At 57.8% G+C, this 57,671-nt stretch carries 52 protein-coding genes and 1 tRNA gene (2 of these 53 running past the window's edge); 12 read left to right on the top strand and 41 right to left on the bottom strand.

Going from position 1 to position 57,671, the window contains the following annotated elements; all coding sequences use genetic code 11:
* The 3 genes from clpB to rluD form a co-directional block, all read right to left on the bottom strand.
* Positions 1-2,016, bottom strand: partial view of an ATP-dependent chaperone ClpB gene (gene clpB / locus GPM19_RS12675; protein ID WP_160419388.1) — the 5' portion only. Its footprint begins 567 nt before the window's first position; the window shows 2,016 of its 2,583 coding nt (coding positions 1-2,016); it begins with the start codon at positions 2,014-2,016; its stop codon lies off the left edge, out of view.
* 186 nt (positions 2,017-2,202) lie between these two features.
* Entirely contained in the window at positions 2,203-2,958 is a 756-nt protein-coding gene (gene pgeF / locus GPM19_RS12670; protein WP_160419387.1) for a peptidoglycan editing factor PgeF, read from the bottom strand.
* Entirely contained in the window at positions 2,955-3,914 is a 960-nt protein-coding gene (rluD, locus tag GPM19_RS12665; RefSeq protein WP_160419386.1) for a 23S rRNA pseudouridine(1911/1915/1917) synthase RluD, read from the bottom strand. The genes pgeF and rluD overlap by 4 nt, the downstream gene beginning before the upstream one ends.
* A gap of 153 nt (positions 3,915-4,067) precedes the next feature.
* Here rluD and GPM19_RS12660 point away from each other — a divergent pair, with 153 nt between their 5' ends.
* Positions 4,068-4,892 carry an outer membrane protein assembly factor BamD gene (locus GPM19_RS12660; RefSeq protein ID WP_160419385.1) on the top strand — a complete coding sequence of 275 codons (825 nt, stop codon included), beginning with the start codon at positions 4,068-4,070 and terminating at the stop codon, positions 4,890-4,892.
* Positions 4,893-4,999: 107 nt separating this feature from the next.
* On the opposite strand, the gene GPM19_RS12655 is transcribed toward GPM19_RS12660, so the two are convergent.
* Complete coding sequence (locus GPM19_RS12655) at positions 5,000-6,631, bottom strand: NAD+ synthase (RefSeq protein WP_160419384.1); 1,632 nt, start codon at positions 6,629-6,631, stop codon at positions 5,000-5,002.
* Positions 6,632-6,742: 111 nt separating this feature from the next.
* On the opposite strand from GPM19_RS12655, the gene GPM19_RS12650 reads away from it, so the two are divergent.
* Positions 6,743-7,018: a PP0621 family protein gene (locus GPM19_RS12650; protein ID WP_160419383.1), complete on the top strand. Its 276-nt coding sequence runs from the start codon at positions 6,743-6,745 to the stop codon at positions 7,016-7,018.
* A gap of 2 nt (positions 7,019-7,020) precedes the next feature.
* Here GPM19_RS12650 and thiO read toward each other — a convergent pair whose 3' ends face one another.
* A complete protein-coding gene (gene thiO, locus GPM19_RS12645) occupies positions 7,021-8,136 on the bottom strand; it encodes a glycine oxidase ThiO (protein ID WP_160419382.1) in 1,116 nt (371 codons plus the stop codon).
* Between the two features lie 130 nt (positions 8,137-8,266).
* Here thiO and GPM19_RS12640 point away from each other — a divergent pair, with 130 nt between their 5' ends.
* The gene (locus GPM19_RS12640) at positions 8,267-8,800 is read left to right on the top strand and encodes a GspH/FimT family pseudopilin (RefSeq protein ID WP_160419381.1); all 534 of its coding nucleotides are present in this window, start codon (positions 8,267-8,269) and stop codon (positions 8,798-8,800) included.
* A gap of 39 nt (positions 8,801-8,839) precedes the next feature.
* On the opposite strand, the gene trxB is transcribed toward GPM19_RS12640, so the two are convergent.
* Positions 8,840-9,790, bottom strand: a complete 951-nt coding sequence (gene trxB / locus GPM19_RS12635) for a thioredoxin-disulfide reductase (RefSeq protein ID WP_160419380.1) — start codon at positions 9,788-9,790, stop codon at positions 8,840-8,842.
* Between the two features lie 228 nt (positions 9,791-10,018).
* Between trxB and acnA the strand changes: the two genes are divergently transcribed.
* Positions 10,019-12,754, top strand: coding sequence for an aconitate hydratase AcnA (gene acnA, locus GPM19_RS12630; protein WP_160419379.1), 2,736 nt, complete (start codon positions 10,019-10,021; stop codon positions 12,752-12,754).
* Between the two features lie 83 nt (positions 12,755-12,837).
* Here the strand turns inward: acnA and GPM19_RS12625 are convergent, their stop codons facing one another.
* The 18 genes from GPM19_RS12625 to rplU form a co-directional block, all read right to left on the bottom strand.
* The gene (locus GPM19_RS12625) at positions 12,838-14,517 is read right to left on the bottom strand and encodes an NAD-dependent malic enzyme (RefSeq protein ID WP_160419378.1); all 1,680 of its coding nucleotides are present in this window, start codon (positions 14,515-14,517) and stop codon (positions 12,838-12,840) included.
* Positions 14,518-14,681: 164 nt separating this feature from the next.
* Entirely contained in the window at positions 14,682-15,707 is a 1,026-nt protein-coding gene (locus tag GPM19_RS12620; protein WP_160419377.1) for a tryptophan--tRNA ligase, read from the bottom strand.
* Between the two features lie 67 nt (positions 15,708-15,774).
* On the bottom strand, positions 15,775-16,851 hold the full coding sequence (locus GPM19_RS12615) for a pilus assembly PilX family protein (RefSeq protein WP_160419376.1): 1,077 nt from the start codon (positions 16,849-16,851) through the stop codon (positions 15,775-15,777).
* 56 nt (positions 16,852-16,907) lie between these two features.
* Positions 16,908-17,342, bottom strand: coding sequence for a PilW family protein (locus GPM19_RS12610; protein WP_160419375.1), 435 nt, complete (start codon positions 17,340-17,342; stop codon positions 16,908-16,910).
* On the bottom strand, positions 17,342-17,785 hold the full coding sequence (gene pilV / locus GPM19_RS12605; RefSeq protein ID WP_160419374.1) for a type IV pilus modification protein PilV: 444 nt from the start codon (positions 17,783-17,785) through the stop codon (positions 17,342-17,344). Before pilV ends, GPM19_RS12610 begins: the two co-directional genes overlap by 1 nt.
* Positions 17,778-18,257: a GspH/FimT family pseudopilin gene (locus GPM19_RS12600; protein ID WP_160419373.1), complete on the bottom strand. Its 480-nt coding sequence runs from the start codon at positions 18,255-18,257 to the stop codon at positions 17,778-17,780. Before GPM19_RS12600 ends, pilV begins: the two co-directional genes overlap by 8 nt.
* Before the next feature lie 3 nt (positions 18,258-18,260).
* On the bottom strand, positions 18,261-18,719 hold the full coding sequence (locus GPM19_RS15535) for a type IV pilin protein (protein WP_160419372.1): 459 nt from the start codon (positions 18,717-18,719) through the stop codon (positions 18,261-18,263).
* Positions 18,720-18,755: 36 nt separating this feature from the next.
* A complete protein-coding gene (gene ispH / locus GPM19_RS12590) occupies positions 18,756-19,709 on the bottom strand; it encodes a 4-hydroxy-3-methylbut-2-enyl diphosphate reductase (RefSeq protein ID WP_160419400.1) in 954 nt (317 codons plus the stop codon).
* A 104-nt stretch (positions 19,710-19,813) separates the two neighbouring features.
* Complete coding sequence (gene fkpB, locus GPM19_RS12585) at positions 19,814-20,260, bottom strand: FKBP-type peptidyl-prolyl cis-trans isomerase (RefSeq protein WP_160419371.1); 447 nt, start codon at positions 20,258-20,260, stop codon at positions 19,814-19,816.
* A 26-nt stretch (positions 20,261-20,286) separates the two neighbouring features.
* Complete coding sequence (lspA, locus tag GPM19_RS12580) at positions 20,287-20,802, bottom strand: signal peptidase II (protein ID WP_227842402.1); 516 nt, start codon at positions 20,800-20,802, stop codon at positions 20,287-20,289.
* Positions 20,795-23,626, bottom strand: a complete 2,832-nt coding sequence (gene ileS / locus GPM19_RS12575) for an isoleucine--tRNA ligase (RefSeq protein WP_202114814.1) — start codon at positions 23,624-23,626, stop codon at positions 20,795-20,797. Before ileS ends, lspA begins: the two co-directional genes overlap by 8 nt.
* Positions 23,627-23,633: 7 nt before the next feature.
* Complete coding sequence (gene ribF, locus GPM19_RS12570; RefSeq protein WP_160419369.1) at positions 23,634-24,695, bottom strand: bifunctional riboflavin kinase/FAD synthetase; 1,062 nt, start codon at positions 24,693-24,695, stop codon at positions 23,634-23,636.
* Between the two features lie 109 nt (positions 24,696-24,804).
* Positions 24,805-26,394, bottom strand: a complete 1,590-nt coding sequence (murJ, locus tag GPM19_RS12565; protein WP_227842400.1) for a murein biosynthesis integral membrane protein MurJ — start codon at positions 26,392-26,394, stop codon at positions 24,805-24,807.
* Between the two features lie 58 nt (positions 26,395-26,452).
* On the bottom strand, positions 26,453-26,719 hold the full coding sequence (gene rpsT, locus GPM19_RS12560) for a 30S ribosomal protein S20 (protein ID WP_114487149.1): 267 nt from the start codon (positions 26,717-26,719) through the stop codon (positions 26,453-26,455).
* A 239-nt stretch (positions 26,720-26,958) separates the two neighbouring features.
* Positions 26,959-28,092, bottom strand: coding sequence for a glutamate 5-kinase (proB, locus tag GPM19_RS12555; protein ID WP_160419368.1), 1,134 nt, complete (start codon positions 28,090-28,092; stop codon positions 26,959-26,961).
* Positions 28,093-28,129: 37 nt separating this feature from the next.
* Positions 28,130-29,323 carry an Obg family GTPase CgtA gene (gene cgtA / locus GPM19_RS12550; RefSeq protein ID WP_160419367.1) on the bottom strand — a complete coding sequence of 398 codons (1,194 nt, stop codon included), beginning with the start codon at positions 29,321-29,323 and terminating at the stop codon, positions 28,130-28,132.
* A gap of 167 nt (positions 29,324-29,490) precedes the next feature.
* Positions 29,491-29,748 carry a 50S ribosomal protein L27 gene (gene rpmA, locus GPM19_RS12545; RefSeq protein WP_160419366.1) on the bottom strand — a complete coding sequence of 86 codons (258 nt, stop codon included), beginning with the start codon at positions 29,746-29,748 and terminating at the stop codon, positions 29,491-29,493.
* A 44-nt stretch (positions 29,749-29,792) separates the two neighbouring features.
* Positions 29,793-30,104, bottom strand: coding sequence for a 50S ribosomal protein L21 (rplU, locus tag GPM19_RS12540; RefSeq protein WP_114487145.1), 312 nt, complete (start codon positions 30,102-30,104; stop codon positions 29,793-29,795).
* A 307-nt stretch (positions 30,105-30,411) separates the two neighbouring features.
* Here rplU and ispB point away from each other — a divergent pair, with 307 nt between their 5' ends.
* Together ispB and GPM19_RS12530 are read left to right on the top strand one after the other, a co-directional pair.
* Positions 30,412-31,416, top strand: coding sequence for an octaprenyl diphosphate synthase (gene ispB / locus GPM19_RS12535; protein ID WP_160419365.1), 1,005 nt, complete (start codon positions 30,412-30,414; stop codon positions 31,414-31,416).
* A 92-nt stretch (positions 31,417-31,508) separates the two neighbouring features.
* A tRNA-Pro gene (locus GPM19_RS12530) sits at positions 31,509-31,585 on the top strand.
* Between the two features lie 229 nt (positions 31,586-31,814).
* Here the strand turns inward: GPM19_RS12530 and GPM19_RS12525 are convergent.
* The 5 genes from GPM19_RS12525 to GPM19_RS12505 all read right to left on the bottom strand — a co-directional run bounded on the left by GPM19_RS12525 (position 31,815) and on the right by GPM19_RS12505 (position 40,582).
* Entirely contained in the window at positions 31,815-32,777 is a 963-nt protein-coding gene (locus GPM19_RS12525) for a universal stress protein (RefSeq protein WP_160419364.1), read from the bottom strand.
* Positions 32,778-32,797: 20 nt separating this feature from the next.
* A complete protein-coding gene (locus tag GPM19_RS12520; RefSeq protein WP_160419363.1) occupies positions 32,798-34,486 on the bottom strand; it encodes a cation:proton antiporter in 1,689 nt (562 codons plus the stop codon).
* A gap of 171 nt (positions 34,487-34,657) precedes the next feature.
* A complete protein-coding gene (locus GPM19_RS12515) occupies positions 34,658-36,334 on the bottom strand; it encodes a mechanosensitive ion channel family protein (protein WP_160419362.1) in 1,677 nt (558 codons plus the stop codon).
* Positions 36,335-36,439: 105 nt separating this feature from the next.
* A complete protein-coding gene (locus tag GPM19_RS12510) occupies positions 36,440-39,481 on the bottom strand; it encodes an efflux RND transporter permease subunit (RefSeq protein ID WP_160419361.1) in 3,042 nt (1,013 codons plus the stop codon).
* Complete coding sequence (locus GPM19_RS12505) at positions 39,482-40,582, bottom strand: efflux RND transporter periplasmic adaptor subunit (protein WP_160419360.1); 1,101 nt, start codon at positions 40,580-40,582, stop codon at positions 39,482-39,484.
* 174 nt (positions 40,583-40,756) lie between these two features.
* On the opposite strand from GPM19_RS12505, the gene GPM19_RS12500 reads away from it, so the two are divergent.
* Positions 40,757-41,380 (top strand): TetR family transcriptional regulator, encoded by a 624-nt coding sequence (locus tag GPM19_RS12500; protein WP_160419359.1) that lies wholly within the window; start codon positions 40,757-40,759, stop codon positions 41,378-41,380.
* A gap of 5 nt (positions 41,381-41,385) precedes the next feature.
* Here GPM19_RS12500 and GPM19_RS12495 read toward each other — a convergent pair whose 3' ends face one another.
* Complete coding sequence (locus tag GPM19_RS12495) at positions 41,386-41,700, bottom strand: carboxymuconolactone decarboxylase family protein (RefSeq protein ID WP_160419358.1); 315 nt, start codon at positions 41,698-41,700, stop codon at positions 41,386-41,388.
* Positions 41,701-41,900: 200 nt separating this feature from the next.
* Here GPM19_RS12495 and GPM19_RS12490 point away from each other — a divergent pair, with 200 nt between their 5' ends.
* From GPM19_RS12490 to GPM19_RS12480, 3 genes are read left to right on the top strand one after another with little or no spacing between them, the layout of a single operon-like run.
* Positions 41,901-42,782 carry a putative selenate ABC transporter substrate-binding protein gene (locus tag GPM19_RS12490; RefSeq protein ID WP_160419357.1) on the top strand — a complete coding sequence of 294 codons (882 nt, stop codon included), beginning with the start codon at positions 41,901-41,903 and terminating at the stop codon, positions 42,780-42,782.
* The gene (locus GPM19_RS12485) at positions 42,782-43,447 is read left to right on the top strand and encodes an ATP-binding cassette domain-containing protein (RefSeq protein ID WP_160419356.1); all 666 of its coding nucleotides are present in this window, start codon (positions 42,782-42,784) and stop codon (positions 43,445-43,447) included. The genes GPM19_RS12490 and GPM19_RS12485 overlap by 1 nt, the downstream gene beginning before the upstream one ends.
* Complete coding sequence (locus GPM19_RS12480; RefSeq protein ID WP_160419355.1) at positions 43,447-44,922, top strand: PhnE/PtxC family ABC transporter permease; 1,476 nt, start codon at positions 43,447-43,449, stop codon at positions 44,920-44,922. Before GPM19_RS12485 ends, GPM19_RS12480 begins: the two co-directional genes overlap by 1 nt.
* Before the next feature lie 58 nt (positions 44,923-44,980).
* Here the strand turns inward: GPM19_RS12480 and GPM19_RS12475 are convergent, their stop codons facing one another.
* A complete protein-coding gene (locus GPM19_RS12475; protein WP_160419354.1) occupies positions 44,981-45,691 on the bottom strand; it encodes a hypothetical protein in 711 nt (236 codons plus the stop codon).
* Between the two features lie 72 nt (positions 45,692-45,763).
* Positions 45,764-46,237, bottom strand: coding sequence for a hypothetical protein (locus tag GPM19_RS12470; RefSeq protein ID WP_160419353.1), 474 nt, complete (start codon positions 46,235-46,237; stop codon positions 45,764-45,766).
* Between the two features lie 389 nt (positions 46,238-46,626).
* Between GPM19_RS12470 and GPM19_RS12465 the strand changes: the two genes are divergently transcribed.
* Both GPM19_RS12465 and GPM19_RS12460 read left to right on the top strand, forming a co-directional pair.
* On the top strand, positions 46,627-50,478 hold the full coding sequence (locus tag GPM19_RS12465; protein WP_160419352.1) for an AsmA family protein: 3,852 nt from the start codon (positions 46,627-46,629) through the stop codon (positions 50,476-50,478).
* Complete coding sequence (locus GPM19_RS12460) at positions 50,475-50,795, top strand: BON domain-containing protein (RefSeq protein WP_160419351.1); 321 nt, start codon at positions 50,475-50,477, stop codon at positions 50,793-50,795. The genes GPM19_RS12465 and GPM19_RS12460 overlap by 4 nt, the downstream gene beginning before the upstream one ends.
* Positions 50,796-50,804: 9 nt before the next feature.
* Here GPM19_RS12460 and moaA read toward each other — a convergent pair whose 3' ends face one another.
* The 9 genes in view from moaA to narH are tightly spaced (at most 39 nt apart) and all read right to left on the bottom strand, a layout consistent with a single transcriptional unit that may run on beyond the window.
* Complete coding sequence (gene moaA, locus GPM19_RS12455; RefSeq protein WP_160419350.1) at positions 50,805-51,794, bottom strand: GTP 3',8-cyclase MoaA; 990 nt, start codon at positions 51,792-51,794, stop codon at positions 50,805-50,807.
* Entirely contained in the window at positions 51,791-52,192 is a 402-nt protein-coding gene (locus GPM19_RS12450) for a putative zinc-binding protein (protein WP_160419349.1), read from the bottom strand. The genes moaA and GPM19_RS12450 overlap by 4 nt, the downstream gene beginning before the upstream one ends.
* On the bottom strand, positions 52,193-52,939 hold the full coding sequence (locus GPM19_RS12445) for a Crp/Fnr family transcriptional regulator (protein ID WP_160419348.1): 747 nt from the start codon (positions 52,937-52,939) through the stop codon (positions 52,193-52,195).
* Positions 52,899-54,164, bottom strand: a complete 1,266-nt coding sequence (locus GPM19_RS12440) for a molybdopterin molybdotransferase MoeA (protein WP_160419347.1) — start codon at positions 54,162-54,164, stop codon at positions 52,899-52,901. Before GPM19_RS12440 ends, GPM19_RS12445 begins: the two co-directional genes overlap by 41 nt.
* The gene (gene moaB, locus GPM19_RS12435) at positions 54,161-54,733 is read right to left on the bottom strand and encodes a molybdenum cofactor biosynthesis protein B (protein ID WP_160419346.1); all 573 of its coding nucleotides are present in this window, start codon (positions 54,731-54,733) and stop codon (positions 54,161-54,163) included. The genes GPM19_RS12440 and moaB overlap by 4 nt, the downstream gene beginning before the upstream one ends.
* Before the next feature lie 11 nt (positions 54,734-54,744).
* Positions 54,745-55,590, bottom strand: a complete 846-nt coding sequence (locus GPM19_RS12430; RefSeq protein ID WP_160419345.1) for a peptidylprolyl isomerase — start codon at positions 55,588-55,590, stop codon at positions 54,745-54,747.
* Between the two features lie 39 nt (positions 55,591-55,629).
* Positions 55,630-56,313, bottom strand: coding sequence for a respiratory nitrate reductase subunit gamma (narI, locus tag GPM19_RS12425; protein WP_160419344.1), 684 nt, complete (start codon positions 56,311-56,313; stop codon positions 55,630-55,632).
* A 14-nt stretch (positions 56,314-56,327) separates the two neighbouring features.
* Complete coding sequence (narJ, locus tag GPM19_RS12420) at positions 56,328-57,137, bottom strand: nitrate reductase molybdenum cofactor assembly chaperone (protein WP_160419343.1); 810 nt, start codon at positions 57,135-57,137, stop codon at positions 56,328-56,330.
* Positions 57,130-57,671 carry the 3' portion of a nitrate reductase subunit beta gene (gene narH, locus GPM19_RS12415; protein ID WP_160419342.1) on the bottom strand. It continues 1,021 nt past the right edge of the window, so the window shows 542 of its 1,563 coding nt (coding positions 1,022-1,563); the start codon falls outside the window, past its right edge — the gene reads right to left on this strand; its stop codon occupies positions 57,130-57,132. Before narH ends, narJ begins: the two co-directional genes overlap by 8 nt.

Genomic DNA, 57,671 nt, shown 5'->3' with positions numbered 1-57,671 from the left:
CGGCTTACGCCGCACGGCTTCGGTGAGGTAACCACCCTCCTCGTAACCGACATAGCCGGGAGGCGCGCCGATCAGCCGTGCCACGGAGTGCTTCTCCATGAACTCGGACATGTCGATACGCACCATGGCTTCTTCGGTGTCGAACAAAAAGTTGGCCAGCGACTTGCAAAGCTCGGTCTTGCCCACGCCGGTGGGGCCCAGGAACAGGAACGAACCGTTGGGGCGATTGGGGTCAGAAAGACCAGCACGCGAACGACGTACCGCATTGGATACCGCTTCCACCGCCTCTTCCTGGCCGATAACCCGCTGATGCAGCGCCTCTTCCATGCGCAGCAACTTGTCGCGCTCACCTTCGAGCATCTTGGTCACGGGGATCCCGGTCCAGCGCGAGACCACTTCGGCAATTTCTTCCTCGGTGACGTTGGAACGCAGCAGCTGATGGCTAGCGGTATCCGCCGCGGTATCGTTGCTTTCGGCTATTTTCTTTTCAAGCTCTGGAATCTTGCCGTACTGAAGCTCCGACATACGCCCCAGATCGCTCTGGCGGCGGGCCTGCTCCAGGTCAGTACGCGCCTGTTCAAGCTCGGCCTTGTACTGAGCCGCCCCTTGGATACTGGCTTTCTCCGCCTTCCAGATTTCATCGAGGTCGGCGTATTCGCGTTCCAGGTCATGTATCTGGTTTTCCAGACCCTCCAAGCGCTTTTTCGTCGCCTCATCGGTCTCTTTTTTCAGCGCCTCACGCTCCATCTTCAGCTGAATCAAGCGGCGATCAAGGCGATCCATTTCCTCAGGCTTGGAATCCAACTCCATACGGATACGCGATGCCGCCTCATCGATCAAATCGATAGCCTTATCGGGCAACTGGCGGTCGGTGATATAGCGCGTGGAAAGCTTGGCCGCGGCAATAATCGCCGAGTCGGTAATGTCTACGCCATGATGGACTTCATAACGTTCTTTCAAGCCACGCAGGATCGCCACGGTATCTTCTTCGGTAGGTTCATCCACCAATACCTTCTGGAAACGCCGTTCCAAGGCAGCGTCTTTTTCGATGTACTTGCGATATTCATCAAGAGTGGTGGCACCCACGCAGTGAAGTTCACCGCGAGCCAAGGCGGGCTTGAGCATATTGCCCGCATCCATGGCCCCTTCAGCCTTGCCAGCCCCGACCATGGTGTGCAGCTCATCGATAAACAGGATCACGCGCCCTTCTTCCTGGGAAAGCTCCTTGAGCACCGCTTTCAAGCGCTCCTCGAATTCACCGCGGAACTTGGCGCCCGCCAGCAACGACCCCATGTCCAGCGACAGCACGCGCTTGTTTTTCAAGCCTTCCGGTACCTCACCATTGACGATACGCTGGGCGAGCCCTTCGACAATGGCGGTTTTACCCACCCCCGGCTCCCCGATCAACACCGGGTTGTTCTTGGTGCGCCGCTGAAGCACTTGAATGGTGCGACGAATTTCATCATCGCGGCCGATTACCGGATCAAGCTTGCCATCCAGGGCACGCTGATTGAGATCCAGTGTGTACTTGTTGAGCGCCTCGCGCTGCTCTTCGGCATTGGGGTCATCGACTGTTTCTCCTCCACGCAGGCTATCGACAGCGGCTTCCAAGCCTTTGCGATTGACCCCGGCGTGAGTCAATAGCTTGCTCACCGGATGGCTCATTTCCAGTGCAGCTAACAGCACCAGCTCGCTGGCGATAAATTGATCGCCACGTTTCTGGGCTTCTCGATCGGTGAGATTGAACAGCTTGAGCAGATCGCGCGAGGGCTGAACATCGCCGGTGAATTCGCTGACCTTGGGCAGATCATCGAGATGCGCCACCAACCCATCGCGCAGCTGGCTAGCGTTGCCACCGGCTTTTTGAATCAGCGCCTTGATCCCGGTATCTCGCTCATCCAGCAGGGCCAACAGCAAGTGGCCGGGCTCAAGCTGATTATGTCCGTGGCCGACGGCCAAAGACTGCGCCTCAGCAATGGCGTTTTGTAATTTGGCAGTGAACTTGTCGAATCGCATCTACTTCCTCCCTGGATGGCGATGCGTTCGGACGCACCGCTTGACCCGAAACATAGGCTAAAAAAACACTCTTGAAAAACCGTCATTAACTGACTCAAGACTTGACAACTTAAGTGGCGTCAGCTTAAAGGGGTTTCAAGGGGAAGAAAGCGATATTGAAGCAGTTATTCCATGCATCTAGGGATGTCAACCCAGCCAGATCACACTGGCCATCCGCCCGGTGATCCCTTCATCGCAACGATAGGAGTAAAAGCGTGGCTCGCAGGCCGTACAGAAGTGCCCGCCACTGATCTGGGTGACGCCCAGCGCTTCCAGGCGCAGGCGCGCCAGGCGATAAAGATCCGCCATGTGATGACCCAAGCGATAAGGGCTATGGTCAAATGCCTCCTCCGCGTCAGGATGCACCGCAACAAAGGCATTATGCACTTCCGGCCCGACTTCGAACTGGGCATTGGAGATCGCCGGGCCCAGCCACACCAGGACATCCTCTGCCGCAACGCCCAGTGCCGCCACCGTGGCTTCCAGCACACCGCCGGCAAGCCCCCGCCAGCCGGCATGCGCCACGGCCACGCGGGTACCGTTTCGGTCACAGAAAAATACCGGCAGACAATCTGCGGTCAACACCACGCAAGCGTAGTCCTGCGTTGTGGCGACCGCCGCATCGGCTTCGGGACAATCCACCTCGTAACGCTGCTGAATGCGCGCCCCATGGGTCTGGTTGAGCCAGAGTAAAGGCCGCTCATCACCGATCACCTTGTGCAGCAAACGGCGGCAAAGCGCCACATGCGCCGGGTTGTCGCCGACATGCTGGGCCGGATTGAAAGCAGCGAAGTCACCTTGGCTGGGGCCGGTCTCGCGGGTAGTGACAAAAGCACGCACATTGGCCGGTGCCGGCCAGTCGGGCTTAATCAGTGTCGGGTGCAGTTCTATGGCATCACTCATCGCATCGTCTCGCTGTCTTCACGCAAGTAGTCCAGCAGCATCAACAGATCGTCTGGCAATGGCGCAAGAAAGCTGACGTCATTACCACTTTCAGGATGCACAAAAGCGAGCTTGCGAGCATGCAATGCCTGACGCGGGAATTCACGCAGAATCTCCTTGAGCGGCAATGCAGCGCCCGGTGGCAGCTTTGCCCGGCCGCCGTAGACAGGGTCACCAATCAGAGGATAGCGCTGATGCGCCATATGCACACGAATTTGGTGAGTGCGCCCGGTCTCCAGCTTGCAACGCACATGAGTGTGGGCACGAAAACGCTCCACTACCCGGTAATGGGTCACCGCAGGCTTTCCCGAGGCATTGACCGCCTGGCGCTTGCGATCCTTGGGATGCCGGCCAATCGGTGCGTCCACCTTGCCACCCGCCACCGGTGTACCGATGATCACGGCATCGTAATGGCGTGACATGGTGCGTGCCTGGAGCTGTTCGACCAGCGCCGTCTGTGCCGTGAGTGTCTTGGCCACTACCATCAGCCCGGTCGTATCCTTGTCCAGACGATGCACGATGCCCGCCCGCGGAATCTGTGCCAGCGTCGGACAATGGTGCAACAGCGCATTGAGCAGTGTCCCGCTGGCATTACCTGCGGCGGGGTGCACCACCAACCCCGCGGGCTTGTCGATGACGATGACATGTTCATCTTCGAACACGATGGCAAGCGGAATGTCTTCCGCCTCGAAGCGCATATCGTCTTCCAAGGTGGCGTGCAAAGCCAGGTACTCGCCACCGTGCAGTTTGTCCTTGGGCTTGGCCTGCAGACCGTCGACGCTTAGCTCGCCGGTCTTGATCCAGCCTTTCAAGCGTTCCCGCGAGTGGCCGTCGAACAACTCCACCGCCACCTGATCGAGCCGCGACCCTGCCAGTGTGTCGGGTACGCGGTGTTTGGCTTCAAGAATCCGAGGCATGCGGGTTGATCCCCTTGATGACGACATGATTCACGAAGACCGGAAGGCCTGCGTTTTATGTCGAGGTGATTTATAGTGGGCGAATTGCCACTGATTCTATCACGGCCGCTTTGGCTTTTTGCCGATGACGGCTGGTTTGACATGAGGACTACCATGCGCGTTTCTTCCGCTGCCACCCGTGTTGCCGCCCTGACGCTGGCTATTGCCTTGCTGGCCGGGTGCGCCAGCAACGATACCAACAATGCCGACGACGATGAATATGCCAACGTTGCCGAACGTGAGCTCTACGAACAAGCTCGCTCAGCGCTGGATAGCGGACGCTTTGCTACTGCGACTGAAAAGCTTGAGGCGCTGGATACACGCTATCCCTTCGGTGTGCATGCCGAACAGGCCCAGTTGGAGCTGATCTACGCCTATTATGAAAATGGAGAATGGGAAGCCGCCCGAGCAGCCGCCAGCCGCTTCATTCGTCTGCACCCGGACCATTCCCAGGTGGATTATGCCTATTACCTGCGTGGCCTGGCGGCTTGGCAGGCAGGGCGCTTCAGCCTTGAGCGCCTACGCTTGATCGACATTTCCAAACGTGACCTCGGCGCATCCCGGGATGCCTACCAGGATTTTCGCGAGCTGATTCAGCGTTATCCGCAAAGCGAATACGTGGCCGATGCCCGACAGCGTATTGTCTATCTGCGCGATATCCTGGCCCGCCATGAACTGCATGTGGCCGATTACTACCTGCGCAAGGGGGCTTACCTGGCCGCGGTGGAACGCGGGCGCTGGGTGGTGGAAAACTACCCCGAATCCAATGCCACCCGTGATGCCCTGGCGACCATGGTGGAAGGCTATCTGGGTCTGGAAATGCGCGACCGCGCTAAAGAGACCTTAGCGGTTCTGATCGAAAACGCTCCTGACCATGACCAACTCGATGGCCGGCGCTTCCAGCCGAAGTATCTCAGCATGCGCACCCCCTTGAATTAAGCTTGTCCAAGCATTTTTTAAACTGCCTTGTGCAGGGCAGTTTTTCTCAAACCACGCCGAAGCGTGGTTTTTTTTTGCGGCCCAGAAGGCATTTGCCGAAGCGGTTGCTATTCGCCCGGCTGCCACCCATTGACGATGGGATAACGCCGGTCACGGCCGAAGCCACGCGGGGTTACCCTCACTCCGACCGGGGCCTGGCGACGCTTATACTCGCTACGATCCACCAGTTTGACGACCTGATAGACATCTTCTTCTTTATAGCCCGCATCGATAATCGCCTCGGCGCTCATGTCGCCTTCGATATATCGCATCAGTATCGCATCGAGCACGTCGTAACCCGGCAGTGAATCGCTATCCTGTTGGTCCGGCGCCAGCTCGGCACTCGGTGGGCGTTCGATGACGCGCTCAGGAATCGCCAAAGACTGGGTATTACGCCAGCGAGCCAAACGATACACCCAACTCTTGTAGACATCCTTGAGGGCGTTGTAGCCCCCCACCATGTCACCATAGAGTGTCGCGTAGCCGACTGCCATTTCGCTCTTATTGCCGGTAGTCAGTACCATCAGGCCTTTCTTGTTGGAAATCGCCATCAACACCACCCCACGGCACCGTGACTGAAGATTCTCCTCGGTGGTATCGCGCTCGGTACCGGCGAAGCTTTCCGCCAGCGTCGCCATGAAGGCATCGACCATCGGCTCGATCGGCATGATCTCGTAATGTACCCCCAGCAACTCAGCCTGTTGCGCGGCATCGGCTTTCGAGATGTCAGCCGTATAGTGATAGGGCATCATCACCGCCTGCACCCGCTGTGGCCCCAGGGCATCCACCGCAATCGCCAGAGAAAGCGCCGAATCGATGCCCCCGGAAAGTCCCAGCACCACGCCCTTGAAACCACTTTTATTGACGTAATCGCGTACGCCGGTGACCAATGCGCAGTAAAGCGTTTCTTCAGCGTCCACCTCGGGCTCGATCTCACCCGACTGCGGCACCCAGCCATCCTCGTTCTGCACGAACTGGACTGGCATCAACCCCGCCTGCCAGCAAGGCGCCAACACTTGCAGCTGGCCAACGCCGTCCATACAGCTGGAACCGCCGTCGAAGACCAGCTCGTCCTGGCCGCCTATCGTATTGACGTAGACAATGGGCCGCTGAACGTCCTGAGCATGCTGTTCCAGCAAGCGCCGCCGTTCGGTGGGTTTATCATGATGAAAAGGCGAGGCATTCAAACTAACCAGGATATCGGCTCCGGCATCGCACGCCGCTTGCACTGGCCCGCCATCCCATAGATCTTCACAGATCAGAATGCCCAGCGATGCCCCCTTATGCTCGAATACCAGCGGCGTCGTTCCCGGCAGGAAATAACGCTGCTCATCGAACACCTCATAATTGGGCAGTGCCTGCTTGGCGTATTCGGCTTGCCATTGGCCATCATGCAGCAGTCCCGCCAGATTATAGCGCTTGCCTTCACGCACTCCGGGGTAACCGATGATTACCAGTACGTCACGCGCCATCTTTTCCGCCATATGCGCACGGGCATGGCGCAAGCGCGCCTCCATCGAAGGCCTCAGCAACAGATCCTCCGGGGGATAGCCCGAAAGAAACAGTTCGGGAAATACCACAATATCAGCGCCGTGCTCAATCCGGGCTTCGCGTACCGCCTCGATGGCCCGGTCCGCATTACCGGGAATATCCCCTACCAGGGGATCGAGTTGCGCCATTACCAGCGTTAAATCTTGCATGGGCGTAGAAATCTCTTGAGAATCCAGGTCATCATGCATTGTCACGCAAGGGCCGCCGCCTGGCAAAGGCCTGAGTGAGCAATTTATTCCCAACCTGGGAGTTATAAAAGGATGAACCTATTGATCATTCGTTTGATTATTTTTGCTGTGCTGTTCTTTGCCGGTTTGAAGTTATACGGCATGTATCGCCAATGGAAACTCGATCGGGAGGCCTTGCTGGAAAAGGAAGACCGCCACGAAGGCGGCCAGATGGTGCGCTGTCGTTGGTGCGAGGTGCATGTTCCCGAAGATGAAGCCCTTCGCGAACAGGGCCAGTGGTTCTGCTCCAGCGCTCATCGTGACCGCTACCTTCAGGAACAGACCCAGAACGAAGACAACCAGAATTGAGGTTAAGCGCTTTCCGGCTTGTCGGCCAAGCGTACAGGCGTAAGCTGATACGGCGCCGGGTCGACAAGCGGCTCACGCCCGAGCAACTGATCCACCAGCAAATGGGTGGCCGCAGGCGCCAATACCAGGCCATTGCGATAATGCCCGGCATTGACATGCAGGTTTTCCCACCCCGGCACAGCACCAATGAACGGCAGGTTGTCGGGTGAGCCCGGCCGCAAGCCTGCCCATTGATGCGCCACCTTGCATTGGGCAAGTTCGGGCACGATAGCTTCAGCACTTTGGCGTAACGCCATCAGAGCAGCGTCATCGGTGCTTTTATCAAAGCCGGTTTCTTCCAGGGTCGAGCCGGCAAGCAGCAAGCCGTCGGCCCGCGGAATCACGTAACGTCCATCCTTGAGTATCACGCGATTCACCAAACCCGGCGGTGTCTGATAGGCAATCATCTGCCCTTTCACCGGGCGCACCGGCACTGTCACCTCAAGCTCTGCCAATAAAGAAGCCGCCCAAGCCCCGCCACAGACCACCACTTGGCCGCCCTGAATCACGCCTTGAGGCGTTACCACCCCGGTAATGCGGGTGCCCTGTCGCTGAAACCCCTGTACCGCGCACTGCTCATGCAGGCTGACCTGCTGCATGACGGCCAGGCGCGCGCGCAAGGCCTGTACCAAGCGGGGGTTACGTACGCTACCCAGGGTCGGCATCCAAAGTGCTTGCTCAATTCCCGGGGCGACATGGGGCTCCTTGGCATACAGGAAGTCGCCATTCACCCGTTCCAGTGGCTTGCCCATCTCGCGAGCCCAGGACAGTGCTTCCTGCTCATCCTTTACGCTCAGGTACAAAAGTCCCTTCTGACGGTATTCGGGGTCGATTCCGGTTTCTTCCAGAAGCCGCAGGGAAAGCGAAGGATAGGCCCCTTCCGACCAACGTGACAGACGAGAAATCGGCCCGGAATAACGCCACGGATACAGCGGTGAGACGATACCTCCCCCGGCCCAGGAGGCCTCCTGGCCACAGGCACCTCGTTCCACCAGAGTGACAGAGTGGCCGGCATCGGCCAGCTGTAATGTGGTCAGCATTCCGATAATGCCGCCACCAATAATCAGGAAATCTCTCACACTATTATCCGCTTTGGCTTACAAAAAAAGAGGGGTTACGAGCTAAGGTCAATAAGACTACCCCCCGACCGTGCCTTGAGAGACGAGCATAACCCCAGCGAAGGCCAGGTCAAGTGTCCGGGAGTGACGCATGTACAACAAACGACACCCAGAGAACTACAGCCATGCTCAGCACGGCCTGACCTTGATCGAACTTCTCATCGTCCTGTCATTGGTCGCCATTATAGCGACTTGGGGCATTCCCAGCTTTCAAGCATTGGGAGAACGAACGGCACTCAGCAGCGAGGTGATGCGAATCAAGAGGGCGCTTACACTGGCGCGCAACACAGCGATTACACGCCAGAGCAAAATTACTCTTTGCCCGGCGAATGCAGGCGGCGATGCCTGTGAAAACAACTGGAGCGGCCCCTTGATGATCATTGACGACCCGAGCGGAAGCGATGGGTTCAGCGCTGACACGATCTTGCGTACGCTCCCGGCCACCCCCCATGTCACTGTCACCTACAATCGCGAATGGAAGCGTATGCGTTATGACATTCTAGGCCATGCCAGTGGCTACAATGGTCGCTTTACGGTATGCCCCGCCCAAGGTAATGGCAGCGAGGTGATCCTCAGCCAGCTTGGCCGCGTGAGGGTAAAGGCGGACATTCCCTGCCCGCCTTGAGCCCTGTTTGCTGGGTATTCAGAACGATTCAGCGACGACTCATAAGTCATCCAGATAGCGTTCGGCATCCAGCGCCGCCATGCAGCCGCTACCGGCGGAAGTAATCGCTTGGCGATACACATGATCCATCACGTCACCACAGGCAAACACACCCGGCACGGTGGTGGCCGTGGCATTGCCTTCCAACCCGGAGTGCACCTTGATGTAGCCTCCCGTCATCTCCAATTGGTCATTGAAAATGGCGGTGTTCGGGCTATGGCCGATCGCGATGAACAGGCCCGGAGCGTTGACTTCCTTGAGGCTTCCATCACGCGTCGATTTCAAACGCACCCCGGTCACACCGGTGTTGTCGCCCAGCACTTCATCCACCTGCTGAAACCACTCCAAGACAATCTTGCCGGCCTCGACCTTTTCCATCAGCTTGTCTTGCAGGATCTTCTCTGCACGAAGCGTGTCGCGGCGATGCACCAGGGTAACTTTCGAGGCGATATTGGCCAGATATAACGCTTCTTCCACTGCGGTATTGCCGCCGCCCACTACCACCACTTCTTGATTGCGATAGAAAAACCCGTCACAGGTGGCACAAGCCGATACGCCCTGCCCCATGAACTGCTGTTCGCTTTCCAGACCCAGGTAGCGAGCGCTGGCACCGGTGGCAATGATCAAGGCATCACAGGTGTAAGCACCGCTATCGCCTTTCAAGGTGAACGGTTTTTCGCTGAGATCGACCGCATTGATGTGGTCGAACAGCACCTCCGTCTCGAAGCGTTCGGCATGCTGTTTCATGCGCTCCATCAATTCCGGCCCTTGCACGCCCTGGGCGTCTCCCGGCCAGTTATCCACATCGGTCGTCGTGGTCAGCTGTCCACCGGCCTGAATACCGGTAATCAACAGCGGCTTGAGGTTCGCCCTGGCAGCATAAACGGCTGCGGTATAACCAGCCGGGCCGGAACCCAGAATAATCAAACGTTCATGACGTGCTTCTTGCATGCTCTATCCTCGTAACGTTAACGCAGTCAGTAGCAAGACCCTGCGATGGCAAAGGGAAATCTGAGGGCAGTCTGCCTGAAATGGTGCCAAGCGCAACCCAAGGCAAGGGGAAACACCTCGCGTTGGGCTTTCCTCTTGAAACCCACACTTAACACGCCCATGTGTTATTGATAGGTTGAGCCATAATGAAAGCAACATCGAACTGGTAAAGCCAAGAAGGAGAACTGCATGAGCAAGATACCCGATACCCTGCATACGCTTGATGCAGGTGGCACTACCTATCATTACTACAGTCTTCCTCAAGCGGCCGAAACACTGGGTAATATCGACCGCCTGCCCAAGACCCTCAAGATCCTGCTGGAAAATCAACTACGTTTCGTCGACGAAGAAAGTGTTTCCCAGGACGACATGCAGGCGCTGGTTGATTGGCAGAAAGACGCCCGCTCGACCCGCGAGATCGGTTACCGCCCGGCACGGGTTTTGATGCAGGACTTCACCGGCGTTCCCGGTGTGGTGGATCTTGCCTCCATGCGCGCAGCGGTGGAAAAGCTCGGCGAAGATCCTTCAAGGATCAACCCCCTCTCCCCGGTAGACCTGGTTATCGACCACTCCGTCATGGTGGATAATTTCGGTGACCCTGACGCCTTTCAGGAAAACGTCGACATCGAAATGCAGCGTAACCGGGAACGCTATGAATTCTTGCGGTGGGGCCAGGATGCTTTCGATAATTTCCGCGTGGTGCCGCCGGGTACCGGCATCTGCCACCAGGTCAACCTGGAATATCTGGGCAGGACGGTGTGGACCAAGCAAGAGGGCGACAAGACCTTTGCTTACCCCGACACCCTGGTGGGCACCGATTCCCACACCACCATGATCAACGGCCTGGGCGTACTCGGCTGGGGCGTGGGCGGTATCGAGGCTGAAGCCGCCATGCTGGGTCAGCCGATTTCCATGTTGATTCCCGAGGTGGTTGGCTTCAAATTGACCGGCAAGCTCAAGGAAGGGATCACCGCCACCGACCTGGTGCTCACCGTTACCCAGATGTTGCGCAGCAAAGGGGTCGTGGGCAAGTTCGTGGAATTCTATGGTGACGGCCTTGACGACCTGCCGCTCGCCGACCGCGCCACTATCGCCAATATGGCACCGGAATACGGCGCCACCTGCGGTTTTTTCCCGGTCGATGCAGAAACCCTGAACTACCTGCGCCTAACCGGTCGTGAAGATGAACACGTCGCGCTGGTCGAAGCCTACAGCAAAGCCCAGGGACTGTGGCGCGAGCCCGGGGATGAGCCGGTTTTCAGCGATAACCTGCAGCTGGACATGAGCGAGGTCGAAGCCAGCCTGGCCGGGCCCAAGCGGCCGCAGGATCGTGTCGCGCTGAAAGACATGCAGACCGCGTTCGAAAGCGTCATGTCCGACGACGATAAGCCTTCCTCCACGGAAAAAGGCAAGCTACTTTCCGAAGGCGGTGGTCAAACCGCGGTAGGCGCTGAACGGAGCCTTTCGCATACCGACAGCCAGGAAGTCAATCTCGAGGGCAACAGCTTCCATCTCGACCCTGGCGCAGTGGTGATCGCCGCCATTACCTCCTGTACCAATACCTCAAATCCCAGCGTCATGATGGCCGCCGGGCTCGTGGCGCGCAAAGCCCGCGAAAAGGGTCTCTCCACCAAGCCTTGGGTCAAGACCTCCCTGGCGCCGGGTTCCAAGGTAGTCACCGATTACCTCGCCGCCGCCGGGTTTACCGAAGACCTCAACGCCCTGGGCTTCAATCTGGTCGGTTACGGCTGCACCACCTGTATCGGCAATTCCGGCCCGCTTCCCGAAGCCATTGACGAAGCCATTGAAAAAGGCGATCTCACGGTAGCATCGGTACTTTCGGGCAACCGTAATTTCGAAGGGCGCATTCATCCGATGGTCAAGACCAACTGGCTGGCCTCGCCCCCCTTGGTGGTGGCCTATGCCCTGGCCGGCAACATGCGCCGTGACCTTACCCAGGAGCCGTTGGGCAACGATAGCGACGGCAACCCCGTCTATCTCAAGGATATCTGGCCCAGTCAGGCGGAAATCGCCGAGGCCGTGGAAAAGGTCAATACCGAGATGTTCCGCAAGGAATATGCCGAAGTGTTCGAGGGCGATGCCGTCTGGAAAGCTATCAAGGTGCCTGAAAGCAAGGTCTACCAGTGGCCGGAGTCCACCTACATTCAGCACCCGCCGTTCTTTGAAGGCATGGGCCGCGAACCCGAGGCGATCGAAGACGTCAGCGACGCCCGCGTCTTGGCCATGCTCGGCGACTCCGTGACCACCGACCATATCTCCCCCGCCGGGGCAATCAAGCCCGATAGCCCCGCTGGGCGCTATCTTCAAGATCACGGCGTCAAGCCGGTGGACTTCAACTCCTACGGTTCTCGCCGTGGCAGCCACGAAGTCATGATGCGCGGCACCTTTGCCAATGTGCGTATCAGAAATGAAATGCTCGAGGACGTCGTGGGTGGCGAAACCCGTCACGTGCCGTCAGGCGAACAGATGCCAATCTATGACGCGGCAATGAAGTACGCCGAAGAAGGCACACCCCTGGTAGTGATTGCGGGGAAGGAATACGGCACCGGTTCCAGCCGTGACTGGGCGGCCAAGGGTACGCGGCTGCTCGGGGTACGTGCCGTGCTGGCGGAATCCTTTGAACGTATCCACCGCTCCAACCTGATCGGCATGGGCGTCGTCCCGCTGCAATTCCCCGAAGGCCAGGACCGCAAGAGCCTGGGCCTAACCGGTGATGAAAAGATTTCCATCGCTGGATTGGCGGATCTCACGCCGGGGGGCACAGTCAATGTGATTATCGAAGGTGCCGATGGGGAAACGACCGTTGAAGCCAAGTGCCGAATTGATACCGCCGACGAGCTGGCTTACTACCGCCATGGTGGTATCCTTCACTACGTGCTGCGCAAGATGATCGGCGCAGCCTGAAGTAAGAACTTGCCAATGCTTGCAACCCCCACCTCGGTGGGGGTTTTTTTGCCTGCAACATTTTGTCTGCAACAGAAATCGAATCAAAAAGCGCGACGCCGGTACTCACGGTACTCAGGGGTCCAGCTGGCACGCTCAATGGCATTACGCAGCTCGGTGCCGCCGGTTTTCAAGGCCACCCCGTTCTGCTGAGCCTGCGCGGCCACTTCAAAGGCAATCGACTTGCTGATTTCCTTGATACGCGACAAGGGCGGCAACAAGCTGCCTTTACCCTCCTTGACCAGCGGTGCTTCACGCGCCAACGCCCTGGATGCACTCATCAACATGTCGTCAGTCACACGGGTTGCCCTGGCCGCCACCACGCCCAGACCAATACCGGGGAAGATATACGCATTGTTGCACTGAGCGATAGGGTAGGTACGCCCCTCATATACCACCGGTGCAAAGGGACTGCCGGTGGCCACCAATGCCTTGCCATCAGTCCAACGAATAACGTCTTCCGGCAGCGCTTCCGCTTGAGAGGTCGGATTGGAAAGCGGCATGATCACAGGATTCTCACAACCGGCATGCATGGTACGAATCACCGACTCGGTAAAGATGCCTTTACGCCCGCAAACCCCGATCAACACAGTCGGTTTGAGCTGGGCAACGGTCTCTTCCAGCCCTTGGCCATTCCATTCGGCCACCAGGGCCGGGTCGTGGGCCAGGCGGCGTTGAAACTCCCGTTGCCACGCCTGGTCGGTGGTCATCAGGCCATCGCGGTCCACCATGCCTATGCGTTGGCGGGCTGCGCTTTCCGAAAGCCCTTGTGCCTGCATGGCCACCACGACCTGCTCGGCAATACCACAGCCGGCGGAGCCACCGCCCACGAACACCACACGCTGATCGGCAATAGTTTCACCGCGGGCCTGGCACGCTGCCATCAAGGTGCCCACAACGACCGAGGCCGTGCCTTGGACGTCGTCATTAAAGCAACAGAGTTCATCGCGGTAGCGCTCCAGAAGTGGCATGGCATTGGCCTGGGCGAAGTCTTCGAACTGCAGCAGGACATCCGGCCAGCGCCGTTTCACGGCGGTGATGAATTCTTCCATGAAAGCGTCATAGTCTTCCTGGTCAACACGCTCGTGGCGCCACCCCATGTACATGGGGTCATCCAGCAGCGCCTGGTTGTTGGTCCCCACATCGAGCATGATCGGCAAGGTGTAGGCTGGGCTGATACCACCGCAGGCGGTGTACAGCGCCAGCTTCCCGATGGGAATACCCATCCCCCCGATGCCCTGATCGCCTAGGCCCAGGATACGCTCACCATCGGTGACCACGATCACTTTGACATTGTCCTTGGTCGCACTGCGCAGAATATCTTCCATGTGCTCGCGATCCTGGTAACTGATGAACAGTCCCCGGTGATTGCGGTAGATATTGGAAAATTCCTGACACGCCTTACCGACCGTCGGGGTGTAGATGATCGGCAGCATCTCTTCGAGATGTTGCGATACCATACGAAAATACAGCGTCTCGTTGTCATCCTGAATCGCCCGCAGGTGGATATGGCGTTCAAGGTCACCATGACACTGCTGGTATTGACGATAGACCCGCTCCAACTGATCCTCGATGGTTTCCACTTTTTGCGGCAGCAGACCAATCAAGTTGAACGCCAGCCGCTCTTCTTGGGTGAAGGCGCTGCCTTTGTTGAGCAACGGCATTTCCAGCAATGAGGGGCCGGCATAAGGAATATATAAGGGGCGTTTGCTCTTGGTAGTCATGAACACTCTCTATCTGCAGGCAGTTGGACCGGTTCGATACATATGACGCTCTTTCGTGGCGTCTTTCAACAAACATGCGGCCACACAATAGACATGATGCCTGCTTCAGGCATCAGTGCCCGACTAGCCGTAGGCAGCAGGTTCTTTTGCTGGCAGCGGCGCTGTCAAACGAAGCGTCCCAAGCCCACCGTAGCGCGCAGACGCTCCATGGTGGTTGCCGCCTCGGCCCGTGCACGCTCGGCGCCTTTATGCAGCACGCTTTCGATATGCGCGGGATCTTCCATCAAGCGGTTGTAGCGCTCGCGTGGCTCACGCAGATGTTCATTCAAATACTCGAAGACGCGATCCTTGGCTTGGCCCCAGCCGATGCCGTTGGCATAGTCGGTGCGCATGGCAGCGGTTTCCTCGGCAGTGGCGAACGCCGAGTAGATCTGAAACAGGGTACAGCTATCCGGATCCTTGGGTTCACCGGGTTCAAGAGAGTTGGTCTTGACCTTGCGCACCAGCTTCTGGAGCTTCTTTTCTGAGACGAACAACGGAATGGTGTTGTTGTAACTCTTGGACATCTTGCGCCCGTCCAACCCGGCCAGCACTTCGACTTTTTCATCGACCACGGCTTCCGGCAAGGTGAAATACTGTCCCTTGTAGAGGTGATTGAAGCGCCCGGCGATATCGCGCGCCATCTCGATATGCTGAATCTGATCGCGCCCCACCGGCACTTTATTGGCGTTGAACATCAAGATATCCGCCGCCATCAGCACCGGGTAACCGAACAGCCCCATGGTGATGCCTTTATCGGCATCCTGATTTTCCGCCGCTTCGTTTTCCGCCACCGCGGCTTTATAGGCATGGGCGCGGTTCATCAAACCTTTGGCGCATACGCAGGAAAGCATCCAGGTGAGTTCGGGAATTTCCAGAATATCCGACTGGCGATAGAAAATGGCATTATCGGTATCCAGCCCCAGCGCCAGCCAGGTGGCGGCGCTTTCCAGGCGGGATTCCTGCACCCGCTTGGGGTCCTGGCATTTGATCAGGGCGTGGTAATCGGCCAGAAAGTAGAACGACTGAACGTTGGGGTCTTGGCTGGCTTCAATCGCCGGCTTGATCGCCCCGACGTAGTTGCCGAGGTGGGGGGTACCGGTGGTGGTGATACCGGTAAGAACGCGGGTTTTATCGGAAGGCTTGCTCATGAACATCAGGCTCTTGGTCAAATGGGGGGTATGATAACGCGCCGCCATTGGCAAGGCGACCTACAGCTCAGAGGGAGAACCAGACGTAGTCGACTTCACCTTTAGGGATTCCTGTCAGAGCTTCTGTATTATACCGGACGCCATCACCTCCGCCGCCACCTGAAAAATCAATGCCATTAAGATCTCCCAAAGCGACAATTGAGCCATAAATACTATAAGTTCCTTTCACACTTAAATGACCACCTTCTGCTACTATTATTAGCCCCTCGTGAGTTCCACCTCCACCGGCCTCGAATGTTGCACCATCTCTAATCACTATTACTCCCGAAGTATTTACCTTGGAAGAAACTTTATTTTCGTCTCCTTCAATAACAAAAACTTCAGGCTGGTAGCGCTCTCCTTCAGGCAAATCATTACCTTCAAAAACTTCATCTGCTAAGCCATTAACAAAGCCCACCCACGAGCCGAGGCTATTAATTTTTCTATAATATTTAACATCCGAATCTTCATTCGGATTGGTTCTGCAGCTTTTTTTACTATTTCCACTATTACCACCGCCCTGACAAATAAAATCATCTGGCAAAGGGTGTTCTTTATCAGAAAAATAGCCTTCCAAGGAGCCTGGCATTTCATCGGGACAGCCACTGCCTACGCATAAAAGTGGTGTAGTTAAAGGTGAAGCTTTACCAACAACCACAAGGTGTTTTGCCACTATTTTTCCACCATTACCTTCCATAACCTGCCCACGCGCGATATAAAAGGGGACCTCCAGGAGTTTATCAGTTAGCCACTGATAGACTTGCTCACAAGCATCGGTACCGCTGGTGGTTGAATGACATGCAGAATAGCTTCGCTGCAAGGTGACATCTTCATTCTCAGAAAAGCCAACTTCTTCCATTTTTATTATATTCCAATCATTTTCATCTTTTCTTTCAATATCATCATCTATTTCAAGATATTCATAATTTTTTCTAATATATCCGGCCATATCTTCGGCAGCCATCTGAGCCAAGGATGCTGCCCGGTAATTACCCGCCAGCCGTTCATCAATCAAGGCGGAGTTCATACCAGAAAGGCCGAGCATTAATGAGCCGGCTAAAAGGGCGAGAACGATAATGAGTGCGGCACCTTGTTGTTTTTTCATGACCACTCCTCGATAGTTTGTCGTCTTAAAAAGGTGCTTTTCGAATAAAAAATCATCTAATTGTTTATGATGGTGCGGCGATCGGCAACACGAAACACGATAGGCGTTTCTTCGTTTTCTAGACACAATGTCACTATATAGACATTGGAAAGCACAGAATCTTCAACTATTAACACTTCTTCACCACATTCTCTCAATCCACCAACAACATGGTCATTTTCTTGTGTATCGTAAATCGTGTGGGCATCCCAATCACTATCATCAGGAGATCTTATTTCAAACCGAGCTATTTCACCTCTTCGTATACTTCTGACCAGCGTATTCGCTGCAAAAATCAACGTTTCTTGTTTACGACTCAGCTCATCAACTTGGCGAAAGGTTTGAAAGGTAGTAAGAAACAGTTGCCCAGCCCCAAGGACAATAATGGTACCGATCACCATCGCGACCATCAGTTCGACAAGGGTGAAGCCTTTTTGCCGATAGAATGACATTAGGATTCCTCCAGTTTTGGAAGACGGAAGGTGTACATAAAGGAATCCTGGCTATCGGGATCACTATCAAAAACTATCTCAATATTAAACTCACACTCTTCATCCCCGCCGCTAATATTACCCGAGAACTGTCGAAGTGGAGTTGCTGTGCTTGACTCAAACCAGTCTGCTTGCCAATTGATTTCAATACCTTTTACATAATCATCTTCAATTTCAGAGCAATCTTGGCGAGTATCTTCTGAATCTTGAGCCATTTTCACCAACTCCGCCCATAGTCTTTCCTGGGCATCCACAGCGGCCAGCGTTGCCACCGAGCGCTGATAACCAGCGGTGGCGCTTTGCAGTGCTTTAAGCTGCATCGCTGCCACCCCGACAAGACCAAATGACAGCACCAACAGCGCTACCAACGCTTCGATAAGGCTAAAACCGTGTTGTTTATTCATTGTCCGGTTTCTCCCTTCGAATGCCACCAGCAGGGCTTATCACAATTAGCCGAGAAGTAACTACATCATCGTGACTCACCGTAAAACTACACTCTGAAGGAACACAGCTTTTTCGCTCGCCAAGTGAGCCAAAGGTCAACGAAATATTATTAGAATTACTTTCGGAATCATCGATGCTAATCTCGATATCATTATTTTTTCCCTGTGCACGGCGTAACGTCTGATTATTACTATCGCGCGTCACCGTAATCGACCAAGGTGCCCCACTAGAAACTACAGCGCTTACCTCAGTACGCTGCTTGATCGCCTCGCTCCGCGCAAAACTCAGCACGGAAATCATCTCGTTCACATCGCTGGCCAGCTGCTGGCGGGCAAGGAACGTGGAAAACGCAGGGACGGCCACCGTGGCCAGAATGGCGGCGATGGCCAGGGTGATCAGCAGTTCAATCAGCGTGAAGCCAGATTTTTTCATAAACTACCAGCAGTCGCTAGGAGTACGATCACCATCACTATGTAGCACCAAAGTCGCGCACTCAGTTTTCACACGTCCTGCTTCGCCTATTGCACTAACTGTATAGCTTCCGGCAGTGGCATCAATACCGGCATTTTCACCAGCAAATGTATATAAGTCATTTGATTGCCTATCAAGATAGTCGTTGGCAGCAGTACAACCTACATAGCTGTAACTATTGGTATAACAGCGCTCCAGGTAACTCGCCGCCTCCATCAGCACAGTTTTGGCTTCAGCGCGCTGGCTGCGCTCCACATAGCGGGTATAGCTGGGATAGGCCACGGAGGCGATGATGCCGATGATCGCTACGACGATCATCAACTCGATCAGGGTAAAGCCACGCTGGCGGGCGGTGGGCCGGCCAGCGCGATGAGAAAGGAGGATTCTGGTCACGCGGATGCTCTCCTGTACCAGTTTTTTCATACCGTTTCAGTATGTCTCAAACTGGTACGGTTTGCATCAACTGCTGGCAATCACCGCTTGACGCAGCTCGGTCGGCATGGAAAAGGTGATGGTTTCTTCACGCCCGGCAAGCTCTTGCGGCACTGTCGCACCCAGGGACTGCAACCGCTCTATCACGCCCTTGACCAATACTTCCGGTGCACTGGCGCCGGCGGTAATGCCGATATTGCTTACCCCTTCGAGCCAATCCGGCTGAATCTGCTCGGCGTTGTCGATCAGATAAGCCGGGGTGCCCATACGCTCGGAAAGCTCACGCAAGCGGTTGGAATTGGAGCTGTTCGGGCTTCCCACCACCAGCAGTAAATCACTTTCCGCGGCAAGCTCGCGCACGGCGTCCTGGCGGTTTTGAGTGGCGTAGCAAATGTCATCCTTGCGCGGACCCTGGATCTCGGGAAACTTTCCGCGCAGCACATCGATCACCTTGGCGGTGTCGTCCATGGAGAGCGTCGTCTGGGTGACGAACGCCAGGGTGCTCGGATTTTTGACCTCAAGCCGAGCGGCATCCGCTTCGTCTTCCACCAGATAGATGTGGCCGCCATGCTGGGTATCGTAACGCCCCATGGTGCCTTCCACTTCCGGATGGCCTTCATGGCCGATCAGCACGCATTCCTGGCCGCGCTTGGCGTAGCGCAGCACTTCCATATGCACCTTGGTGACTAACGGGCAGGTAGCATCGAACACTTTCAGCCTACGTCGCTGGGCATCTTCCTGAACCGCGCGGGAAACCCCGTGAGCCGAGAAGATCACGATGACGTCATCCGGTACTTCGTGCAGTTCTTCGACGAAAATCGCGCCGCGTTCGCGCAGCGTTTCCACCACGAAGCGATTATGCACGACTTCATGGCGCACGTAGATCGGCGGGCCGAACACATCCAGGGCGCGATTGACGATTTCGATGGCACGATCCACACCGGCGCAGAAGCCACGCGGGTTGGCGAGCTTGATTTGCATGGAGGTCTGTTCCACAGGCGGGGTTTGCATAAAGAAGCCTTGCCTTGATGCCGGTGGGCATCGTGTCGAGTGATAACGGGAAGTACGCTATAAAGGAGCGACCGTTAGTGAGTCGTAACAGGCGTCACCTCCAGCACTTCTACATCAAACGTCAGGGTACGCCCAGCCAGCGGATGGTTAAAGTCCACTTCCACCTGATTGCCCTCGATGCTCTTGACCACCCCGGGCAGTTCACCCCCCGCGGCATCGGCAAACGACATCACCATGCCGATTTCCGGCGTTTCATCACCAAAATCGTCAAGCTTGAGCAGCTGGACATTCTGAGGATTCTGCTGGCCGAAAGCATGCTCCGGGGTAATGGTGAAACAGCCGGTTTCGCCTTTTTTCAGCCCTTTCAGCGGGTTTTCAAATCCCGGCGGCAGGTTGCCGTCGCCGAACTGAAAGGTGGCGGGCGCTTTCTCCCGCGTGGTATCCACCACCGTGCCATCTTCCAGTTTCAGGGTGAAGTGCAGGGTGACTTCCATGTTTTCATCTATCGGATAATCGGTCATAGGGCACTCGTCGTCAAAATACAGGATTAGGATTGGCGCTGGCTGCGTCTGCGTTTTTCACCGAACAGCGACTCCCAGATCAGGCCGGCGGCACCCAGGGTAATCGCGATATCCGCCACGTTGAAGGCCGGGTAGTACCAGCCCGCCACATGGAAGGAGAGAAAATCCACCACATAGCCATGCACAAGGCGGTCATACAGATTGCCCAGCGCCCCGCCGATGATCAATGCCAGTGAGCCTGCCAACAGGGTTTCATCGGCCTTGAGCCGACGCAACCAGATAGTCAAGCCCACACTGGCCCCGATAGCGACCAAGGCGAAGAACCATCGCTGCCAGCCGGGGTGGCTTGCCAGGAAGCTGAAGGCGGCACCGGTGTTATGCAGTAGCGTCAAGTTGAAAAACGGCAGCACTTCCACCGGTTGAGCATAGCCGAGCATGGCGCTGGCGGCGTATTTGGTGGCCAGATCCAGCACGATCACCGCCAGGGACAGCCACAGCCAGCGCAGTGGCTGGCGCATGGGCGGCATGTTTTCTTCAAGCATAGTGACGCACTTCACCCGGTCCTTCCGGCAGGTTGCTGATACAGCGACCACAGAGGTCGGGATGATCGGCATGGGTGCCTACGTCTTCACGGTGATGCCAGCAACGTTCGCACTTCTGGTGAGGGCTCGCGGCAACCGCGACTTTCAAGCCGTCAAGCTCGGTGGCTTCGGCACTGCCTGCCTCGGCCAAGGGCGCCAGCGTCACGTCGCTGGTCAGCATCACGAAACGCAGTTCATCGCCCAGCTTCTCCAGGGTGGCGCGCAGCGAGTCATCCACGAACAAGGTCACTTCGGCGGCCAGGCTGCCTTTGATCAGCTTGGCGTTACGCGCATCTTCCAGGCGCTTGTTGACCGCCTGCTTGACGTCCAGCACCTGCTCCCAGAAATCACGCCCCATGGAGGCGTCAGCCTCAAGCATGCCCAGGCCGGTGTAGTAGGTTTCCAGCAGCACACTGTCGCCACGCTTGCCGGGAATATGCTCGTAAATTTCCTCGGCGGTGAAGGAAAGGATCGGTGCCACCCAGCGGGAAAGCGCTTCGACGACCTGATACAGCGCGGTTTGAGCGCTGCGCCGGGCCAGGGAGTCGGCCTGGGTGGTGTACTGACGGTCCTTGATCACATCCAGGTAGAAGCCGCCCAGCTCGCGGGCACAGAAACCATGCACCTGCTGATAAACATCCAGGAAGCGGTACTCTTCATAGGCCTTGTCGATACGCGCCTGGAGTTGTGCGGCGCGATCCACCACCCACTGATCCAGCGCCAGCATGTCCTTGAACGCCACCTGATCACGCTGCGGTTCGAAGCCATTCAGGTTGGAAAGCAGAAAACGCGAGGTGTTGCGAATCCGGCGATACACATCGGCGGTACGCGTGAGGATTTCATCCGAAACCGCCATCTCACCGGAATAATCGGTGGAGGCCACCCAGAGGCGCAGGATATCCGCGCCGAGCTTGTCCATGACGGTCTGCGGGGCGACCACGTTGCCGACCGACTTGGACATCTTGCGACCCTGAGCGTCCACGGTGAAACCATGGGTCAGCAGTTGACGATAAGGCGGATGGCCGTCGATGGCACAGCCCGTCAGCAGCGAGGAGTGGAACCAGCCGCGGTGCTGGTCGGAACCCTCCAGGTACAGATCCGCGATCGGCCCCTGGTCGTGACCGTGGGGGTGCGAGCCGCGCAGCACGTGGCGATGGGTGGTGCCGGAGTCGAACCAGACATCCAGGGTATCGGTGACTTTTTCGTAATTATCCGCCTCTTCGCCGAGAAGCTCGGAAGGCTCGAGACGGAACCAGGCATCGATGCCTTGCTTCTCGACACGCTTGGCGGCTTCTTCCATCAGCTCGACGGTGCGCGGATGCAGTTCGCCGCTGGCCTTGTCGAGGAAGAACGGAATCGGCACGCCCCAATTGCGTTGGCGCGAGATGCACCAGTCCGGGCGGTTGGCGATCATCGAGTGCAAACGCGCCTGACCCCAGGCGGGCGTGAATTCGGTGGCCTCGATACCTTCAAGCGCTCGTTCACGCAGGGTCTTGCCGTCCTTGCCCGCCACGTCCATGCCCACGAACCACTGGGCGGTGGCGCGATAGATCACAGGCGTCTTGTGACGCCAGCAGTGCATGTAGCTGTGCTTGATAGGCGTATGCGCCATCAACGCACCCACTTCGCGCAGTTTTTCGATGATATGCGGATTGGCCTTCCAGATCATTTGCCCACCGAAGAACGGCAGTTCATCGGAATAGACGCCGTTGCCCTGTACCGGGCTTTCGATATCGTCGAAGCTCATGCCGTGCTCACGGCAGGTGATGAAATCGTCCATGCCGTAGGCGGGCGCCGAGTGAACGATACCGGTGCTGCCGACCTCGGCTTCCACATACTCCGCCAGGTACACCGGCGAGAGACGCGCATAAAACGGATGGCGGAAATTGATCAGGTCGAGGCTTTCCCCCTTGGCCGTGGCGATCACCTCGCCTTCCAGGCCGAAGCGCTCCAGGCACGAGGCCACCAGGTCTTCCACCAGCAGCAACAAGCGCTCGCCCACGTCCACCAGGGCGTAGGTGAATTCAGGATGGACGTTGAGCGCCTGGTTGGCGGGAATCGTCCAGGGGGTGGTGGTCCAGATCACCACGGCAGCAGGCTTGGGCAGTTCGCTCAAGCCAAAGGCGGCGGCCAGTTTGTCGGCATCTTCCACCGGGAAGGCGACATCGATGGCGTCGGATTTCTTGTCGGCGTACTCGACTTCGGCCTCGGCCAGCGCCGAGCCGCAATCGAAACACCAATTGACCGGCTTCAAGCCCTTGAAGACATAGCCTGCCTCGACCATGTCAGCCAGAGCGCGAATTTCCCCGGCTTCGTTGACGTAATCCATCGAACGGTAAGGATTATCCCAGTCACCCACCACGCCCAGGCGCACGAAATCGGTCAACTGGGTTTCGATCTGGGCAGCGGCGTAGTCACGGCATAGACCGCGTGCTTTTTCGGGTTCCAGGTGTTTGCCGTGGGTGGTTTCCACCTTGTGTTCGATAGGCAGGCCGTGGCAATCCCAGCCCGGCACATAGGGTGCATCGAAACCCGCCAGGTTCTTCGACTTGACGATGATATCCTTGAGAATCTTATTGACGGCGTGACCGATATGAATGCTGCCGTTGGCATAAGGAGGGCCATCGTGCAGCACGAACAGCGGTTTTCCCGCCCGCTCTTCGCGCAGGCGCTGGTAGAGCTTCATATCCTGCCACTGGGAAACCCGGCCCGGCTCACGCTTGGGCAGCATGCCGCGCATGGGAAATTCGGTTTCGGGCAGGTTCAGCGTGTGCTTGTAATCCATAGTCCGGTCAGCCGTCGTTATGATCGGCGGAACGTCCCGCCGACGAAGATTCAGAAGAAGTTACTGCATCACGCCCCAACGGCGCGGATGCCAGCGGAAAAGAGCCGTCAGCCAGATGCAGGGTGCCATCGGCCAAGCCGGGATGCGCCGCCAGGTAGTCCCGTGCGCGTGCCTGGTCGTGGTTTATCTGCGCTTTAAGGGCCTGGAGACCGTCAAACTTGATTTCACCGCGCAGCCGCGCGCAAGGATAGACCGTAAGCCGTTCGCCATAGAGGTCGCCTTCGAAATCGAATAAATGCACTTCCAGGGTGGGACGGTCCGCCCCGACCGTAGGCCGCCAACCGACATTGGCCACCCCGCCGTAATAGCGCCCGTCGGCGAGTTCGGCGAACACCACGTACACGCCGCGCAGCGTCAGCGGCTGGGGCAACAAGGGGATATTGGCGGTGGGCACGCCGATGGTGCGCCCTAGTTGTTGGTCACGTACTACCCGCCCTGAAACGCTGTAAGGGCGCCCCAACAGACGGGCGGTGGCGGAAAAATTGCCGCTCAGGAGCAATGTGCGTACCCGGCTGCTGGAAACCCGTTCGTCATCCAGGGTAAAGGTGCGGGTGTGCTCGACACCGAAGCCATGCTCGCGCCCCACCGCTTCCAGCAAGGTGAAATCGCCGCGGCGATCGCAGCCGTAACGAAAGTCATCCCCCACGACCAGGTGGCGTACACCCAGCCCTTCGATCAACACCTGATCGATGAATTCCCGTGCGGTTAGGCTGCGCAGGGCGTCATTGAACGGTAGGCACAGCACCTGCTCGGCGCCGTGCTCCGCCAGCAAGCGAACCTTTTCCCGCAAGCGCGTCAGGCGTGGCGGCGCCTGGTCACCGGCAAAGAACTCACGTGGCTGAGGCTCGAAGACCACCACGGTAACCTGCACGCCAAGCCGTGCCGCATGTTCGCGGCATTGTTCCAGGATCGCCTGATGGCCGCGATGCACGCCATCGAAATTGCCGATGGTCGCCACGCAGCCACGATGCGATTCACGCAGATTGTGCAGTCCTCGAATGACGCGCATGAAATCCGTTCAGCCCTGGTTGACGTGGCCCACAAAAGACCACCGATTATAACGAAATGCCCGGCGACTGGCAGCCATGGCGTGACGCCTCAGCCTGCGATGCGAAAATTTAGCCGGCGATACGAAAATGCCGCCAGCGCATGCCCAAGGCCACCAGCCAGGCGAAATAACTGCCCGCCCCCAGTACCACCAACAGGCTGATCCATCTGATGCGTTGCCATAGCCCCCATCCCAGCCATTCATTCCAGGCGGGAGACAGCCACCCAAGCAACACGCTCATCAGTATGCAGCCGCCCAGCAACTGCACAGCATATCGCCCCCAGCCAGGCTGAAACACCAGTACTTTCTGCTTGTGCAACAGGTATCCCAGAAGCCCAGCATTAAGGAATGCCGAGAGCGCGGTGGCCAGCGCCAGTCCCGCATGCGCCAACGACCAGATCAATATCAGGTTGAGCGCCATATTGGCGACCATCGCCACGATACCCACTTTCACCGGGGTCGCGGTATCCTGGCGCGCGAAAAACCCCGGTGCCAGCACCTTGATCAACATGAAGGCCACCAAACCGAAGGAGTAAGCACGCAAGCTCATTGCCGCCATGGCGATATCGTGGTCGGTCATCGCCCCATAATGAAACAGGGTTATCAGCAGCGGTTCGGCAAGAATCGCCAACGCCAGGGCGGCAGGCAGGCCGAGCAGCAGCACGGTACGAATGGCCCAATCGAGCATGGCGGCAAAGTGACCCGGCGACTGCTCGGCATGCCGCCGGGAAAGCGCCGGCAGAATCACCGTGCCAATGGCCACCCCGAACACCCCCAGCGGCAACTCCACCAGGCGGTCCGAATAGTACAGCCAGGAAACGCTCCCGGCAGTCAGCAACGACGCCAGGACGGTATCCAGCAACAGATTGATCTGGGACACCGAAACCCCGAACAGTGCCGGCACCATCAGCTTGAGTATCCGCTTGACCCCTTCATGAGCAAAGTGGGGCCAAGGGGTCGGCATCAATCCCAGACGCAACAGGAACGGCACCTGAAACACCAGCTGCGCCGCCCCGGCTATCAGCACCCCCCAGGCCAGCGCCATGGCCGGCTCTTTCATCAACGGCATCAACAACAGTGCCGAGCCAATCAAGGAGAGATTGAGCAGCACAGGCGTGAAGGCCGGCACTGCAAAACGGTTCCAGGTATTGAGCACGCTGCCCGAAAACGCCGTGAGCGAGATCAACAGCAGATAAGGAAACGTCAGCCGCAGCATGTCCGCCGTGAGCGCCAACTTTTCCGGGTCCCGTCCGAAGCCGGGGGCAAATACCCACGCCAGCCAAGGGGCCGCCAGCATCGCCACGGCGGTGATCAACGCCAGTACAGCGGTAAGACTCCCTGCCACGGCATTGAGCAGTTCCCGGATTTCCTGGCGGGTGCGCTGGGTGGAATATTCCGACAGCACCGGCACGAACGCCTGGTTGAACGCCCCTTCGGCAAACAGCCGGCGCAGGAAATTGGGAATCTTGAATGCCACAAAGAAGGCATCCGCCCCATTTCCGGCACCCAGGAACGTGGCCACCACGACATCACGCACCAGTCCCATCACCCGCGAGAGCATGGTCATGGCGCTGACGATCAGGCCCGAACGCATCAACCCCCGGCGTGGGGGTGGCGAAGCGGACGGCGGAGAGGCATCGGCTTGCTGAGAGGAGTTCATGAGATCATCCAGACACAAAAAAACCGGCCTAAGCCGGTTTTTTCTGGCGCTTGCCGGCTTACGCCGCCAGTGCCTTGATACGCTTGTTCAAGCGGCTCTTCAGGCGCGCGGCTTTCTTCTTGGAAAGCACGTCCTTGTCAGCGATACGGTCGATCACCGGCTGAGCGGCTTTGAACTGCTCCATCGCCTGGGCGTGGTCACCGGTGCTGATCGCCTTGATCACGCGCTTGATATAAGTGCGGACCATGCTGCGCTGGCTGGATTTCAGGACGCGACGGTTCTCGGCCTGACGGGCGCGCTTGCGTGCTTGCTTGCTGTTCGCCACTGAGTATCTCCTTGGAGAATAAAGGTTGTCGTCTAGGACGACGGATTAACTATTAGCCGGCTGCTGACACACAGCCTTTGCGTAATAACCGATTGATTTGGCTAACCATCGTCTAACGATTGGTGGGCCATAAGGTGCAACAGGCATTGTCGTTCAAGCTGCCTGTTCACGGGTCTTGTCTGAGAGGATGGCGCATTCTATCACGCTGTTTTCAGCCTTGCCAGCGCCATCATCCCGCCTCAAAGCACCACCAGGTTGTCACGATGGATAAGCTCCGGCGCTTCGACATAGCCCAGAATGGCTTCTATCTGATGGCTCGGCTGGCCCAGGAGCCGTCGGGCATCGTCAACGCCGTAATTGACCAGGCCCTTCGCCACCGGTTCACCGTGCTCGTCGACACATACCACCATGTCGCCGCGCACGAAATTCCCGGAAACCGCCGTGACGCCCACCGGAAGCAGACTGGCTTGGCCGCGCAACACTTTTACCGCACCGGCGTCCAGCGTCAGGCTGCCGCGCACTTGCAGTTGCCCGGCCAGCCAGCGCTTGCGAGCCGCCATGGGGGCCTGTTTGGGGCGCAACAAGGTACCCAGGGTTTCGCCATCCACCAGCCGGGTAATCACATTCGCCTGGCGCCCACTGGCAATCGCGGTCACCGCCCCCGAACGAGCGGCCAAGGTGGCGGCGCGCACCTTGGTGCTCATGCCGCCGCGCCCCAGAGCGCCGCCACCACCGGCCACCGCCGCCAGGGCCGGGTCGTCGGCATCGCCTTCGGCAATCAACCTTGCGGCGGGATCATGGCGCGGGTCGGCATCGAACAAGCCCTCCTGATCGGTAAGAATGATCAAGGCATCGGCTTCCAGCAGATTGGCGACCAGCGCCCCCAAGGTATCGTTGTCACCAAAGCGAATTTCATCGGTAACCACGGTATCGTTTTCGTTGATCACCGGCACCACGCGCAAGTCGACCAAGGTGCGCAGCGCGGAAAGTGCATTCAGATAACGCTTGCGATTGGAAAGGTCATCATGGGTCAGCAACACCTGGGCGGTGACCAGGCCGTGGCGGGCAAAATGCTGCTCGTAGCACTGCGTCAAGCCGTTCTGTCCCACTGCGGCCGCAGCCTGCAATTCATGCACCGCGCTCGGCCTTGCCTGCCAGCCTAGGCGTACCATGCCAGCCGCCACCGCACCGGAAGACACCAGCACCACATCGATGCCGCGACGATGCAGGGCAGCCACCTGGTCGACCCAGCCGCCGATCGCCGCTTCATCCAGCCCGCGGCCGTCATTGGTCAGCAAGGCGCTGCCGATCTTGATCACCACACGCCTGGCCTGCACCAACGCTTCGCGCCCGAGGCCTTGCTCATCGCTCACCGCTTACCTCCTGAAAGCCTCATCCATTGCTCTTCTGTCAGGGCGCGTATTCAACCTCGACATCGTAATCATCATCGTCGAAGTCGTCATCGCTTTCCTCGCCTTCGGCGGGCTTGCGCCGACGACCCAGACGCGCTTCAGTACGGGCGACGGATTCTTCTTCCATGCGCCGACGCATTTCCTGCTCGCGGGCGTGAACCTCTTCATCTTCATGCTCGAGGCGCTGCTGCTCGGTGAGCCAGCGGTGTACCGCCTGCACCAGGGCGTCGGTGCCCTCACTGCTGATCGCCGAAATACGAAATACCGGCCCTTCCCAGCCCAGGCGCTGGACGATTTCATCGCCCACCGCTTGGCGGTCCTCTTCTGGCACTAGGTCCAGCTTGTTGAGTACCAGCCAGCGAGGAAGCTCGGCGAGCGTCGGGGAGAACTGTCCCAACTCGTGGATAATCGCCTCGGCAGCCTCGACCGGGTCGGATTCATCAAACGGTGCCACGTCCACCACATGCAACAGCAAGCGGGTACGGGTCAGGTGCTTGAGAAAGCGCAAGCCCAGGCCGGCGCCATCGGAAGCACCTTCGATCAAGCCCGGCACATCCGCCATCACGAAGTGTTCGTGCAGGCCGAGTTTCACCACACCCAGATTGGGTACCAGGGTGGTGAAAGGATAATTGGCCACCTTGGGCTTGGCCGCCGACACCGAGCGAATCAATGTGGACTTGCCGGCGTTAGGCATGCCCAGCAGGCCGACATCCGCCATCACCTTCATTTCCAGGCGCAAGTTGCGGCGCTCACCTTCCGTACCCGGGGTGATTCTGCGTGGCGCGCGGTTGGTGGAGGATTTGAAATGGATGTTACCCAACCCTCGACGTCCCCCTTGCCCCACCAGGACTACCTGGCCGATTTCGGTAACGTCGGCGATGACTTCCAGGGTATCTTCATCAATGACCGTGGTACCCACCGGCACCTTGACGTGCAGGTCTTCGCCCGCCTTGCCGCTCATCTGCCGACCCATGCCGCCCTGGCCGTTCTCGGCTTTGTAAAAGCGCTGGAACTTGAAGTCAATCAAGGTATTGAGAGCATCGTCCCCAATCAGGTAAACGCTTCCGCCATGGCCGCCATCACCGCCATCCGGACCACCCTTGGGCACGTATTTCTCGCGGCGAAAGCTCAGGCAGCCATTCCCGCCTTTCCCCGCCTCGACAATGATCGAGGCTTCATCGACGAATTGCATGGTTCTCTCTCCTGGCCGCTTCCGCCGCCCTGTACCTGAAAGAGTCATTCAGGCACATAAAAACGTGTACTTAAAAAACGTGCACTTGAAAAATATGCACTTGAAAAACAATGAGGGACAAAAAGGCCCCGCCATGGCGGGGCCTTTTTTATCGCAGGTTCGGGCGTTTATGCAGAAACGACACTGACGAACTTACGATTTTTCGGACCCTTGGTCTCGAACTTGATCACGCCATCGTTCAATGCGAACAGGGTGTGATCGCGACCCAAACCGACGCCGGTACCGGCGTGGAACTTGGTGCCACGCTGACGCACGATAATGTTGCCGGCAATTGCCGCCTGGCCACCATACAACTTGACGCCAAGGCGTTTGGATTCGGAATCGCGACCGTTACGCGTGGAGCCGGCTGCCTTCTTATGAGCCATTGCAAAATACTCCTATAGCAAGTTGATCTAGAAGAATTGGCCGCTTACGCGGAAATTCCAGTAATCTTGACTTCAGTGAACCACTGACGGTGGCCCTGACGCTTCATGCTGTGCTTACGACGACGGAACTTGATAATGGTGATCTTATCGCCGCGGCCGTGAGACACGATTTCCGCGGCCACTTTGGCACCTTCCAGCATCGGCGCACCGATCTTGACGTCTTCGCCATCGGCAACCATCAGCACTTCGTCAAATTCAATGCTTTCACCGGTAGGAATTTCCAGTTTCTCGAGCTTGAGCGTCTGGCCTTCCTTTACACGGTACTGCTTACCGCCGCTTTTGATAACTGCGTACATGTCTCTCTCCGGGACTGTCGTGAATGCCGGGCGTTCCGGCTCTCATCGCCTTACGCTCTTTCGAGTCGTGCTCTTGATAGACCTGCGGCGAGTGGCGCCTCTTTTGGCAACCATCTGACAGGGAGCATGATGAGTGGGTCGCGGATTATAACGACAATTGCACCCTACCACAACTATCATCAACACAACGGCCACCCTCTCGTCAACGAGAAACCTTCATCACCTTGACGCCTCACGGGTAGCCCCATAGCATGAACCGAAATACAGCCGGCCATTGCCGCCTCCACTACCCGCGATGATGGAACTCATGTCAGCCACAGCCTCGTCCTCCCAGCCTGCCAGCCCTTCCCCTTCTCCGCTGCACGCCGTGGTGGCGGATGACTTCATGGCAGTCAATCGTACGATTATCGAACAGCTCGCCTCCAAGATCCCGCTGGTAGAAACCATTGGCCAGTACATTATCGAAAGCGGCGGAAAACGTTTGCGCCCCTTGCTGGTGTTGCTGGCCGCCCGCTCGCTGGGCTATGACCAGGACAAGCACATCACCCTGGCCACGCTGATCGAGTTCATGCACACCTCGACGTTGCTGCACGACGACGTGGTCGACGAGTCTCACATGCGTCGCGGCAAGAAAACCGCCAATGAGGCTTGGGGCAACGCGCCTTCGGTGCTTGTCGGCGACTTTCTTTATTCGCGCTCCTTCCAGATGATGGTCAATGTCGGCTCGATGCGCATCATGAGCATTCTCTCCAGTGCCACCTGTGTGATCGCGGAAGGCGAAGTTCAGCAACTGACCAACGTGGGCAATCCGAATATCTCGGAAGCCGAGTACTTCGAAACCATTCAGGGCAAGACCGCCATGCTGTTCGAGGCGGCTTCCCACAGCGGCGCCGTACTCGCCGACGCCACACCGGAACAGGAAAGCGCTCTCCAGCATTACGGCCGCTACCTGGGCCTGGCCTTCCAGTTGATCGATGATCTGCTCGACTACCAGGGCGACGCCACGACCATGGGCAAGAACGTGGGAGATGATCTGGCTGAAGGCAAACCCACCCTGCCGTTGATCCATGCCATGGCCAACGGCACCCCGGAACAGGCCAAGTTGATTCGCCAAGCCATTCGCCAGGGTGGGCTCGACCAGCTTGACGCTGTGCTGGATATCGTCAATGCCACCGGCGCCCTGGAATACACGCGAGCCCGCGCTGAGGAAATGGCAACCAAGGCCTTGGAACAATTGGCGATTATCCCCTCCAGCCCGTACCGCGACAGCATGGCTGAGCTGGCCCATCTTGCAGTGGATCGCAAGGCGTAAACGCAACGAATTGCCCCCAAAAGGCTTGAAAAGTCTCAGAAGAATGCGTATTATCCACCACCGTCGAGCCACACAGCGGTTTGATGCAATATCGGAATATAGCTCAGCTTGGTAGAGCGCTGCCTTCGGGAGGCAGAGGTCGTAGGTTCGAATCCTGCTATTCCGACCAAAAAATTCAGTAAAAACGGTCACTTAGCTCATCGAGCAAGTGGCCGTTTTTTGTTGGGCTCTGTGCAAGGTGACAAATGGGTGACACGTTGCCTGCTGCGGGAAGAGGGTCGAACATTTTCGCTTGGCTCCGCAGGCAAGCCCCTATTTCCTACATCTTGGCCTGCGTGAGCCCTTGTTAAAAAAAATCTGTAGATGCGTCAGCTTGCCGGGGCATGACTTCAAAGCTACTAGAATATCGGAGACTCAAAACCTTTTGGCTTGATCGCCAGCACGGAACAGTTGAGTTGTGAAAGAACGGCCTCTGCGGTATTGCCAATAATAACGCCGGCAACCCCGGTACGGGCGACCGTTCCCATCACCACTAGATCGGCTTTGATAGTTTCTACCATTTTGGGCAGATCACGACCTGGAATTCCCGGAACAACATGAGTACGCAGTGACAGATAATGATAGGTCTCTTCCCCCATTCTGCCTTTTAACTCGTCAAGAAGTGCATCCATTCTGTACTGCCTATGACGACGCTCATCTTCCGCCAGTTCCTGCTCAACTTTATCCGCATTTTCTACCCACAGGCTGATAAATCCGGATTCAGGTACGTCATAAACGTTCACGGCATGAACCGCTGCCAGTTCCGACAATGACAATGAGCAGGCAAGATCAAGTATGGTCTGATTAAGGGCATCGCTGCTCGGTTTATCCTTGCCAGTGTCAAAATCAACAGCCGCCATGATGTTGCGATAATCGGCTTTTTCATCTTTTTTCATCAGCCAAACCGGGCAGGGGCACTTGCGCAGGAGATGCATGTCGTCGCTACCGAGAAATCGAGAAAACCAGTCGATGGCGTCGGCCTCCTTGATAACCAGATCGAAGCTCTCGGACTGCACTGCACGAATACTTTCGAGGTATCTTTTACCAACCTTCAGCTCTGTTCTGATCCCAAGATCCGGCTCCAGCGAAGAGAAAAGCTGATGTAATCTGGCCTCCTCGTGTTCCTGCACCTTTTCCTTGAGCTGCTGACTGCTAATACCCATTTTTTTTGAATAGGATGTTAATGAAAGCTTCGGAAGTACATATAGCAGCGTCAAATCAGCCTGGTTGGTTTTGGCCAGAGCAATGGCACGCATCAACGACGGCGAGGTTTCATCGGTGCGATTGCCCAGCACGAAAAGAATGTTCTTGAACCTTTTCATAGAGCAGCGCTCCTTGAAAATCAGGGGTGACGGGGTTCGGAAACAAGGCCTTCCAATAGCAATTCCGTAGCTCGATCAGCAGCATCCTGAAAGGGCTCAAGTACAAGCTCTACACCCAGCAATTTTAACTCTTCAGTCTCTGTTCTGCTTTGCGATACCGCCGCCAGATTACCGATGAATCCTGCCGACCGGGTTAATTGTATGATAGTTTTTATCGTATCTTCGGTCGAAACCCCGGTATGGTGATGCGGTATCGTGGACACAACCCAATGCGCATTGCGAAGCGGCAACGCCCCCATAAACTCGGCATCCTTCACATCTCCGTAGGCTGTATCCAACCCTAGAGAATTCCAATATTTGATGGCCGAAGGATTGAAGTCCAGCCCCAGCACCTTGATGCCATTTTCCCTGAGTCGTGCGGCAATGGCGGTGCCCAGGCGGCCCAGCCCGAAAATGACGACCTGATAATGGCCCCCTGGATGCTGCTCCGTAGATTGTTCGCGTGGGGTGCCTGTGCGCTCAAAAACGCCTATTAGCGGTTCGAGAAGCGTGTAGAGGCTGTGGGAATAGGTGATCATGTAAGTCGATGCCGCAATGGTGACGATGCCGACCAGAGTTACCAGGCCCAGCACATCCTGTTGCACATGCCCCAGACTCACGCCCATGGCAATAAAAATCAGGGAAAATTCGCTGATCTGTGCCACAGTCAAGCCCGCCAGAAAGCCGGTCCTTTTGCGGTAGCCCAACGCCCCCATAATGGCCAGCACAATAAGCGGGTTACCGATCAGCACAAACAGGGAGAATATGATTGCTCCGGGGATATGGGCATTCATAAGCGACAAATCCAGAGACGCCCCCAATGCGATAAAGAAAAACAGCAGCAAAAAGTCCCTTAACGGTGCAAGCCTGGCAGAGATGCTTTCGCGATAGCGGGTGGATGCCAGTGCGACACCGGCCAGCAGGCCACCCACTTCCATGCCCAGGCCGATCAGATCACCGATCGCTGCAAACAGGGCGGCTTGCGCGATCGCGTAAATGACCAGCAGTTCCGGAGATTTCGCCAGATGCTCAGTGAGTGGGTTGGCGATGTATCGGACAAACACGATGACAAATAACAGCAAACCGATGCCAGAGAGCGTCACCTGCCACATGGATGCGCTGTCCGCGTCCCCCTGCCCGGCACCTATGCCGATAGCCGCCAGAACGATCATCGCCAGAACCACAACAAGATCCTGAACAATTAGAAAACCCAGCGCAATCTGACCGTGCAGTGAGTCGATTTCCCGTTTATCCGACAGCAACTTGACGATGATGATTGTGGATGAAAACGTCAGCGCGACCGCCACATAGATACTGGCAATGTGATCCAGGCCAACAGCCAGCCCGATGAAATAACCGATGATGGAAGTGAAGGCGACCTGCCCAAGCCCCGTGAGCAGGGACACACCGCCGATGGACCGAATGAGCTTTACATCCAGCTTTATACCCACCAGAAACAGCAGGACAGCGATCCCCAGTTCGGAAAGCAGTTCGATCTGCTCCTCGGAATGGACAATATCCAGAACCGATGGCCCCGCAATCAGGCCAACGGCAATAAAGCTCACAATCAGTGGTTGCCTCAGCAATAAGCCAACGAAACCCAGGAGGGCTGCCAGCACCAGAAGTGCCGCAATTTCCGTGAAGGACGAGTGCGTGATCAACTCAACCAAGCTTTCCTCTCCTCATTTTCCCTGGAATCTGATGGCTCTTTGTAAAAGAGATTACTGCTTGGCTTGAATTCAAGCAATAAGCGCAGCACTTGTCGTGTTCAAGGCTCCTGTGTACTCCCCCAGGAATACCTGTGCTGGTGACCGCAAATTGGCTTACTACATGGACACCCCTCAGTGGTCGCTTTTCTCATCGCCACGCGTTACGTCCTGCTGACTGATGACCACCACGTCTCTGGGCCACCATTCGGGATGGTTATCCCTGATAAAAGCCAGCAACTTTTCCCGCACGTTCATTTCCGCAACCCATCCGGCCATTGGCTCCGGCGTCATCAGGTAGAACGTGATTTCCTGGGCGGCAGCCGTCTGCCCGGTCACGAAGCATAAAAGCTTGTCATGTTCGATGACGCCCTCTTCCTGCTTGGCAAACGTCTTGAACTTCTCTCTCAAGTATTCCACATCCGCATTGAGGTGAAGGGTCAACACGATATTCCGGTAGGTTTTGGCACTCTTGGCCGACCAGTTCTCGAACGGTTGTGAAACAAAGTACTTCACTGGCACGATGAGTCGGCGATCATCCCAGACCCTCAGACGGATGTAGGTATAAAAGATACCTTCCACATAGCACCATTGCCCCTCGAAGAGAATGCTGTCGCCGATACGGATAGGCTTCGCCAACGATACTTGAAACGATGCCATGATATTACCCAGCACTGCCTGACCGGCAATCCCCGCCAGCACTGCCGCGACACTCGCTGATGCAAGTAGCGTCGTCCCCAGCGTCTCGAAGATTTCAATCTTTATCAGCACATAGATCACTGCAGCGACCACGGTGACCAGAATGATTGTGCGGCGCAACGTATATAGGGAGGTCAGTAACTTCCGCTCATCCTTGTATTTCGTATCATCGATATCGCCCACGAGGCGTGCAGTCACCTTGAGCAACATCGTATCCACCAGATGCAGGGCTATGAGAGCGGCCCCCCAGGCCGTGATGACCGCCAAAAGCAACCTGAAGAAAGTAGTGCCGGCGCCTGAAAACGAAACCACATAGCCAAGAAGAATCTGGGTCACGATAGCCATCACGATGAAGGCCATAGGCATCCCGATCCTACCGGCAAACATGCTGTACATGCCCGGGGGCAGCCACCGTTTCACCAGTCCAACAAGGGCATATACGCCAAAACCGAGCGACCCGATAAGAACAAGAAACACCGGAATCGCAATCCACTCCCACAGCTGCAGCATGCCAAGCGACTGTTTGTATCGCTCGGGGATATACTGCTCTATCCAGGAGGGGCCGAATTTTTCGTAGAGGATTGGAATGATGTCGACTGTTTCCGGCGAAATCAGCCAAACCGGATCCTGTTCCGCTACCTTGTAACGCGTTAGATGAACATCATAGGTTTGCCCTTGGGCCTTGAGCGAGACCACCTCGAGGTAACGTCGTGGCTCCCCGGCTCGCGGGTGCTGACCGCTCGGGTCCTGAACTAGAGCATCCTGCCGCCCTGGAAGACTCGATATATTGATCCACTCCCCGCGCCTGAGAACCGACGAAAGCTGCATTGCCAACCGGCTTCCTCTGCTTTTCTGCTCGGAGGCTGGAATGTCCGAAAGATTGAGGATGTGAGCGGCGGCAGAATGCTCATCGTTTTCGGTGAGTTCGATGAAACTTCTTATCGCCTCTCTTGGTGTCGAGCGCTCGACCTCTTCCGGCACCTCACCTAACCCTTCGTTCAGGGAGTCAGCCGAGAACCAGAGACGCTCGCTCTCTTCCTCGTCCTGCGCGAAAGAAGCACACGAAAACATCAGGATTACTGCAAAAATGACCCAACTATAGCGTACTCTCATAGGAATCCAGCCAGCCAAACAACATGAAAACGTAGCTCATGAAAATGAAAAGCGCCCCATCTAATAACCAAAAATTACCAAGAATTGCTTGATCAAACTAAGTCATCACGCCTGTATCCGAATACGATAAAGCACGCAATACACCACCGGCAGTACCACCAGCGTTAATAGCGTTGCCACACCCAGGCCGCCGATCAGGGCCACTGCCATGCTGGAGAAAAACGCATCGTTGATCAGCGGAATCATGCCCAGCATGGTGGTCAGCGCCGCCATGGCTACCGGGCGCACGCGGCTTACCGCTGCACGCACCACGGCATGGTAACGATGCTCGTGTAGCGGCAATTGCACGTTGATTTCCTCGACCAGCACAATGGCGTTCTTGAGCACCATGCCGATCAGGCTCAAGGTTCCCAGCAGCGCCATGAACGAGAAAGGCAAGCCGGTCAGCAACAGAGCCCCGACCACGCCGATTATCGTCAGCGGTACCAACGACCAGATCGCCAGTGCCTGGCGCAGGTTGTTGAACAGCACCACCGTGATGATGAACATGACCACCAGCCCCAGCGGCAGGGAGGCGAACAGGCCGCTCTGCGCTTCGCCCGCGGTTTCGTACTCGCCACCCCATTCCAGCCGGTAGCCCGGAGGCAATTCAAGCGCCTCGACTTCGGGTCGAATCCGCTCCAGAACGCTTGCTGCGGTAACGCCGCTCAGCGGATGCGGTTCGGCATACACCGCCAGCATGCGCTGACGATTGCGGCGCAATATCAGCGGGTCGGCGACCTGGGTGGTGACCCGCTCGATGACCTGGTCGGCCGCAATATAGCGACCGCGCTCCTCGCTCCAGACATTCAATGAACCGACGTTATCCACGTCGTGACGCTGCCCGGGCCCTGCCCGAGCGATAATTGGAATCAGGTCACTGCCATCGCGGTAGATACCCACCTGGGTCCCGCTGGTATTGAGCGCCAGGGTATCGGCCAGGCCGGCGCGAGTGACACCGAGGCGACGCGCGGCATCCTCGAGAAATACCGGTTTGATGACTTGCACCCGGTTGCGCCAACTCTGTCGCACACTGGTTGCCAGGGGCTCGTCATGGAACAGCGCCTCGACGTCGGCACCAAGTTGACGCAGCACCTCGGGGTCGCTGCCGTAGAGCCGCGCCTCGAGCTTGGCCTTGGGCGCAGGGCCGACTTCCAGCGGCATGATCTTGTAATCGACGTCAGGGTGGTAACGTTCAAGCGCCGCCTCCACCTCGCCCATGCGCTGATGTTGAGTCTGCTTGTCCGGCGTTTCCACAATCAGTTGCGCATAGCTGGCATAACGCTCTTCAGGTGAATAGGTCAGGGTAAAGCGCTGTGCACCACCGCCTACCACGGTGGTCAGATGCTCGATACCTTCCATCGCCATCACCGTCTCTTCGAGCTCACTTATCCGCCGCTGGGTCTCGAGGATATCGGTACCCTCCGGCATCCAGTAATCGACGAAGAAGATCGGCGTATTGGAGGCCGGGAAAAAGGCATCCTTGACGAAGGTGAAACCATAGCCGGCGCTCATCAGCACCAGTCCTACCATGACCAACGTTACCCAGCGCAGGCGGATACCGAGGGTAATCAGGCGGCGAAACAGCTGGTACACCGCGCCACGATAGGGGTCCTGCTGCGCGTCTCCCCCGCTGACATTGCGAAAGAACATTGCAAAGAAGAACGGGGTCAAGGTCAGCGCCGTCACCCAACTCAACAGCAGCGAATAAAGCAGCACGAAGAACAGCGAGCCGATGAATTCGCCGGTGGTGTCCGGTGAAAGCCCGATAGGCGCGAATGCCGCCACGGCAATCAAGGTTGCCGCGAGCAGGGGCCAGGCATTCTGGCGGACGACCTGATGAGCGGCCTCACGCACCGTCAAGCCGCGCTTGAGTCCCACCAGCATGCCTTCGGTCACCACAATGGCATTGTCGACCAGCATTCCCAAGGCGATGATCAGCGCCCCCAGAGAGATTTTTTCGAGCTGCAGGCCGTGAATGCGCATCATCATGAAAGTACCGATGATGGTAATCAGCAGAATCGACCCCATCAGGATACCGCTGCGCCAGCCCATGAACAGCATCAGCACCACGATAACGATGGCCACCGCCTGGATCAGGCTGATCAAGAAACCAGAGACGGCATCGTCGACGACCTGCGGCTGGTCGTAGACCACGTTGAGTTCCATGCCCACCGGGGTACGGGCCTCGAGCTCGGTCAGGCGCCGGTCGAGACGCTCCCCGACATCGACGACATTCACGCCGCTCTTGAACGATACCCCCAGTGACAGCGCCGGGCGGCCCATGTCGCGATACAGCTGTTGCGGTTGATCGGCCAGATCACGGTAAACCTTGGCAATATCGCTCAGCCGGACCAGCTCTCCATTGCCTTCACTGACGATCAATGCCCGCAAGTCTTCGATATCGGCAGCACTTCCCGTGGGAGAAACCAGAAAGCGGCGTCCATTCTGCTTCAGGTGGCCGGCATCAGCGACGGCATTCTGGGTATCGAGTAATTGTTGCAGGCGCGCAAGGGGAATATTCAAGGCGCTCAGGCGTTCACGATCGACCTCGACGTAGATGCGTTCCGGATGCTCCCCTCCCAGCGAGACCTTTTTCACCCCATCGACCAGCGCCAACTCACGCTTGAGAAAATCGGCATGATCCGCCAGGTCGGCCATCGCATAGCCTTCGCCGGTGAGATTGACCATCAAGCCGAAGACATCGCCGAAGTCATCGTTTATGTGCGATTGACGCGCTCCCGGCGGCAAACGAGGCTGGGCGTCTTCCACCTTGCGCCGCAATGAATCCCATAACTGCTGGAGCTCATCCTCCTGCACGGTGCTTTGCAACTCTATGGTGATCTGCGACAAACCATCGGAACTGATCGAGCTGATGCGCTTGATGCTGGGCATTCCCTGGATCGATTCTTCAAGCGTGGAAGTGACCTCCTGCTCCACTTCCTTGGGAGTGGCGCCGGGATACGCCGTCGTCACCAAGGCGTTGCGAATAGTGAACTCGGGAAACTCGAGCTGGCCCATGTCAAGAAAGGACAGCGTCCCGCCGACTAACAGCACTACGGTCATCAACCAGCTAACCGCCTTATGGCGTAGAAAATAATCGACCATCTAGAGACCCTGTTCCTTTTCCCAGGGGATGACCGATATCTCGGCACGTAAGCGACTCGCTCCCGCCGCCACCAAGCGATCGTCGGGCGCCAGTTCCCCCCTGACTTCGAGACCGGCCGAGGTCAGCGAGCCGACTTCTACCGGAACCGACTCGATGCTGTCGGGGCTTTGAAAACGCCACACGCGGGCCTGATCGGGGTTTTCACCCGCATAGCTCACCGCCTCGGGGGGAACCCGCCACACCGGTGTCACGTCTTGAGGCATCCAGGCACTCAAATCCAACCGGACGGTGGCACTCATTCCATCGAGCAAGGTGATGTCGTCTGGCTGGGGCAACGTGAGCGTGATTTCATAGGCCAGACTTTGGGCGTCGGCCTGAGTGGTGTAAGACTTGAGTTGCGCCAGGTAGGCAGAGCCATCCTGCGAAAAATACACCTCATGAGCCAGCATGTTGCCAAAGGGAAGCGCGCTGTCGTTGGCGGGGACTATTCGCCGTACGATCTGCTCCGGCAAGTGAAACACCACATCCAATTGGCCGGGCTGCTGGATCACTGCCACCGTTTCCTTGACCTGCACCATTTGGCGGTTATCAACAGGAACGCGAGCAATCACACCGTCATAGGGAGCACGCAAACGGGTATGCTCAAGCTGCTCATCGGCCTGCTCAAAGGCTGAACGGGCCGCACGCAATTGGCTTTTAGCCTCGTCGAAACGCACCTGGCTGATAGCGCCCCGCTCCAGGGTGTAGCGCATGCGCTCGAAAGTCGCCTCGGCCAGCTCCAGGCTGGAACGAGCGCTTTCGAGCTGGCTCCGCGCATTGCTATCGTCGATACGGGCAATCATCTCACCGGCTGAGATTCGCTGGCCCGCCGCGACATTGAGTTCTAGCAGCTCGCCAGCCATGCGAAACGACAGATCGCTGCGGGTGGAGGCTTCAACACGAGCCGGAAAGTGGCGCATCAATGCAGCGCCGGCATCGTCCAGGGTGAGCAGCTTGACTGGCCGGGCTGAAGCGGGCTCAAGCGTTTGCGACTTTTCACAGCCAGCCAACGTCAGCAAAGCCAGAACCCCCAACAGCAGGCGTATACGGATGACAGGCACGGTAACAGCTCCTCGGGAAATGAACGCTCAGCAATCGAAAACAGCAAGCGCATTTAGGGTGAGTGCACATTCACTGACATTCATGAATGTCAGTGAATGTGGGTATACTAATCACCACGAGGCGACTTTGCCATGTGTCGATGACAAGATAGGGATAATTTAACGGGAGCTGTCATGACTCGAAGGAAGGAAGAAGCCGAACGTACACGCGAGACGATTCTCGATGCCGCCGAAGCCACCTTTCTGGCTCAAGGCGTATCACGCACTACCTTGGCGCACATTGCCCAGGCCGCCGGGGTGACGCGCGGGGCTATTTACTGGCATTTCGAAGACAAGGCGGCACTGTTCGACGCCCTGCTGGAGCGCGTGCGCATTCCCATCGATGAAATTGTCGATCTGGCCGAGCAAGGTGCACCGGCTTTTCCTGCCGAGCGGTTACGGCAAATCGCCCTGGGCGCCTTGGAAAGGATGCACGACGATCGACAACTGCAACGCGTTTCCACCATCGTCTTTCACCGCTGCGAAAAGCTTGAAGACTACCACCCCCGGATCAGCGTCATCACACGACTATCCCAGCATGCCCAAACCCGGGTGGAACGGCTTTTCGAAGATGCCAAGCAGCAAGGCACGCTGCGCGCTGGCCTGTCCCCGACCAGCGCCCGACGCCAGTTCCATATGTTCCTGATCGGCGCCTGCTTCGACTGGCTGCAAGACATTGATCAATATTCGCTTGCCGAAGAGCGTGACGCTATCGTCGAGACATTGATGCGCGGACTGTTTGTTATCACGCCTGACTAGCATTTCTAGTCAGTGATATCCTCGATCCAGGTCAGAGCGGCGACACCGCTAGGTAGCCCCAAGGTGGGAATGGCCAATATGGCCACCTGTTTCAGAGCTTCCGGCGACTCGCCTTCTTCCAGGCCGCGCCGCACATGAGAATGCACCGCGCCTTCAGAACCTGCGCCCACAGATAATGCCAGTTTGACCAGGCGGCGGGTACGTTCATCCAGCGGGCCAGTATCGGCACACGCCTTGCCCAACGCTGCGTAGGCGTCCCAGACATCAGGGTACTGCTCGGCCACTTGGCCGGCACCGGATGGAAGTTCTTGTTTAGACATGAAATTTTCCTTCTAAAGAGGAATGACGAAATCAAGGTATGAGCAAGCCACCTAGTCCAGCTTAGCCTCTTGAACGCCTCAAGCAAACACCCCCGCCGAAGAACCACTTTCGATAATGGCTATGCACGACAATGCACGGGACAAGGCGGTGCGGTATGCTTCGCCCGGAAAATCCACCCCACTTTCATCAAGGACACTTCATGTCTCGTCGGCTTGCATTGGCGCTTGTCACTCTCTTCGCCACGCTCTTCACGCTGGCAGCCACCCCCTTGGCTGTCGCCAATACCTTGGTGTTCACCGCCATTCCCGACGAAGACGAGACCCGTTTACAGGAACGCTTTCAGAGCGTCGCTGACTATCTTTCCGAAGCGCTCGAAGTGGATGTACGCTTCATCCCGGTCACCTCCTACGCCGCTTCTGTCACCGCCTTTCGCAACAATCAGGTACAGCTCGCCTGGTTCGGCGGCTTCACCGGGGTTCAGGCGCGCCGCATGGTCCCCGGCTCCATCGCTATCGCCCAGGGCGTTGAAGACCCCGAATACAAGAGCTACTTCATCGCCAACCATGCCACTGGCATCGAGCCCCACGAAGGAGACACCGCCCCGCAAGCGCTGCGCGACGTGACCTTCAGCTTCGGCTCGCAAAGCTCGACGTCCGGCCGTTTGATGCCCGAATACTTCCTGCGTGAGCACCTGGGCGCCTCGCCCGAGGCACTTTTCGAGCGTGTCGGCTTCAGCGGCAACCACAGCCGCACTATTTCCCTGGTGCAATCGGGTGCCTATCAGGTCGGCGTGGTCAGCTACAAGGCCTGGGAAAATGAAGTGGAAAGCGGCGCTGTCGATCTGGATCGCGTCCAGGTGGTCTGGGAAACGCCCACTTACCCCGACTATCAATGGACGGTACGTGGCGACGTCGATGCGCGCTTTGGCGAAGGTTTTACTCAACGCCTGCAACGGACGCTAATTGATATGGACGATCCCGAACTCCTGGCAAGTTTCCCGCGCAGCGGCTTCATTCCTGCGGAAAACGCCGACTATCAGGAGCTGATCAAGGTCGCTCGTCAGCTCGACCTGCTCGACTGATGACCACTGCCTTGCCCATATTTGCCTTGAAAAACGCTGTCGCCGACTACGGCGAGGTGCGCGTGCTCGGCCCCTTGAATCTGAGCCTTGCACCCGGTGAACATCTAGCGCTGGTGGGCAAGAGCGGCGCCGGCAAGTCGAGCCTGCTCGCGGTAATGTACGATCACTGGCATACGCAAGACGCGGCCCTGATGCCCCAGGACCTGGGACTGGTCGCCAATCTTTCGGTGTTTCACAACGTCTATATGGGACGTCTGGACCGCCACCCCTGGTGGCGCAATCTGCTTACCCTGGCCCACCCCTTGAAAGGTGATATTGCCGAGATCGACGCTCTGCTCACTCAGCTCGGTATTCCAGAAAAGTGCTGGACGCCCTGCGGTGAACTCTCCGGCGGTCAGCGCCAGCGCGTCGCCGCCGCCCGAGTGCTCTATCAACAGGGCAGGATACTGCTGGCCGACGAACCCGTCTCGGCGCTGGACGGCCCTCAGGCGGAAAGCGTCATCCGGGCATTACTCGCGACTTATTCGATGTCGGTGCTGGCCATGCACGACCTCGACCTGGCACTGCATTTTTGCACCCGGGTAGTCGGTATACAGGATGGCGTCATCGCCGTGGATGCGCCCAGCCGAACGCTGACCACTGCCGATCTCATGCCGCTCTACTGATGCCCTTGACCCCGACCGCACGTGTCAGCCTGAGCCTGATAGCGCTCGCGCTGGTATGCCTGTCACTGGGCGATTTCGAGATCAGCACTCACGCTCCCTGGCAGGCGCTTGGGCGACTCTTCATGGGTCTGGTTCAGCCGGACCTGTCACGCGTCGACTTTCTCGGCGAGGCGATCCTGCGTACCCTGGCCTTCGCCTTCGTCGGGGTGGGGCTGGGTGCCGCCGCCGGCTTTCTGCTGGCGCTTGCCTTTCAACATCTCTGGGTGCGCACCTTCTGCGCATTCATCCGGGCGATTCACGAGCTGTTCTGGGCATTGATCTTTCTGCAGAGCTTCGGCCTGCACCCCATTACCGGGGTACTGGCCATCGCCATTCCCTATGCGGGTATTTTCGCCAAGGTTTACGCGGAAATTCTCGACGAGACCGACCCAGAGCCCGCCCGCACCTTGCCCCATCGGGCCGGGCGGTTCTCGGCACTGCTTTACAGCCGAATCAGTCAAGCCTGGCCACATCTGGCCAGCTACACGTCTTACCGCCTGGAATGCGGCCTGCGTTCGAGTGCGGTGATCGGCTTCGTCGGCATGCCCACTCTCGGTTTTCACCTGGCGGGCGCTTTTGCCCAAGGCCACTACAACACCGTCGGCGCCTTGCTGATTCTGTTCTACCTTCTGATCGGTACGCTGCGGTACTGGGTGCGCCCGCGGTTGCTGCCCTTATACCTGATCGTAGCGCCCTTCTGTCTGGGCACAGGTCTTCCCATCATGTGGAGCAACGTCTCGCGTTTCTTCACTCACGACATCATTCCCGCCCCGCTTCGCCAGGGTGAAGGTATCGAGGGTCTACTACCCTGGCTCGGTGAGCTTATGCTCAACCAAGCGCTGCCGGGCATCTGGAATACCCTGCTGCTTACCCAGATAGCCTTGGCGCTGACCGGAATACTCGCCATGGCGCTATTTCCATTGATTTCACGCCACTTCACCGGAAAGCTCAGCGGAACTTGCGGCCATGTAATTCTGGTGGTGATGCGTGCCACCCCGGAATATCTGCTGGCATTCATCCTGCTGCAGCTGTGGGGGCCTTCCATGCTGCCCGCCGTGGTGGCGCTGGCGCTGCATAACGGCGGCATCATCGCCCATCTTGTGGGCAGGCGCAGCAACACAATTCAGCTGCGCCAGGATGCACCCAAGGGCATCAACCGTTACGCCTATGAGATCGCTCCTCGGGTCTACGGGCCCTTCATGGGATTACTTTTCTATCGCTGGGAAATCATCATGCGCGAAACGGCGATTCTCGGCATTCTGGGCATCGCCACCCTGGGTTTCTACGTCGACAGCGCTATTCAGGAAATCCGCTTCGACCGCGCCATGCTGCTGATCCTGATCACCGCCTTGCTCAACATCGGCGTAGATATCCTCGCTCGCCGCCTGCGGGCGCACCTGCGCCTGAGACACAGCATTAACCGCAAGCACTGCTGAAAAAGGTGCATCGATAGCATGCACCTTTTGTTTCACCCCGGCACCCATTACAGTTTGGTTACTCCTGTTCAGTATCCGTGTCGTCGGTATTCGTGTCGTTTTGATCTTCCGGACTCAGCATGTCGGCTGGGCCTTCGGTGCCTTCTGTCCCCACGGGGGACGGCGGGGTCTGGTTTTCGGTATCAAGCCTGTTGCGCTGGTTGGTGTCGCCTTGCTGATTAACGCTTGCGTTCTGGCGAGCGGCATCTTGCAGTCCCTGTATATAGCCCTGCCGGTAACCTCTTATCAGGCCTTGCTCAAGCCCTTCTTCCTTACCCTCGATGTAGCCCTGCAAGAAAATGTGAGCATCTTCCTGATTGCGACCTTGCGACTGGTCATACCGGCGATCCTGCTGATATCTCTGCCCGTGGTCATATCTATCGCTATCGCGCCGATATTGCTGACGGTCTTGTTGCTCATCCCATAGCCGGCTACGCTGCGGGTCTCTTCGGCCGTAATCATCATCATAGCCATTGCTGTCGCTTCGGTATTGACGGCGTTGATCCTCCCAACCCTGGGCGCGCTGGCGATCCCTTTGGTCGTAATCACCGCCGTAGCGTTCGTCACGATATTGCTGACGATCCTGGTTATCCCTTGATTGATAACTTTGCTGATTTCTTTGCATATTATCGTAACCGTAGCCATCGCTGCGGCTATCTTGTTGTGCAACCGCCATGTTTGTAGCAAGTGCAGTCGACACGGCAGTCGCAATGACCAGTTTTTTAAACATAACTCCTCCGAAAAACGATTAACCACTTGGTTTAAAGCAGCTGGTACTTAATCACTAGCTGTCAGAACTGGCTTAGTTGCGGTACTGGTTATAGCGGTTGCGATCCTCATCACGCCAGCGGTCATCACGACGGTCCTGGCCGCGCCACTGGTCATCACGACGATCCTGACCGCGCCAGCGGTCATCACGACGATCCTGGCCGCGCCACTGGTCATCACGACGATCCTGGCCGCGCCAGCGGTCATCACGACGATCCTGGCCGCGCCACTGGTCATCCCGACGATCCTGGCCGCGCCAACGGTCATCCCGACGGTCCTGGCCGCGCCAGCGGTCATCCCGACGATCCTGGTCGCGCCAGCGGTCATCCCGACGATCCTGCTGATAGCGATCACGGTCCTGATCGTGCCACTGATTGTCCTGGCTGTAGGAACGATTGCGATCTTGATCTTGCCACCGATTATCTTGGTCCCATTGCTGCGCCATAGCAGACCCAGTAGTCGCCAGTGCGGTCGAAATTGCTGCTGTAATGAGTAGCTTCTTGAACATGACCATCTCCTTTAGTCATTAGACGAAACTCAAGTGTAGCTTGAAGGGTGTCATAGCCAAGCCATACAGCAATCAAGCTAGCTGCCATTTCTGCAAATTAAAAATATGCACGCTTTATTTTTTCAAACAATCACCACCTATTAAATAAACGTTACTTTAAAATATTATTGACTAAAAAATTCAGTCTATTTTCTCGAATGGCCATAAAAAATAGGAACAAGGCATGTCATTCTTGCTACTACAACTTCCAAACTGACTAAATGCAGTTCCAAGGCTCAGCGACTACATTAATTATGAGAAAGGTGGGCCTGAGAAAAAAACTGCAATGAACCCTGCGCATGGCGAGGTGTCGATGCGCGTAAACTTCATGGTGCAAGGTAGCCGACATAATGCAACATCGAGCTTCAAGGTTCCTACGTTGGTGGTGGCTTGTCCCGGTCATTCTGGTGGCGCTTATCGTCGCTGCGGTGGAACTAATGTCCTGGAATTTTTTAAAGCCTGTCATCACCGAGCGTATCCAGGAGGCAACCGGGCGCTCGGTAGCCATACACGGCGACGTGGATATCACCCTGTCTCCTAGTCCACAACTATCGCTTCACGAGCTTGAGATCGACAACCCCGAATGGGCCACTTCACCCTACATGCTCGAAGCACAGCGAGTCAGTATCTCGGTATCAGTCAGCGACCTGTTCCAAGGGAAAGTGGTAATGGATGACATTGAAGTTGCCGGCTCGACCCTGAACCTGGAACAGCGCGCCGGCGCGCCCGCTAACTGGGCATTTGGTGACGAACAAGCCAATCAGCAAGCGCAAGCCGAGGAAGAGTCGTCTTCGCCCCTAGATATCCGCAACCTCTTGCTCTCCGACTCAGAGGTGCATTACTGGGCCGCCGATGCCGACACCCCGCTCGATGTCGCCGTTTCATCTCTACAAATGCAAGTGGACGACGAAACCTGGCACACCCAGGCGACACTGACATTTCAGCAACGACGCTTTGAACTGGAAGCACAAACTGACCCCATTAACGCCTTTATGGACGATACCCAGGCATTCGGTGGCGAACTGACGCTCAGCTCCGGCGAGAGCCAGCTCACCAGCACCTTCGAGGTTCCCCAAGCGCCGGCATTGGATCGATTAGAAGCGAATGGTGAGCTCAGCCTGCACAATCTCGCCGACTGGTCACAATGGCTGAAATTACCTCAGGTCGAGCTGGATAGCCTCGAGATAGCGGCACGCCTGGAACGCCAAGGCAGCGAATGGCGATTACACGACATCGACACAGCAATCGCCCAGAACCGGGTAACCGGCGAGCTGACGATGGATACCGCCGGTGAAGCTCCGAGCCTTGACGGCCAGCTGCACTCATCGCAACTCGATGTTGCTGCTCTACGCGCGGCCTTGCCGGAATCCGAGGAAGAGGGCCTATCCGTGCCCGTGTTACCCGATCTACGCGGAGACGTTGCTCTGTCCGTAGACCGTCTGATACTGGAGCAAGCGGTACTTCAGAACGTTCAAACTCAGGTACAGCTTGCCGAACACTCGGTTGCGCTTGAACCCCTGACGTTTGAGATTGCAGACGGCAATGTCGAGGCACAGGCAAGCCTGACCAGCAGCCCGAAAAGGGTTGCCGCAGAGGCCCAGATCAGTCTGCAGAATCTGGACATGACGGAACTCAACAGCGCCCTGCCCGCCGGCGACACTCTAGACGCCGAACTCTCTCTTGAGCTTCAGCCACTCGAGCAACGCTCGACGTTCGAGCTCGATACGCTGCTTGCCCAGTTGCGTATCGACAATGCTCGTCTAGCTTATCGCAACGCCGAGGCCGGCAGTGACCTCGAGGCGACACTCGAGACCACCGGCGAGCAAGAGCCGCCACGGCTGCTGCTCAATGTGAATGGCACCTTCCGCGACAAGCCGCTGGACATGCAGGTCAGAGGGGCTCCGCTACCCAGCCTGGTCGACCTGGAAGATGGCTCGCTGCAACAGGATTACCCGCTTAAAGCCGAAGCCACCTCAAACGGCTTGTTTGTTCAGGCGGACACCACCCTGGCCTCGATCCTGGCACCTCAGACGCTTGAAGCGGATGTGGTCCTCGACGCGGATAGCAGCCGGGCCCTGGAAGCCTGGCTCGGCCCAGTTTTGCCTCCTTTGCCCGAGTTTCGTCTCGCGGGCCGCTTGAGCCGTGATCATGAACAATGGAACGTCACTGGGCTTGAAGGTGAGATAGGCTCGACCAATGTCAGCGGTAACGTTGAAGTTTTCACTACCGAACGCCCGGCAGTGAACGTCGACCTTGAAGCCGGGCGCATCGATATCGCCCAGTTGATTTCCGCTACGACTCAAGCGTCGGACGATGAAGCACAGGCTGATGAAGCACAGGACGACTCCCTGCTGGCGCCGCTGCGCAGCTTCGATGGACAGCTGGAGCTAAACGCCAATACGTTGGTGTTACCCAATGGGCTCGAGCTGAATGAGCTTGCGCTGGACGCCGAGCTGGAGGAAGGCGGGCTGCGGGCGGAGCCTCTCCAGTTTCGCCTGGGTGACGGCTCACTTACCGCGAGCCTTGCGCTGGACGTGACGCAGTCACCCGCCTCCGGGCGCCTGGATATCGATCTCGATGACATTTCCCTGGCCAGACTGGGTGACACCTTCACCCCCATCGAAGACCGGCTTGGCAGAGTTTCCGGGGAACTGCACCTGGAAATGAGTGAAACGCTCCCCAGCGACGGACGCGACGATCTGCTGTTACCGTTCATCGGCCGTCTGAGTTTCGAGCCTTCGGAGCTGCGTTTCAGCGATCCGCAAGCCGACACCCAACTGACTCTGAACCTTGAAACTCAGGGCGCCGCCACGGGGGATCAGACATTCCAGTTGGAAGGAGAAGGTCGCTACGACGGTGCGCCGGCCTCCCTCAGTCTACAAGGCGATTCCCTGCTCAATGCCCGCGACCCGGACCGCCCCTATGCGCTGGATCTGGAGGCGGATATCGTCGACACACAAATCAGCCTGGAAGGCACGCTGCTGCGTCCCCTTGCCCTGGAAGGGCTGGACCTTGAGCTCGCTCTGAAAGGGCCGAACCCGCAACGCCTGAGCCGCCTGCTAGGCTTCGCGCTGCCGCAGCTTCCCCCTTATTCGGTATCGGGAGACCTGGACCTGGAAGACCAACGCTGGACCTTTACCGACATGCAAGGGGAAATCGGTGATAGCGATCTCAGTGGACGCTTGGCACTCGACACAGGCGCCACGCCGCCTCACCTGAGCGGCGACCTGCGCTCCGAGCAGCTCGATATCGCAGACCTGGGCTTCCTCGCCGGGGCGACACCAGAGGAGATCGAAGCCGACGACCGCTTCGTCCTGCCCGACACGGAGATCATCACCGAGGCATGGCAAGGAGTATCCGCGGATATAAGCTACAGGGGCGGATCCGTAAGTGCCGGGAATATTCCATTGAGCAACGTGGTGCTTGATTTTACTCTCGAGAATGGACGCGGACAGTTCGATCCTGTGGGTTTCGGCGTGGGTGAGGGAAGTGTTGATCTCACCCTCGACCTGGATGCCGGCACCCAACCCCCCAGCGGTACGATGCAGGTGGAAGTCCAGGGGGTGGATCTCAGCGATGCGCTACGCAACTGGGAGCTGGCTGACGACAGTGTCGGCACCATCGGGGGCCGCGGCAAGCTCTGGGTTGAAGGCGCTTCAGTCGCCGAGTTGCTGGCCTCCGCCGATGGCGGCGTGGTCTTGCTGATGACCGGTGGAAGACTCGAAGCCTTGCTTGTGGAGATCGCCGGGCTAGATGCCGGTCAGACGTTTCTGAGTTGGGTGCGGGGGCGTGACCCCATCCCGATCGATTGCGCTTACGCCGACCTTCAGGCGAGAGACGGCGTTACCCAGCTGGATACTTTCGTGGTGGACACCGCCGACACCACCTTCACCTTGGGCGGCCAGGTGAATTTGAATACGGAACGCCTGGATATCAGCATCATCGTCCATCCCAAGGACCCCAGCGTCTTCGTCGGGCGGTCGCCACTTCACCTAGGGGGCACCTTCGATAACATCGAAGTGAGCGTGCATAGCGAAGAACTTATAATGCGAGCCGGCTCCAGCGCCGCGCTTGGCGCCCTTGCCGGCCCACTCGCCGCCCTATTGCCGCTGGTGGATGTGGGCGCAGGTGCCGACATGGAATATTGCGAAGGGCTGATTAGTCGTTCACGTGAAGCCATAGACGAGGGGAGTATCGAATGATGCATCAACACCGCTGGCTCGGCATCCTGATGATAGAGGCTTTTTTCATGACCGGGCTTCTGGTCGGCTGTGCCGACACCCCGGTCAATGAATCCGCCAGGCTCGCGCAGCAAGATTCGGCTGAAGCGGTGCAGATCAAGGCCCGGCTTCTCGAAGCACCGGATCTGGCCGGTTCGGCCATCGACGTCGACCTGAAGGGCGACCGAGCCATTCTGGGCGGTTTCGTCGAGACCTCGCAGCAGCGCGAGCGGGCTGAAGCCATTACGCTGGACCATGAGCAGGTGAATGCGGTAGAAAACAACATCACCGTTAAATAACGCAGGTTCTCAGCCCCCGGTCATGTTCATGAAGCGTACCACCTGTACATCACCGTCTGTGGTGAAATGATGACGCTCGGGCTTGAAGCGCATGGCGTCGACAATCGCGGCCTTGAGGCGCTCCATGTCACCGGGATGGCGGCGTATCACGCTGCGCAAATCGACCGAATGCTCATTGCCCAGGCACAGCAGCAAGCGCCCCTCGGCGGTGACGCGTACCCGGTTGCAGGCCTCGCAGAAGTTGTGGCTGTGCGGCGAGATAAACCCGATGCGCGACTCACTGTCGGCCATTCGGTAATAGCGCGACGGGCCCAGGGTGGTTTCGGTGGTGGGTAATAGCGCGTGCTGGGCTTCGATGATGCTGCGCACTTCATCACTAGAACAGAATGTCTCGGCACGATCGTGCTCGCTCACCTGCCCCAGTGGCATTTCCTCGATAAAGCTGATATCCACGTTTTCGTTGCGGGCGAAGTCGACCAGATCGAGAATTTCGTCGTCATTGCGCCCCTTGAGAATCACGGCGTTGAGCTTGATGCGGGTAAAGCCCGCCTCGCGGGCAGCACGGATGCCGTCAATGACCCGCTTGAGGTCGCCGGTGCGAGTGAGTGCCCGGAAGCGCTCGGGCACCAGGGAATCGAGGCTGATGTTGAGCCGGGCAAGGCCGCCCTGATGCAGCGCCTTGGCATGCTTGACCAAGCCGCTGCCATTGGTGGTCATGGCAAAATCACGCAGCCCTTCAAGGCGACCGATGGCCCCGACGAGCGTTTCGATCCCCTGACGCACCAACGGCTCGCCGCCGGTGAGACGGATCTTCTCCACGCCCAGCTCGACGAAGGCTTGCGATACCGTGGCGATTTCCTCAAGGGTCAGCACTTGAGCGCGTGGCAGGAAGGTCATCTCCTCAGCCATGCAATAGACACAGCGAAAATCGCAACGGTCGGTCACTGATAACCGAACATAGCGAATCGTGCGGCCGAAACCGTCAACCAGGACACTCATTGGGTATTCTCCGTAGACATCTGCAGTCGGGCGATCAGCTCACCGACATCAGCTGAAACTTCAGTCACTTCATCCTCACCATAGAGCATTCCGCGCCGCTTGCGAAACCCACGTTCATAGAGTTTGACGTGTTCGGTGGGTTCAACGCCTGCATTGGCCAGGCAATGACTGGCGCAATGTAGCTGGCAACCGTCGATCGCAACGATAGGACGACCGGAGCGTGCCGTCCGCACCAGCCCTTTCACACCGCCGCCGACACCGGCGATACAGGACATTTCCGCTACGCCGCCATGATCCAGGCGCAGTGCCACGTCATTGGCCAACTGCGCTACATCGGAGCAGCCAGAGCAGGCATACACCAGGGTGGCGGCGGTCTTTTGACGGGCACGTTGTGGCATTTAGGTATCCCCTTCTATCAAGCACTGACGCAAGCGTTCCTCATCGAGGATCGCTAAATGGCGGCGATCCACTTGCATGATGCCCCGGTCACGCAACTTGGCCAGCAAGCGCGACAGCGTTTCCGGCGTCATGGAAAGCTGAGCGGCAAGCCAGTAGCGAGGAATGGTCAATGGCAATGTCTTGGGGCGCTGATGGCGCCCCGGGGGCAATTGACGCAGCAAATAACTGACCAGCCTGGCCATGGCGTCGGACTGAGTCACCAGCACCAAGTCTTCCAGGCGCTCACTCAACTCAAGGGCCATGCGGCTCATGAACTCTGTACGACAGGCCGGGTAGGCATCCAGCTGTTGGCGACATTGTTCTGCGGGAATCGCCAGCACTCGGGTATTACGTAACGCTTCCGCCGAGTAGAGATAAAACCCGGTGCGCGATGCCATGCTCAGTTCGCCCAGGGTACCGCCATGCTCCACGCAACGTATGGTAGCCAAGCGTTTCTCGCCGACACCATGCACCAGGCGCACGGCGCCACTGAGCACGATATACAGCCAGTCCGCTTGCCCATTCTGGTGAAAAATCCACTCATGCGCTTTCAGCGTCTGCACGTGAGAATGCCTCAGTAGCATTTCCACGTCGTTGATCTCAAGTGCCGCCAGCCAGCTGACCCCCCGGATCAGCTCCTGCAGGTTGACTGCATTAGGCGGCCCCTCAGGTGAGGAATTGGCTGCAGGGGCAATAGGTAACGTCATCGCCTTTTTTCACCTCACTACTTGGGTCTATGATCAGGTAGCCATGGGCCACCGCTGCGGCACTCAACATATGCGACCCCTGGCCACCTGCCAGCAACGCCACCGGTCCATGCTCGGAATCCTCGAGCACCACTCGCAGACATTCGTAGCGTTGACGGTTGGCACGATGCGCAAAGCCTGCCTTGACGGTAAAACGTTCAAGCCGATGCGGCGAACGTCCCTGACAGCCCTGAACGAACGGCAAGGTGAGAAATTGCCAGCCCACCAACGAGGCCACGGGATTGCCCGGCAGGCCGATCAACGGGACACCGGCGACGCTAACATCGTGCAGGGTGCCGAACGTGAAAGGCTTGCCGGGCTTGAGCGCGATGCCATGGAAATACAGGCTGCCCAAGGCATCCAGCACCGGCCGCACATGGTCTTCCTCACCGACCGACACGCCTCCGGTACAGATTACCATGTCGGCGCTGTCGCGTGCTTGGCTCAACGCCACCCTTAGCGCTTCGGCGGTATCCGCAATGATACCTTTATCCACCACCTCGCAGCCCTGCTCCGCCAGCAAGGCTTTCAGCATGGCCGCATTACTGTTGTACACCTGGCCCGGTACGCGTGGCGTGCCCGGCTCGATCAGTTCGTCACCCGTGGATAGCAGCGCCACCCGCAACCGCCGCTTCACGACGACCTCGGCAATACCATGGCTGGCAAGCAGCCCAATGGCTGCCGGACTTAACCGCTCACCCGCCGCCAGCACCAGATCACCATAGCGTGCCTCTTCCCCACGGCGGCGAATGTTGGCGCCGAGCGTGACTTCCTGAGCGACATGGACCCGCCCCTGCTCATCGCAGTGAACGCGCTCCTGGGGGACCACGACATCGGCTCCCTGGGGTACGGGAGCCCCGGTGAAGATACGCGCACAACCGCCACTTGGCAGGCTCATCACACCGGCACCGGCAGGAACACGTACCAGCACCGGCAGGCCGTCTCCTTGGCGTTGGCTCTGCTCAAGCTCGGCCAGGCGCATGGCATAACCATCCATGGCGCTGTTATCTTCGCTGGGCAGATCCAGGGCCGCCAGGGCGGATATCGCCAACACGCGTCCTGCGGCCTGAGAAAGCGGCAACGTCTCGGTGTCCATGAGCGGTACGGCGGCTTCGATCAGCCGGGCGCGAGCGTCCCATAAGTCGAGCAGGTCGGTGGTGGGATTATCCGCACAGCCACAGTTCATATGCTGACCTCCTGCGCTATTTCGGTGGAGCGGCTGGCACAGTGCTGGATATCCGGCAGTACCATGGCCACGAAGTTACAAGGCCGGGTCCTTGCATCCAGTTGCGCCGCGATAATTTCATCCCAGGCAGTGGCGCAGGCCTTGGGCGACCCCGGCATGGCGAAGACCAGGGTGCGGTTGGCCACGCCGGCCACCGCACGCGATTGAATCGTTGAGCCACCGATAGTCGCATAAGAGCGCTGGCGGAATAGCTCGCCGTAGCCATCGATGGTCTTGTCGAACAGCGGCGCCAGCGCTTCCGGCGTGGTGTCACGCACAGTGAAGCCCGTACCACCGTTGACCAGCACCGCCTGGATATCCTCGCGGGCGATCCATTCGCTGACCACCGCACGGATACGATAGATATTATCAGCAACGATCCGGCGTTCGACCAGCACATGACCTGCCGTGAGCAGTCGCTCGCTGAGCAGGTCGCCACTGCCGTCCTGGTCGAAACCGCGTGTATCCGAGACGGTCAATACCGCAAGCCCGAGCGCAACGAAAGGGGTCTGTGCATGAACATGGGCCATGGCAATCTCCACTACTGCATCAATGAACCGGCGGCATCGTCATCCAGAGTGACGCCCTCGACGCCGATGTCGGCTTCCAGCGCCAGAAGGTAATGGCGCAACGCCCGGCGGGTGGCTTGCTCGCGCAGACTGTGGTGTACATGGTCGGCGACCTGCTCGAAGGGTAACTCGCGCCCTTCAATGCGCTTGTCGATCAACACCACATGCCAGCCATAGCGAGATGCCAGAGGCCGCTCGTGCAGGCCTTCGGGCAGGTGCTGCAGGGCGCGGTCCAACTCGCCCACCGTCTGACCCGGCACCAGCCAACCCAAGTCACCGCCCATCTCTTTCGATGGGCAGGCGGAGTGGCGTTGAGCAAACTCGTCGAAGCGCTCGGGAATCGACTGGAGTTCCTTGACCAGGGACTCGCCTAGCCGGTACTGGACATCGCGCGCCGGGGCGTCGTCGGGTGCCGCTGCCAGCAGAATGTGGCGAACGCTCATCTGGGACGGCTCGCTGAAACGCGCCGGGTAGGAGGCATGAAAGCGACGGCAATCTTCCTCCGAGGGGGCAGGCACATCCAGCTCCTGCTCCAGCAGTTCAGCGATCACCGCATCGCTTTCATCTTCCATTCCACCGATTTCCATTCCACCAGCGTCCGCGCCTTTTTCCATCAGGCCAAGCTCGATGGCGCGCTGGATCAGAAGCTCGCGCACCACCAGGGCACGTGCGGCCTTGAGCTGTGCGGTGCCCGCGCTGTCCGCCGGGTGGTATTGCATTTCCTGAGCGATGCTTGCCTCTTCGATCAGAGTCTCACCGACCCGAACCGGTGGGGGGCTTGCGCCCCCGGGTAGCTGTTCGATATCGATCATTTGCATGTCATTTTTCCTTTACGCATGGCCGAGCAAAACCAGTTTTTAGCCGCGGCGGCGGACAATCTGATAGCGCCGAGTCACATAACCGAACGGCACGCTCCACACATGCACCAGACGAGTGAAGGGGAACAACAGAATAATGGTCAGGCCGATGAAGATATGCAGCTTGAAGATCCATGACACCTCAGCCATGTAATCCGCCGCGCCACCACTGAAGAACACGATGGATTGCGCCCAGCTGGAGAGTGTCAGCATCATTTCACCATCCAGGTGACCCAGCGAGAAAATGATGGTGATCATGCCCAGCGCCGCCTGGAAGACGATCAAGCCGAGAATCAATGTATCCATCATACTCGACGACGCCTTCACGCGCGGGTTGGTCAGGCGTCGATAGAGCAACATGGCGCCGCCCACCACGCACATGGCACCGGCGATGCCGCCGACCACGATGGCCACCAACTGCTTGGTGCCGGCATGCAGGAAGGGCTCATAGACCCAATGGGGCGTCAGCATGCCGAACAGATGGCCGAAGAAGATCACGATGATGCCGACATGGAAGAGATTACTCGCCAGGCGCATGTTTTTCGAGGACAGCATCTGGCTGGAGCCTGTCTTCCAGGTAAACTGGCCATGATCGTAGCGCATCAGGCTGCCGAGCAAAAATACCGTGCCGACCAGATACGGATAGTAGCCGTAGATAAGATGTTGCAGGTATTCAATGAACATGGCGATTCTCCTTTTTAGCGATCGGCCACGGTTGAGGAAGGGGAAGCCCCCCCGACGGACGGCATGATTCTGACGGGATCGCTATGCACTGCATTCTTGCGCTCGGCAAGCCGCCGTCCTTCGGCGGACTGCAATGCACAGTCCTCGTCGGAGGTCGCGGTAAAGCGCACCACTTCCTCTTCCCAGACCGCATCCAAAGCTTCGGGGGTATTGTCCGGCACTTCTTCCTTGACCTTGGAACGATGCATCTCGACATCGCCCTCGGCCCCGATCATCGCCAGCAGCGCCAGCGGCACCAGGGCATGATCGGCATCACGTTCTTCAAGGCGTGCGGTGAGCAGCGCCAGGATATGGCGAATTTCGCCCAACCAGCGGCCGATCTCGGCCTCGTCGCAATGCGAAAGATATTCCAGGAAGACCGGCAAATGGTCGGGTAGCTCGCGAGCATCCAGTTCAAAACCGGCGGCACTATATTCGGCCATCAGGTCGACCATCGCCTGACCGCGGTCACGCGATTCGCCATGCACGTGTTCGAACAACAGAAGCGAGGTAGCACGGCCCTTGTCGAACAGCGCCACATACTCGGCCTGAAGTTCGAGCAGCTCACCTTCCTGAATACGCTGGCACCAGTCCATCAGCGCGGTCTTGAGAGCCGCCCCCAGGCGGCACTCAGCGTCGATGACTTCGATCAATTCGCCACAGGCGTCCTGAAGCGCCTCTGTCGGATAGTCCAGCAAGCGGGCCAGTACGCGCAGGCTGCGCATGCCGAGTGCCGGCTCGAACGTTGGTTCGGTCGGCGTCAACTGGATAGTGGCATCAGTCATGACGAGCCTCCTCGGTTTGTTGTTTCGGGTCGAAGACATCCACCGGCTGGACCAGAGTGGTAGTCTGAGACCGGCCATTGAACAGGCTGGGCTTACTCTCGCCGTGGCAGCCGTCACCGAAGCTGAAGCCGCAACCGCCGCGTTCGGGGAAGGCTTCGGTGGCCATTTCGCGATGGCTGGTAGGGATCACGAAGCGATCCTCGTAGTTGGCAATTGCCAGGTAGCGATACATTTCTTCCACCTGCGCTTCACTTAAGCCGACGGCATCGAGCACCTTGGCATCGGTCTTGCCTTCCACATGCTTGCCGCGCATGTAGACACGCATCGCCATCAAACGCTTGAGAGCCAGCACCACCGGTTCTTCTTCGCCGGCGGTGAGCATGTTGGCGAGATACCTGACCGGAATGCGCAAGGATTCGATCTTGGGCATCACACCGTCGTACTCGACCTTGCCGGATTCGGCGGCGGACTGAATCGGCGACAGCGGCGGCACGTACCAGACCATCGGCAGGGTGCGATATTCCGGGTGCAGCG

The sequence above is a fragment of the Vreelandella zhuhanensis genome (assembly GCF_009793355.1).
Taxonomy (GTDB): domain Bacteria; phylum Pseudomonadota; class Gammaproteobacteria; order Pseudomonadales; family Halomonadaceae; genus Vreelandella; species Vreelandella zhuhanensis.
The sequence above is the reverse complement of the archived record's forward strand: the minus strand, read 5'-3'. Positions and strand labels throughout refer to the sequence as shown.

What these genes read in the sequence shown, in the direction of transcription:
- pgeF (WP_160419387.1), bottom strand. Translation starts at nt 2,958, where the DNA reads ATGAGTGATGCCATAGAACTGCACCCGACACTGATTAAGCCCGACTGG.
- rluD (WP_160419386.1), bottom strand. Translation starts at nt 3,914, where the DNA reads ATGCCTCGGATTCTTGAAGCCAAACACCGCGTACCCGACACACTGGCA.
- GPM19_RS12660 (WP_160419385.1), top strand. Translation starts at nt 4,068, where the DNA reads ATGCGCGTTTCTTCCGCTGCCACCCGTGTTGCCGCCCTGACGCTGGCT.
- GPM19_RS12655 (WP_160419384.1), bottom strand. Translation starts at nt 6,631, where the DNA reads ATGCAAGATTTAACGCTGGTAATGGCGCAACTCGATCCCCTGGTAGGG.
- GPM19_RS12650 (WP_160419383.1), top strand. Translation starts at nt 6,743, where the DNA reads ATGAACCTATTGATCATTCGTTTGATTATTTTTGCTGTGCTGTTCTTT.
- GPM19_RS12640 (WP_160419381.1), top strand. Translation starts at nt 8,267, where the DNA reads ATGTACAACAAACGACACCCAGAGAACTACAGCCATGCTCAGCACGGC.
- trxB (WP_160419380.1), bottom strand. Translation starts at nt 9,790, where the DNA reads ATGCAAGAAGCACGTCATGAACGTTTGATTATTCTGGGTTCCGGCCCG.
- acnA (WP_160419379.1), top strand. Translation starts at nt 10,019, where the DNA reads ATGAGCAAGATACCCGATACCCTGCATACGCTTGATGCAGGTGGCACT.
- GPM19_RS12625 (WP_160419378.1), bottom strand. Translation starts at nt 14,517, where the DNA reads ATGACTACCAAGAGCAAACGCCCCTTATATATTCCTTATGCCGGCCCC.
- GPM19_RS12620 (WP_160419377.1), bottom strand. Translation starts at nt 15,707, where the DNA reads ATGAGCAAGCCTTCCGATAAAACCCGCGTTCTTACCGGTATCACCACC.
- GPM19_RS12615 (WP_160419376.1), bottom strand. Translation starts at nt 16,851, where the DNA reads ATGAAAAAACAACAAGGTGCCGCACTCATTATCGTTCTCGCCCTTTTA.
- GPM19_RS12610 (WP_160419375.1), bottom strand. Translation starts at nt 17,342, where the DNA reads ATGTCATTCTATCGGCAAAAAGGCTTCACCCTTGTCGAACTGATGGTC.
- pilV (WP_160419374.1), bottom strand. Translation starts at nt 17,785, where the DNA reads ATGAATAAACAACACGGTTTTAGCCTTATCGAAGCGTTGGTAGCGCTG.
- GPM19_RS12600 (WP_160419373.1), bottom strand. Translation starts at nt 18,257, where the DNA reads ATGAAAAAATCTGGCTTCACGCTGATTGAACTGCTGATCACCCTGGCC.
- GPM19_RS15535 (WP_160419372.1), bottom strand. Translation starts at nt 18,719, where the DNA reads ATGAAAAAACTGGTACAGGAGAGCATCCGCGTGACCAGAATCCTCCTT.
- ispH (WP_160419400.1), bottom strand. Translation starts at nt 19,709, where the DNA reads ATGCAAATCAAGCTCGCCAACCCGCGTGGCTTCTGCGCCGGTGTGGAT.
- fkpB (WP_160419371.1), bottom strand. Translation starts at nt 20,260, where the DNA reads ATGACCGATTATCCGATAGATGAAAACATGGAAGTCACCCTGCACTTC.
- lspA (WP_227842402.1), bottom strand. Translation starts at nt 20,802, where the DNA reads ATGCTTGAAGAAAACATGCCGCCCATGCGCCAGCCACTGCGCTGGCTG.
- ileS (WP_202114814.1), bottom strand. Translation starts at nt 23,626, where the DNA reads ATGGATTACAAGCACACGCTGAACCTGCCCGAAACCGAATTTCCCATG.
- ribF (WP_160419369.1), bottom strand. Translation starts at nt 24,695, where the DNA reads ATGCGCGTCATTCGAGGACTGCACAATCTGCGTGAATCGCATCGTGGC.
- murJ (WP_227842400.1), bottom strand. Translation starts at nt 26,394, where the DNA reads ATGAACTCCTCTCAGCAAGCCGATGCCTCTCCGCCGTCCGCTTCGCCA.
- cgtA (WP_160419367.1), bottom strand. Translation starts at nt 29,323, where the DNA reads ATGCAATTCGTCGATGAAGCCTCGATCATTGTCGAGGCGGGGAAAGGC.
- rpmA (WP_160419366.1), bottom strand. Translation starts at nt 29,748, where the DNA reads ATGGCTCATAAGAAGGCAGCCGGCTCCACGCGTAACGGTCGCGATTCC.
- rplU (WP_114487145.1), bottom strand. Translation starts at nt 30,104, where the DNA reads ATGTACGCAGTTATCAAAAGCGGCGGTAAGCAGTACCGTGTAAAGGAA.
- ispB (WP_160419365.1), top strand. Translation starts at nt 30,412, where the DNA reads ATGTCAGCCACAGCCTCGTCCTCCCAGCCTGCCAGCCCTTCCCCTTCT.
- GPM19_RS12525 (WP_160419364.1), bottom strand. Translation starts at nt 32,777, where the DNA reads ATGAAAAGGTTCAAGAACATTCTTTTCGTGCTGGGCAATCGCACCGAT.
- GPM19_RS12515 (WP_160419362.1), bottom strand. Translation starts at nt 36,334, where the DNA reads ATGAGAGTACGCTATAGTTGGGTCATTTTTGCAGTAATCCTGATGTTT.
- GPM19_RS12510 (WP_160419361.1), bottom strand. Translation starts at nt 39,481, where the DNA reads ATGGTCGATTATTTTCTACGCCATAAGGCGGTTAGCTGGTTGATGACC.
- GPM19_RS12500 (WP_160419359.1), top strand. Translation starts at nt 40,757, where the DNA reads ATGACTCGAAGGAAGGAAGAAGCCGAACGTACACGCGAGACGATTCTC.
- GPM19_RS12495 (WP_160419358.1), bottom strand. Translation starts at nt 41,700, where the DNA reads ATGTCTAAACAAGAACTTCCATCCGGTGCCGGCCAAGTGGCCGAGCAG.
- GPM19_RS12490 (WP_160419357.1), top strand. Translation starts at nt 41,901, where the DNA reads ATGTCTCGTCGGCTTGCATTGGCGCTTGTCACTCTCTTCGCCACGCTC.
- GPM19_RS12485 (WP_160419356.1), top strand. Translation starts at nt 42,782, where the DNA reads ATGACCACTGCCTTGCCCATATTTGCCTTGAAAAACGCTGTCGCCGAC.
- GPM19_RS12480 (WP_160419355.1), top strand. Translation starts at nt 43,447, where the DNA reads ATGCCCTTGACCCCGACCGCACGTGTCAGCCTGAGCCTGATAGCGCTC.
- GPM19_RS12475 (WP_160419354.1), bottom strand. Translation starts at nt 45,691, where the DNA reads ATGTTTAAAAAACTGGTCATTGCGACTGCCGTGTCGACTGCACTTGCT.
- GPM19_RS12470 (WP_160419353.1), bottom strand. Translation starts at nt 46,237, where the DNA reads ATGTTCAAGAAGCTACTCATTACAGCAGCAATTTCGACCGCACTGGCG.
- GPM19_RS12465 (WP_160419352.1), top strand. Translation starts at nt 46,627, where the DNA reads ATGCAACATCGAGCTTCAAGGTTCCTACGTTGGTGGTGGCTTGTCCCG.
- GPM19_RS12460 (WP_160419351.1), top strand. Translation starts at nt 50,475, where the DNA reads ATGATGCATCAACACCGCTGGCTCGGCATCCTGATGATAGAGGCTTTT.
- moaA (WP_160419350.1), bottom strand. Translation starts at nt 51,794, where the DNA reads ATGAGTGTCCTGGTTGACGGTTTCGGCCGCACGATTCGCTATGTTCGG.
- GPM19_RS12450 (WP_160419349.1), bottom strand. Translation starts at nt 52,192, where the DNA reads ATGCCACAACGTGCCCGTCAAAAGACCGCCGCCACCCTGGTGTATGCC.
- GPM19_RS12445 (WP_160419348.1), bottom strand. Translation starts at nt 52,939, where the DNA reads ATGACGTTACCTATTGCCCCTGCAGCCAATTCCTCACCTGAGGGGCCG.
- GPM19_RS12440 (WP_160419347.1), bottom strand. Translation starts at nt 54,164, where the DNA reads ATGAACTGTGGCTGTGCGGATAATCCCACCACCGACCTGCTCGACTTA.
- moaB (WP_160419346.1), bottom strand. Translation starts at nt 54,733, where the DNA reads ATGGCCCATGTTCATGCACAGACCCCTTTCGTTGCGCTCGGGCTTGCG.
- GPM19_RS12430 (WP_160419345.1), bottom strand. Translation starts at nt 55,590, where the DNA reads ATGCAAATGATCGATATCGAACAGCTACCCGGGGGCGCAAGCCCCCCA.
- narI (WP_160419344.1), bottom strand. Translation starts at nt 56,313, where the DNA reads ATGTTCATTGAATACCTGCAACATCTTATCTACGGCTACTATCCGTAT.
- narJ (WP_160419343.1), bottom strand. Translation starts at nt 57,137, where the DNA reads ATGACTGATGCCACTATCCAGTTGACGCCGACCGAACCAACGTTCGAG.